Raw genomic sequence first — 55,602 nt, 5'->3', positions numbered from 1 at the left:
GCGGGGCGGCGACCGCATCCTGTTCGCCGGCATCGACGACCCGACCGGCACCGCGTCCGGGCTGCCCGGCCACGGCCCCGACCTGCCCGCGGCGCTGGACGGCCGGCCCGACGGCGTCCCGGTGGTGCTGCTGGCCCACCAGCCGAAGCAGGTCCGCCAAGCGCGTGAGGCCGGTGTCGACCTGCAGATCTCCGGGCACACGCACGGCGGGCAGATCTGGCCGTTCCACCTGCTGGTGCGGTTCGACCAGCCGACACTGTCCGGCCTGACCCGGCACGGCGAGACGCAGCTGTACAACAGCCGCGGCACGGGGTTCTGGGGGCCGCCCTTCCGCATCTTCGCGCCCAGCGAGATCACGCTCCTGACCTTGCGCTCCGCCTGACGGCCGCCCGAGGCCCGGGCGCGATCGCTACCGACAAATTTTTTTGTCTTGACAGATCGAAGCGTCGGGTTCAGGCTGGTCCGCATGACGACGACAACTTCTGCCGACGGCACCCGGATCGCCTACACCCGCGCCGGCACCGGCCCCGCGCTCGTCCTCGTGGACGGCGCGATGTGCTACCGCGGCTCGTCCCCCAACGACGCGCTGGCGAAGGAGCTGGCCGCGCACTTCGCCGTGTACACCTACGACCGCCGCGGCCGCGGCGAGAGCGGCGACACCGGGCCGTACGCGGTCGAGCGCGAGGTCGAGGACCTCGCGGCGGTGGTCAAGGAGGCGGGTGGCGAGGCGTTCCTGTTCGCCATCTCGTCGGGCGTGGGCTTGGCGCTCGAAGCGGCCCCGCGGCTGGCGGTCCCGAAGCTGGCGCTGTACGAGCCCCCGTTCATCGTCGACGGCAGCCGCAGCCGCGTCCCGGAGGACTACGTGGCCCGCCTCGACCAGGCGCTGAAGGACGGCAAGCGCGGCAAGGCGGTGAAGATGTTCATGACCGAAGGCGTCGGCCTGGGCGGGCTGATGGTGGCGACGATGCGGATCATGCCGTTCTGGGCCAAGCTCAAGAAGGTGGCCCACACCATCCCGTACGACACGGCGCTGGTGGTCGAGCACCAGGCGGGCGAGCCCCTGCCGGCGGCCTGGCCGGAGGTGAAGATCCCGACGCTGGCCATCGACGGCGGCCACAGCCCGGACTGGATGCACCACGGCGTCGCGTCCCTGGCGAAGGTGCTGCCGTCGGCGGAGTACCGGACGCTGCCGGGCCAGACGCACATCGTGAAGGCGGCGGCGCTGGCGCCGGTGCTGAAGGAGTTCTTCCTCCGCTAGGCGCGTTGTACCCGTTTTGTACGGCCACGCCCGATCGTGGCCGTCATGAGACGCCTGCTGCCCACCGCCCTCGCCGCCACACTGGCCACCGGATTGCTCGCCGCGCCCGTCCCCGCGTGGGCGGCCGACCTGCGGATGGCCAACGGCGGGTTCGACCAGGGGCTGACCGGCTGGAGCGGATCGCACAGCCCGGGCGGCGTCACCGCCGTGACGTGGGACGGCCGCACCACGGCACGCGTGGACGACACTTCCCCGGACAACGCCTACGGCCGGGAGAGCCAGCCGGGGCTGCCCGCCACCGCCGGCGTCCGGTACACCGCGTACGCCCAGGTGTGGACCGAGAGCGGCGCGGCCGACCTGTACCTGCGGTTCCGCGACTCCTCCGGGCAACTGCTCGGCAGCGTGACCGGCGGTTCGGTCTCCGGCAAGAAGTGGAACACCGCCGACGCCTCGGGAACCGCGCCCGCCGGCACCGCCAGCGTCTCCGCACTCATCTACTCGGGCGTCGGCAACGTCGGCACGGCGTACTGGGACGAGGTCGTGATCAGCAAGGACGACACGGACCTCGGCGTCCAGCTGGAAAGCAGCGTCCCGAACGCCACCACCTTCGCCGGCGGCAAGGCCTACGCGGTCTACACCGGAACCGCCGACAGCAACCCCCAGCTGGCGGTCATCGACGTCGCCACCGAGAAGGTCACCTCGAAGCTGACCTTCCCGGACACCGCCGACACCCCCACCGTCGGCGGCTGGGCCGCCACCACGGCCACCGACGGCAGCGTCTACCTGGGCACCTACCCGAACTCGAAGCTGTACCGCCACGTGCCGGGCACCAGCACGCTGACCGACCTCGGCCGCGCCGAAAGCGGGTACTCCTTCATCTGGGACCTCGAAGCCGGCGCGAACGGCAAGGTCTACGGCGGCACCTACAACAACGGCCGCTACTTCAAGTACGACAACGGGACGTTCACCACCATCGGCGCCACCCCGGTCGTTGCCGGTGCCGAGTACGTGCGCAGCGTCGCCCACGACCCGGCCGCCAACGCGACCTACCTCGGCACCGGGACGAACGCTGCGCTGGTGCGCTACGACAACGTCACCGGGCGGACCGACAGCCTGCTGCCCGCCCAGTACGCGCACAATTCCATGGTGGGCGGGCTGACCTGGACCGGCGGCCGGCTGTTCGCCTGGCTCGACCGGACGCTGCTCGTGCTGCAGGTCGTCAAGAACGCCGACGGCTCGTACCGCTCGGTGGTGGACGCGACGATCACCGACACCGATCTGCACCACTCCCCGGCCGCGGACGGCAAGGTCTGGTTCGTCAAGGACGGGCTGCTGCAGTCCTACGACATCGCCACGAAGGCCGTGCAGGCGACGGCCGTCCGGCCCGACCTCGACGTCACCGGGTACAGCTGGGAGAACGGCACGCTCGCGGGCCTCGGCGCGGGCCCCGACGGCACCCGGATCTTCAAGTACAGCCCGGCGACCGGCGCGTCGAGCACCCGGCTCGTCACCGGCACCCCGGTGCTGCCCGCCGCGATCAACGCGCTCGGCACCGGCCCGGACGGCAAGATCTACACCGGCGGCTACCTCACCGGCGGCACCGGCGTGTACGACCCGCTGCACGGCGACGCCGACGACAACCACCCGGACACGAAGACCCGCACCGGCCTCAACCAGACGGACAGCCTGCTGGCCCACGACGGGAAGCTCTACATCGGCGTCTACCCCTCGGCCCGGCTGTACAGCTACGAACCCGGCGGGGCGTGGCCGCCGAAGCTGCAGTACACCGGAGGCGCCGCGGGCGACAAGGCCGCCGACTGCCGCGCGGGTGAGGGCCCGCCGCCGCAGGACCGCCCGTACGCGCTGGCCGGCGCGCCCGACGGGACCATCTACATGGGAACGGTCCCGAAGTACGGCAAGCGCAGCGGCGCGCTGAACATCTGGAAGGACGGCACACCGGGCCGGGCCATCTGCGTCGTCCCGGACCAGGCGGTGGTCTCACTGGCCTACGCGGGCGGCAAGGTCTTCGGCGGCACGTCGACGCGGGGCGCGCTGGGCGTCAACCCGGTGTTCGCGCCGGACGCCTCGGCCGAGGTGTTCGCCTACGACCCGGCGAACGGCGCCGTGACGCGGTTCCCGCTGCCGTCGACCCGGGCGGTCACCGCGCTGACGGAGGTGGACGGCCAGGTGTGGGGCCTGGCCGGCGGAACGCTGCTCACGTTCGACCCGGCATCGCCGTCGGCGATGAGGACGCAGCGCCTGTTCCCGGACCCGGACTACGACGCGAAGCCGACGATGGCCTGGCGGGACGGCGTGCTGCTGACGGTGCCCAAGGACCCGGACCACGTGTACGGCACCCAGGGCGACCGGATCTTCAAGATCGACAAGGCCACCAAGGCGGTCACGGTCCTGCTGACCAAGATCGGCCTGGAGGACCTGACGGCGGACGCGTTCGGCGACCTGTACTACAAGATCGGTGAGCGCCTTTACCGGCTGACGGTGCACCCGTAGCCGGGGAGCGGCGGGCCGGGCACTTCGTTGGTGCCCGGCCCGGCGATGGAATCCAGCAGCGCCGGCCCATGGTGTCCGGCAGGATGCAGTCCATGCGCATCCGGATCCTCGACGCCGACATCACCACCCTCGAGGTCGACGTCGTCGTCAACGCCGCCAACTCCTCGCTGCTCGGCGGCGGCGGGGTCGACGGGGCCATCCACCGCAAGGGCGGCCCGGAGATCCTCGCCGAGTGCCGCAAGCTGCGGGCCGGGCACTACGGCAAGGGCCTGAAGACCGGGCAGGCCGTCGCCACCACCGCCGGGAACCTGCCCGCGCAGTGGGTCGTGCACACCGTCGGCCCGGTGTGGTCGGCCTCCGAAGACCGCTCCGAACTCCTCGCCGACTGCCACCGCAACGCGCTGCGGGTGGCGCGGGACCTCGGCGCCCGGACCGTCGCGTTCCCGGCGATCTCCACCGGCATCTACCGCTGGCCGCTGGAGTCGGCCGCGGGGATCGCGCTCACCACCGTCGCCGAAGCCGAGCCCGGCCCCATCGAGGAGGTCGTCTTCGCCCTGCGCGGCGAAGCGGCCGTCCAGGCCTTTCGGGCACGTCACAACTCCCTTGCCTGAACGATCACCCACCGGGCAGGGTGCAGACGTGCCCACCCGCGCCCTGGTCTTCGACTTCGACGGCACGCTCGCCGACACCGAATCCGCCGTCCTGCAGTCGTGGCAGGCCGTCTTCCGGGAGCACGGGATCGAGCTCCCGCTGGAGGCCTGGTACGCCGTCATCGGGACCCAGCGCACCACGCCCGCCATGTTCGCGCTGCTCGCCGAGCACGTCCCCGGCATCGATCCGGACGCGCTGCGACCCAGGACCCGGGCCCACGTCCTGAAGCTCCTCGAAGACCTGGGCCCGCGCGAAGGGGTCCGGGACTACCTCGAGACCGCGCGGCAGCACGGCCTCAAGCTGGCCGTCGCCTCCAGCTCGTCCGGGGCGTGGGTGAACCCGCACCTCGAACGGCTCGGCCTCGACCACTACTTCGACGCCGTCCTCACCGGGGACCTCCACAAGGCCAAGCCCGACCCCGACCTCTACCTCGCCGCCCTCGACGCGCTCGGCGCGGACGCCGCCGACGCCATCGCCTTCGAGGACACTCCCCACGGCGTCACCTCCGCCAAGGCCGCCGGGTTGACCTGCGTGGCCGTGCCGAACGCCATCACGCGGAACCTCGACTTCGGGCAGGCGGACGTCCTGCTGCCGTCCTTCACCGCCAAGCCCCTCGAGGCACTGCTCAGCCGCTGACCAGCGCCAGTAGCCGGTCCAGGAACGGCAGCTGGCCCTTCAGCAGCTTCTCGCGGGCGTCCGGGAGCGAGAACCACTCGACCCGGTCCACCTCGGGGAACTCCTGCTGACGGCCCGAGCGCGGCGGCCACTCCATGGTGAACGTCCCGGGCACCACTGTCGCCGGGTCGAGGTCGGCCTCGACCGCCCACGCCGTGACGACCTTGCCGCCCGACTGCTTCACCTCGCCCAGCGGGACGTACTCACCGGACGGGGCGGGCAGCCCGAGCTCCTCCTCGAACTCGCGCCGGGCCGCCTTCTCCGGGGGCTCGTCCGGATCGAGCTCGCCCTTGGGCAGCGACCACGCGGCCGCGTCCTTCTTCGCCCAGAACGGCCCGCCCATGTGCCCGAGCAGCACCTCGACGTCCTCGCCGTGACCTCGGTAAAGCAGAAGCCCGGCACTCTGTTTGCCCGCCATGGAGAAAGTCTCCCAAGATTTTTCCGCGAGGGTGTCGAAACCCGCCGGGCCCGATCGACGCGTTGGCAGAAGGCACCGAAAACCCAGGGAGGAACCACCATGACCGCCACCATCGCCCGCGACAGCCAGACCGCCACCCCGGCCAAGACCAAGGTCACCGGGCTCGTGATCGGCGCGAGCCGGATCGTGATCTCGTTCCTGTTCGGCTTCCACGGCCTGCAGGGATTCGGCTTCTTCGGCGGGATCGACGGCCAGGGCGGCGGCGTCCCGTTCGGCTCGTTCCCCGGCTGGTGGGGCAGCGTGTTCGAGCTCGTGGGCGCGCTGCTGCTGCTCGTCGGGCTCGCCAGCCGGCCGTCCGCCATCCTGCTCTCCGGCGTGATGGCCTACGCCTACTTCACCGTGCACGCCCCGATGGGCCTGCTGCCGCTGCAGAACATGGGCGAGCCCGCCGCGGTCTACTCGTGGGTCTTCCTGCTGTTCGCCGCGATCGGCCCGGGCCGGTTCGCGCTCGACAACCTGCGCAAGCGCTGACCGGCCGAGCGCGGTCCGGCTAGTAGCCGCCCTGGGCGGCCGCGAGGTCGGACCGCGCCATCACGTGCTCCATCAGGCTGGTCAGCACCTGCTTCGTCGACTCCCGCTCGCGGGCGTCGCACAGCAGCAGCGGGACGTCCATGCCGACGTCGAGCGCCTGCCGGACCTCCTCCGTGCCGTAGCGGTACGCGCCGTCGAAGCAGTTCACGCCGACGACGAACGGCAGGTTGCGGCGCTCGAAGAAGTCCACCGCCGCGAAGCAGCTGTCGAGCCGGCGCGTGTCGGCCAGCACGACGGCGCCGAGCGCGCCTTCGGCCAGCTCGTCCCACATGAACCAGAACCGGTCCTGCCCCGGCGTACCGAACAGGTACAGGATCAGGTCCGGGTTGATCGTGATGCGGCCGAAGTCGAGCGCGACCGTCGTGGTGGTCTTCTGCTCGACGCCGGACAGGTCGTCGACACCCTCGGACGCGGTGGTGATGACCTCTTCGGTCCGCAGTGGCGGCACTTCGCTCACCGAACCGACCATCGTGGTCTTGCCGACCCCGAACCCGCCGGCGATGAGTACCTTGACCGCGGTCGCGGTCAGGTTCCGCCGGGGGTCAGAGTTTCCGGATGCCATCAAGAACCGCCTGCAATACGTGTCGGTTGGGAGTTTCCTGGACCGGTGCCGCGGTACGGAACAGCACCAGGTTCTGCTCGATGAGGTCGCTGAGCATCACCTTCACCACGGGCAGCGGCAGATCGACCCGGGCGGCCACCTCGGCCACCGAGACCGGCCGCTGGCACAGGGCGATGATGCGGGCGTACTCCGGTTCGAGCATGCCCGCCTCGTGCGCGGTGCGCAGCGCGACCACCAGCGTGATCAGGTCGAGCCCGAGGGTGTCCGACCGCGTGCGGCCACCCGTGACGGCGTAGGACCGGACCAGGGGGCCGGCCTCGTCGTCGAACCAGGCTTCGTGCCGTGGGCTCATGGCGCAGTGGGCTGCGCGCCGGCGGTCCGCGGGGCCGAGGTGAGGACCTGGCCGACCCGCTTCACCATCAGGTTCATCTCGTACGCGACCAGCCCCATGTCCGCGTCTTCACGGGCCAGCAGGGCGAGGCAGGCGCCTCGCCCGGCCGCCGTCACGAACAGGAACGCGTGGTCCATCTCGACCATCGTCTGGCGGACGTTGCCGCCGCCGAAGTGCCGCCCGGTGCCGCGGGCCAGGCTCTGGAACGCCGAAGCCACCGCGGACAGGTGTTCGGCGTCCTCCTCGGAAAGGTTGCCCGACCTCCCGATGAGCAGGCCGTCCGAGGACAGCACCACCGCCCGGTCCGCCCCGGCGACCCGCTTGACGAGGTCGTCCAGCAGCCAGTCGAGCTCGTGGGCGCCTGAGTTGACCATTACTCGCGCTCTCCGTACCTGTCGTCGTTCTCGGGAAACTCTTCGTCACGGGCCCGCCGGGTGCCCTGCTGGAAGGCGGACAGCCTGCTGCGGGCGGCCTCCGGCGAGTCCAGCCGGACCTCTTCGCGTTCCTGTGCGGGCTTATCTTCCCGCAGCTGGGGCACGAGGTTCTGCTGGCGTCGCCGTTGCGGCAGCGGCGGCCGGCCGGGTGCCTCCGGACGGCGCGGCTGCTGCGGCCGGCTCTCCGGCGTCGCCGCGGCCCGCGGCTCCTGCGGCGGCCAGACCGGCTGCTGCGCGGCCGGGCGAGCCGGGCGCGAAGTCCGGTTCGGCGGGGCGGGCGGCCGGACGGCGGCCACGGGCTGGGCCTGGGTCGGCTGGCTGACCGGCTCCGACACGGACCCGACCGGGACCGGAGTCGGCACGGACGGCGGCCGCTCCGAGGACGGCTGCGCCGGCATCCGCTCCGGGGTCGGCGGCGGGACGGTGACCGGCGGGACGACCACGGGCGCCGGCGGCGGGGTCACCGCGGCCGGGGCCGTCACGGGCGGGGCCGGCGGCTCGGTGCGGTGCCGCGCCGGGCGGCGCTGCGGCCGCTTGAGCGGCGCGACCTCGTCGTTGGCCGTGGGCTCCGGCTCGACCGGGTTCGAGACGAGCTCCGGCTTCGGCGGGGTGATCGGCTGCTCCGGCTCGGACTCGGCGAGCGGGGCGAGCAGGTCGGTGCGCACCAGCACGATGGCCCGGGTGCCGCCGTAGGCCGACTCCCGCAGGTGCACCTGGATGCCGTGGCGGGCGGCCAGCCGCGCGACCACGAACAGGCCCAGGCGCGGCTCGTCCGACAGCGCCATGATCCCGAAGTCCGGCGGGTCGGCCAGCATCGCGTTGATCTCTTCGGTCTGGTCCGGCTCGAGCCCGAGCCCCTGGTCCTCGACCTCGATCACGACACCCTTGCCGACCACGTTGCCGCGGATCTCGACCCGCGACTGCGGCGGCGAGAACGACGTCGCGTTGTCGATCAGCTCGGCGAGCAGGTGCACGAGGTCGCCGACGACCGGACCGCGGATGGCGATCTGCGGCAGCACCGCCGTCTTCACCCGCGCGAAGTCCTCGGTCTCGGCGGACGCGCCGCGGACCAGCTCGGCCAGGCCGACCGGGTTGCGCCACTGACGGCCCGGCTGCCCGCCGCCGAGGATGATCAGGTTTTCGGCGTTGCGGCGGGCGCGGGTGGAGAGGTGGTCGAGCTGGAACAGCGTGTCCAGCTGGTCCGGGTCCTCCTGCTTGCGCTCGGCCTGGTCGAGCACCTTGAGCTGGCGGTGCACGATGACCTGGCTGCGGTGGGCGATGTTGAGGAACACCGTCTTGGTGCCCTCCTTGGTCTTCGCCTCGTCGATGGCGGCCGCGATGGCGGTCTGCTGCGCCTTGTTGAACGCGTCGGCGACCTGGCCGATCTCGTCGGTGCCGTGGTCGAGGAAGTGCCCGCCCTCTTCGAGGTCGACGGGCTCGCCGGCCTGGACGCGGGCGACCAGTTCGGGCAGCCGGACCTCGGCCGCGTCGAGGGTGTCCTCGCGCAGCCGGTGCAGGCGGCCGATGAGCCGGTTCGACAGCCGGACGGCGACGAAGACCACGAAGACCGCGAACAGGACCGCGATCACACCGGCGATCAGCGATTCGGTGAACGTCGAGTCCGCGTCGTTGATCGCCGCCTGGCTCGCGTTCGAGCTCTGCAGGATGAAGATGCCCATCAGCGCGTCGCCGACCTGGCGGGCCGCGGCCCGCCACTGGTCCTGCGGCACCGGCAGCTTGGACAGGTCGCCGCGCAGGAACGCGGTCTCGACCTGGGTCACGGCCTGCCACGGCTGGCTGGCCAGCAGCTGGTCGTACTTCGCCTTGACGTCGGGGATCATCTTCGGCGCCGACGCGTCGAGCTGGGCGTGGTAGGCACCGACCTGGCCGACGTAGGCGCGGAAGTCGTCGTTCGACAGGCCGCCCGCGGCCAGCCCGGCGGCGGCGAGCGCGTCACTGCGCTGCATCGCGTCGGCGGCGGTGAACAGCGGGATGGCGGTCAGCCGGTCGTAAGCGTTTTGGGCACCGCGCGCGTTCTGCGCGAGCCCGGCCACGCCGTCGGTAAACTGGTCGAACAGCTTGTTGTAGTAGGCGAACGCCTGGCCGATCTGCATCTGGCCGCTGTCGACCGCCTGCCGGGTCTGCGGCAGCTGCTGGAACAGCCCGAAGAACGTGGCGATGTTCTTCTGCACGCTCGGCGGGGTGTTGTCGTAGTCGGCGAAGTTCTCGCGGAGGTTGTCGATTTCCTTCGCGGCGGTCGCGTCGGTCTTCGGGCGGACGGCCGCGAGCACGGCACGCTGGTTGCTCTGCCCGGCCAGCAGGCTCAGGGTCGCCTGGCGCTCCTGCTGCAGCGCGGCGAAGAAGGGGATCGCCGGGGCTTCCGAGTTCCGGATGCGGCTGGTGTAATCACGAGCGGTGACCGCGTCGTAGATGAGGTAGCCCGCGAGGGCCACGCCGACCAGCAACAGCGCCACACTGGGGATCAGCGCGATCGTGAGCACGCGCTTCCGAATCGAGGATCCCCGGTTGCGTCGAAGAGAAATCTGCTTCACCTGGGTCCGTTTTCCTTCCGGCAGTACATGGTTTTCGGGTCGCCCGAGGCGGTCAACACCCGGATTCCGACCAGCCGGATCAACATCACCGTGGTCTGCTTCGCCCGCGACGACGTTAGGCAGCCCTCCAGGGCGCGTCAAGTCCGTGGCGAGAACGTGATCTTGGAACGGTGACCCCTCCACACTCGCTGCCTGCGCTTGGAAAGTCCACCACCGTAAGTCGTGAGCTTCGTCGCAGGGGAACTTTCGTTCCATGCACGTATGTGAGCAACGGAAGCGCTCCCGGACCCTCCGCGCGTCCGGAACGGGGCCTCCTACGTACGACAGCGGCGAATCGTTCGGTGACAAACATCACGGACCCGCGCGGGCCCACCCGGACGCCCCGTTCGTCCGGTGTGGACGGCCCCGGGAAAGCGGAATGGGCAGCATTCGCGAGCGCAGCCGCGGATTCCCCGGGCGGACGGGCGGAATTCCCGGCATTCCGCAATCGCGGCCGATCGATCACGCCGCGCGGGCCCCGGTACCGGTTCCGCGGGCGCCGCCGGCCCGGTCAGCCCGGGAACTCGTCGGCCAGCGTGTTCCAGAAGAGCAGCTCGTAGCTCTGGAACAGCCGGGCGCAGCGGTGCGCTTCGCGTTCGTCGAGGCGGCGCGCGTCGAGACCGGCCTGGATCGCGGCGAGCGCTTGTTCTTCTATTTCCGGAACGTCCGCAGCAAAGAAGTCGAAGAACGCGCACTGCTCGTCGGTGAAGCCGTAGTGCTCGCGCATGCCGGCGGCGACGTCCCGGCAGTACCGGCCGAAGGCGGCGAAATTGGCGAAGATCCCCGCCGCGGTCGCCGACGACTCGCCGTTCAGCGCGAGCCAGGCGACGTAGGCCGGGTAGACCTGGCAGCCTGCGCGGGGCCGCTCCTTCCCGTGGTCCGGACCAGTCGCGGCGAGGAGCGCGTCCAGCATCCCGTTCGCCTGCTGCTCCCCCGGCGCGAGGCCACCGAAGAAGGCGCGCGCGTGCGGCTCGTCGGCCCGGGCGGCCAGTTCGTGGAAGCTCCGCCAGTCGCTGAGGGTGATCAGCTTCTCCTCGGCGGCGAGCGCGGCGAACACCGCGCGCGGCGCCCGGCCCGCGGTGATCAGCGGCACGAGCCGGTTGTCGCCGTCGCGCGGCGCGAGTTCGGCCTGGATCTTCCCGAGCAGTTCACGAGCCGACCGCGTCATCGCTTCCCCCTGGAGTCCGTGGTTCCCCCATTGAAGCGCGGTTCGCGCGGGAACGCCCGTGTACACAGTGGACGGTGGTGGAGACCTGACCGCTATGTCCGGTTCGACGGCGACGCTTGACGTGGCCGCGATTCTCTATCCACATGCGCCGGGAGCCCCTACAGTGTGGCCATCCGGAGCTCCGAGGAGGCCAGCGTTGACCACCCCGTCCGTCGCCGAGCAGACCGAAGGCCAGACGATCCCGCGGCTGCTGCACCGCAACGCGGTCGAATACCCGGACCTGCCGGCGATCACCTCGCTCGACCTCGAAGGGCAGCCCACGCTGACCTGGCTGGAATTCCGCACCGCGATCGCCGAGGTCTCCCGCGGCCTGGCCGGGCTCGGGCTCGCCAAGGGCGACCGCATGCTGATCATGGCGCCCGGCTGCCCGGACCACATCATCGCCGACCTCGCCGCGACGCACCTGTCCGCGATCCCCTGCACCGCCTACGCCACCCTCAGCCCGGACCAGATCCGGTTCGTCGCGCGGCACAGCGCGGCGCCGGTCGTGGTGCTCGGCGGGGAGAACGAGCTGGTGCGCTGGCGGCCGGTGCTCGACGACCTCCCGGCGCTGCGGCACATCGTCGTGCTGGACGCGGCCGCGATCCCCGAGGGTGACGACCGCTTCCTCTCCTTCGCCGACCTCCGGGCCCGGGGCCGGGAAGCGCTTGCCGCCGACCCGGACGCCTTCGAGCGATCGTGGCAGGAGATCAAGCCGGACGACCCGCTGTCGATGATCTACACGTCCGGCACCACCGGCGACCCCAAGGGGGTCGTGCTCTCGCACCGCAACGCGATCCACCAGGGGTACGCGGTCACCGAGCTGCACCACCCGCCGATGCACGCGACGAACATCGCGTACCTGCCGCTAGCCCACATCGCCGAGCGGGAGCTGTCGATCTACCTCCCGATCATCTGGGCGGGGCACGTGCACACCCTCGCCGACCCGAGCGGGGTCGTCGGCGCGCTCGGCAAGGTGCACCCGCAGAGCTTCTTCGGCGTCCCGCGCGTGTGGGAGAAGATGGTCGCCGGGCTCAAGAACATGCTCGGCGGCGTGCCGGAAGACCGGCGCACCGCGTTGCTGCAGGCGAACGAGCTGCTGCAGCAGGGCTACAAGCTGCGCAGCGCCGGCCGGCCGGTGCCCGCGGAGCTGGCCGAGAAGATCCGGCAGACCGACGAGGCCGCGCTGGCGCCGGTGCGCGCGTTGCTCGGGCTGGACAAGGTGCTCGTCGCCTCCAGCGGCGCGGCCGCCCTGCCGGTGGAGATCATCTACTTCCTGGCCGGTCTCGGCATCGAGATCTGCGAGGTCTGGGGCCTGTCCGAGACGACCGGCGCGGCGACGTCCAATTCCGGCTCGGACTTCCGCGCGGGCACGGTGGGCAAGCCCCTCGACGGCGTCGAGGTGAAGGTCGCCGAGGACGGCGAGCTGCTGGTCCGCGGCCCGATCGTGTTCCTCGGCTACCTGCAGGAGGACGGCACGATCGTCGACGCCACCGACGCCGACGGCTGGCTGGCGACCGGCGACATCGGCACGATCGACGAAGACGGCTTCGTGACGATCACCGACCGCAAGAAGGAACTGATCATCACCTCGAGCGGCAAGAACATCGCGCCGACCCGGATCGAAGGCCTGCTCAAGGAGCACCCGCTGATCGGCCAGGCGGTCGCGATCGGCGACGACCGCCCATACGTGACGGCCCTGATCGTCCTCGACGACGAGATCGCACCGGGCTGGGCCGCGGCGAACGGCGTCGAGGCCTCGCCGGACGAGCTGGCGTCGCACCCCGCAGTGCGGGCCGAGCTGGAGCGCGCGGTCGAGTCGGCCAACAGCAGGCTCGCCCGGATCGAGCAGATCAAGCGCTACCACGTGCTGCCGAAGACGTGGACGCCCGAATCCGGCGAGCTGACCCCCACGCTCAAGCTCAAGCGCCGTGTCATCAACGACCGCTATTCGGCCGACATCGAGGCCCTCTACGCCGCGGTCCGCGACCCCGAGCCGGCCGCGGGCTCCTGACCCGAACCGTCCCGCTCATGCCCGGCCCGCCGGCTCCGGGATGAGCTCCCCGCGCGTGGGCCCCGCAGCGTCGCGAATGACTCATTGGGGACCTCAGGCGTCCCGAATGAGTCATTCGCGGCATCGGCGCGTCAGGCCGTCCGGGGCGAGGTCGACTCCGTCCACTTGCGCAGCCGGGGCGGGACGCGCTTCTCCAGGCCGTAGTTCTCCAGGTGGGCGGAGAAGACCTCGTCGAACGCCTTCTGCACGGTCTCGGTGTCCCACACCGGGCGCTCGAGGATCGGCTGCTTGAGGAACGGCTGGCCCATGATGTGCAGCTGCGGCCCGTTGCACCGGATCATCTGGCCGGTGATCCCCTGCGAGCCCTCGCCGAGCAGGAACAGCACGACCGGCGCGATCCGCGACGGCGTGCGGTCCGGCGGGCAGGCGCGCAGGGAGCGTTCCGACTTCCACACCATCCGCGTGTGCGCGAGCGGGCAGACGGCGTTGACGCGGATCCCGACGTCCTCGAGGTCGAGCGCCCACGAGTAGGTCAGGGACGCGACCGCGCCCTTGCTCGCCGCGTACACGCCGAGCTTGCGCTGCCCGAGCGAAGCGCCCGAGGAGATGTTGACGATCGAGCCGCCGGTGCCCGCGTCGACCATCGCCTTGATCGCCGCCAGCCCGGTGTTCACCACGCCGAGGACGTTGACCTGCACGAGCTCGCGGGCCGCCTCGGCGTCATCCTCCCAGGGCAGGGCCTCGTAGTTCAGCCCCGCGTTGTTGACCAGCCCGTCGATCCCGCCGAACTCCTTGACGCAGAGGTCGACGATCTCCTGCGCCTCGCCCGCCTCGGCCACGCTGTGCCCGCTCGCGACGGCGCGGCCGCCGTGCGCGCGGATGGTCTCCGCCGTCCGCTCGGCCAGCTCGGCGTCGACGTCGTTGACCACCACCGCCCCGCCTTCGCGCGCGACGTGGATCGCGAACGCCTCGCCCAGGCCCCGGCCCGCACCGGTGACCACGACCGCCTTGCCCTGCATCAACCCGTCCATTGCTCTCCCCGATCTGCAGCGCCGGCGGCGCGCGGTCCGTCCACCCCGGCCGGCTCATGTCCAGTCTTGGCCCATTCGGTCCAACGCGGCATCGGCGCGACGACGAGCGGCCGCCGCCCTGCGCCGAGCGAGTCCGGTTCGATCAGTCCGGACGTACCCGCGGGCCGGTCACGAGGGGGTGACTGACCGGCGTTCGGGGGACGCCGGGGCGTAACCGGCGGCATACTGTGGGTGCTTTCCGGTGGTAGTCCGGTGACTCCCCCGGATGGAGTCATCACCGGAGAGGCACAATGCGGACGGTCCATGTTCACTCGATCGGGGGACGGTGGTTACGAGGTGACGACACGCGCGACACCCCGGTTCCGGGCCGTCCTGGCCAACCGGGAGTTCCGCGCGCTGTGGTTCGCCGAGACGCAGTCGATGCTGGGCGACCAGCTGACCATCGTCGCGCTGGCCATCCTCACGTTCGACCGGACCGGGTCGCCGCTCCTGTCGGCCGTCGTCTACTCCCTGACGTTCCTGCCCGCACTCGCCGGCGGGCTCGGGCTGTCCCAGCTCGCCGACCGGTTCCCCCGGCGCGCGGTGCTGGTCGCCGGCTCGTTCGCGCAGGCCGTGCTGATCGGGCTGATGGCGCTGCCCGGGATGCCGCTGGGCTGGGTGTTCGCGCTGTTCGTCCTCGCGCGGCTGGCGAACGCGCCGGGCAACGCGGCGCAGAACGCGCTCGGCCGCGAGGTCTTCGCCGACGACGACGTCTACCTGCAGAGCCAGGACCTGCGGGGGATCACGAACAACACCGCGATGCTGGCCGGCCTGGCCGCCGGCGGGCTGCTGGTGACGACGATCGGGACGTCGTGGGCACTGGCCATCGACGCGCTGACGTTCCTGGTGGCCGCGGTCGCCGTGCGGCTGCTGGTGCTGCGCCGGCCCGCGGCGGGCAACGGCGGCGCCCCGTGGTTCGGCGCCGTCCGGCAGGTTTTCGGCGACGAACGGCTGCGGGTGCTGCTCTACCTGTCCTGGCTCGTCGGCCTGGCGGTGATCCCGGAGGGTCTCGCGGCGCCGCTCGCCGCACAACTGGGCGCGGGCGATCAGGCGGTGGGCTGGCTGCTGGCCGCCGACCCGCTCGGTTTCGCCGCCGGCACGTTCCTGCTGTCGCGGTTCGTCACGACCGAACACCGCCGCAAGCTGCTGGGCGTGCTGGCCGCGCTGCCGCTGGCCGCGCTGGCGGCGTTCGCGCTGCGGCCGAACCTGGCCTTCGCGCTCATCCTGCTCGCGCTGGCCGGCGCGACGGGCGCGTACGTCATCACGGTGTCGGCCACGTTCATCACCTGGGTGCCGAACGACATCCGGGGCAGTGCGGGCGGCCTGTACCGGACCGGGCTGCGGGTCGCGCAGGGCGTGGGCGTCGGCCTGGGCGGGCTGGCCGCGCAGGCGCTGGGTTCCGCGCACGCGACCATCGCGCTGGCGGGCGCGGTGGGTCTGCTGCTGGCCGTGCCGGTGGCGTTCGCCTGGCGCCGGGTGGGCGGGGCGGAGCCGCGGCACTGGCCGTCGTGATCGCCAGGTGCCACCTCCGGGGTACGGACAAGATCATGAATGGCATTCGCGGACGTCACGGGTGACAATTCGAGGGTGGTTCAGAAGTCGCGGTTGCTCATGGGGGCCACCTCCATGCGGGGAGAGTCTCGCAGAACCTTTTGCGCCGCGTTCCCGGCAGTTACTCCGGGGCCTTGGCCGGTCCGTTGCTGTGGGATGGTACCCGGCCACGGAATGCGTGAACACTCTGCCAGGTACCGATGAGATTACTCAAGGCCGGGACTAGGCTGGAAAGGAGGTGACCAATTGCATCCAGGACCGGACGGTGGCCCGGGCGCGCCGGGCGAACCGGGCGGCTCGGCCGCGGAGCGGGCGGAAAGCGCCGCGGAACCGGGCGTGACCACAGGTACGCCCGTGACCACGACCAGTGGCGTCCGGGTCCGGCACGCGTACTGGCCGGGCAACTGGGCGCTCTGGCGCCGCCGCCCGGTGCAGGTCGCGTTCATGCTGACGGCCGAAGCCGTCGCGGTCGCGATTCTCGCCGTCTCGTTCGCGCGCTCGCCGATTCCGTCCGGAAACGACTGGATCAATTTCGCGATTCTGGCCGCCGGCGCCACCGTCCACATTCAACTGACGCAGCGCCAAGAGGAGCGGCGGCGCGACCGGACCAAAACGGTGCTGATCGACCTCACCGCCGTGTGGACGTTTTCCGCCGCGATGATACTGCCGGTACCGCTGACCCTTTTCGTCATCGCCGTCATCCGGTTGCAGCACTGGTTCATCGCCCGGCGGCCGGCGCACAACTTCATTTTTTCGTCCATCACGCACGGCCTCGCCGGCGCGCTCGCGCACCTCACCTACACGGCGCTCGGGCCGCACTCGCTCGGCCGTCCGGGGTGGGGTGACTTCCTCCGCGAGTTCGGCACCATCGTCGTCACCGGGGCCATCTACGAAGCGATCCAGATCGCGTACGTGGGCGGGGTCCTGCTGCTCGGATCCCCCGCCGGGCGCACGGTTCGTAACGTACTGGGCAGCCCGGCCGACAACATGCTCGAAGCGATCACCATCGGCCTCGGCGCGGTGACCGCGATCCTGCTCGCGGCCGTCCCGCCGATGGTGGCGGTGATGGCCGTGGTCACCGTGGTCTTCAATCGCCTCGCGGAACTCGACCAGCTCCAGAACGACGTCCGGACCGACCCGAAAACGGGCATTCTCAACATGCGTGGCTGGTCGGAGGCGGCGGAACGCGCTCTCGAACGGACCGCTCGATCGGGTGATCAACTGGCGCTGCTGATGGTCGATCTGGACCACTTCAAGTGGATTAACGACACCTATGGACATCCGGCGGGCGACGACGTGCTGCGCACCGTTGCGCAAACGCTCGACGAAGTGACCAGACCGAGCGACTTGGTCGGCCGTTTCGGCGGCGAGGAATTCCTCATTCTGCTGCCGGACATCGACGAAGAGGCGACCTGGGACGCCGCCGAGCGCATCCGGATCGCGATCGCCAAGCTGCACATGGTGACGACGGACAAGCGCGGCGACCCGGCGACCATCGCCGACCGCACGACGTCGATCGGCGTCGCCCGCCACCCCCGCCACGGCGACACCCTGGAGCGCCTCCTCCAATCGGCCGACGCGGCGGTCTACCTGGCGAAGGAGAACGGCCGCGACCAGGTGTGCTTCGCCCCGGACACGGTCACACCCCCAGCCGCACGGTGAGTTCGAGCTTGACGAGCACCTCGGCACAACTCCCGGCGGCGGCGGGTTCCAGCCGGAGCCGCTCGCCCCGGTAGCCGGCGGACTCGAGCCGCAGGACGGTGGCCCCGGGCGCGAGGCGGGGGTGGCACCAGTGCCGGACGATCCCGGTGCCGGCGTGGTCCTTGGCCAGCAGGAGGTACTCGTACCCGAGATCGTCGACGACCCGGCCGAGGCCATTCCACCAGAGGGCCCGCAGGGTGAGACCGTCGCCGTCGCGCAGAAGTTCGGCCGGCGGATCGGCGTGGACGTCGACCTGGAAGCCCTGCTCGGTGACGCGAACCGAGCGGACGTGGAGGAAGGCACTGTCGGCGGGCGGAGCGGAGCCCGCACCCGCGGCGGCGGGCGGCAGGCCGGACCGACCACCGCCCGAAGCACGGTCGCCCGGCCCGGAGGGCGGCGCGGAGCTTGCACCCGCCCCGGCGGGCGGCAAGCCACCGCCACCGGTGGCCGAGCCACCCTCCGGCGGCCCGCCCTCACCTCGACCGAGCGGCAAACCCGACCGGCCACCACCAGCCGCCGAGCCACCCCCACCCGAGCCAAGCGACGAACCCGACCGACCACCAGCCGCCGAGCCGCCTGGGCCGAGCGGCGAACCAGACCGGCCCCCGCCAGCCGGCGAGCCATCCCCACCCGGGCCAAGCGGCGAACCCGACCGATCACCACCGACCACCCGCGACCCACCCTCACCTCGACCGAGCGGCGAACCCGACCGGCCACCACCGGCGGCCGGCGAGCCGCCCGGGTCGAGCGGCGGGCCGGCGGATTCACCGCCTGCACCGGCATCGGGCCCCGGCGGCGCACCGCCCACCCCGCCCGCACCGGCATCCGGCCCCGGCGGCGCACCGGCCACCCCGCGCGGCCCAGCTCCCTCCTCGGCCGGCCCGGGCAGCAGCACCTCGCGCCCGCTCGTCCGCAGCTCGGCCTGCGGCAACAACTCCGCCACCGCCAGCTCCGCCGCCAGCCGGCCGTCCTCTTCCCCCGGCAGCTCGCGGACCCCGCGCAGCTCGCCCGCCAACATCCGGTGCCCGACCGCCTCCGCCCAGGCCAGCGCCGCCGTCCGGAGGCCCGGCTCGGTGGCCAGCCGCTCGCGCAGCCGCCGCCCCGGCCGGACCCGGCCGAACCGCGCGGCCCGGACCAGCCGGGCGGACTCCGGGACGCCCGTGGCGAAGAACCCCGTCATCGCCCGATCCAGCGCCCGCAGCTGGGCGGCCAGCACCACCCGTCCCACCGGCCTGGGATGGACCCGGGACAGCTCCGCCGGCGCGCACGAACGCAGCGCCTCGGCGATCACCCGCAGTTCCGGCGTGCACGGCGTGCGCAACCGGGCGCCGGGGGCGAGGCGGCGCAGTGCGCGCACGGTGTTCTCCGCGGGCACGGCGAGCTCGGTCGAGCGCACTGCTGCCTCCTGGTCGCCGCGCCCCCTCTCGCCAGTCTCACCAGGACGTCCCCGTCGCGGAAGGGGTGAACGGGCAGCCGTCCGGGCAACCCCACCGCACCCCTGCGGTTATCCCCATGTCGGCCGCCGAGCGCGGCTGGCACCCTTGAACCCATGCCGGCCCTGACCGATCCGCCACGCACCCGCCGACCCTGGTCGACGTCGGGCTGGCTGCTGCTGGTCCTGCTGGTCGTCTTCGCCTTCGGGCTGATCGCCTCACGCCCGCCGTCGCCGCCGGACCAGGGGCCGCCGACCGGTGACGTGCTGGCCGCGCAGAACGCCATCGAGGCGCTGGTCCACCCCGGCCCGCACGCCGACGCGCTCGCCCGGCTGCCGAAGGACTTCACCGCGCTCAGCGGCGTCACCCCGGGCGCGATGCCGGCGCGCGACGGCACCGTCCGGGCCGTGCACGTCGACGGCGGCTGCTCGACCCCGTGGGGCGACGACAACACGAAGTGGGACTACGCCGTGCCGTGCAAGGCCCACGACCTCGGCTACGACCTGCTCCGGTACGCCGACCGCAAGGGCCACCCGCTCGGCCCGGAGGTCCGGGAGGCCCTGGACGACCGGCTGTCCTACGACATGCACCACGCCTGCGACCTCAACCCGATGAACTCGGCGCTCACCTGCCGGGCCGTGGCCTCCTTCTATTCGGCCGGGCTGGTCGTCAACTCGTGGCACCAGCGCTGGGGCCCGCCGGTCGGCGACCCGATCGGCCCGATGGTCGCCGGCGTGCTGGTGATCGGCTGCCTGCTGATCTTCCGGCTGCGCGGCTGGTTGCGCGCCCGGCGCGAGCCGCGGGCGCCCGTTCCGCTCGCCGACCCCGCGGAGGTCAGCCGGTGGGCGCTGCTCGGCGCCGGCGGGGTCGTCCTGCTCCTGCTCGGCGAATCGGTGACGGCGCTCGCGCACTGGGCCGGCGCCCCCGAACCGGCGCTCTGGCCGCTGACCTGGCTCGCCCAGCTCGCCCCGCTGATCTACTTCGCCGGCGGCCACGCCAACGCGGCCGGCTGGCGCGCCGAGCAGCAGGCGGGCGGCGGCTACCGGCACTACCTGGCCGAACGCGCGAGCCCGCTGCTGCGGCCGGCGTTGATCTTCGCCGTCGTCGCGCTGCTGACGCCGCTCGCGCTCGAACTGCTCGGCAGCCCGGCGGGCACGACGGCGACGGTGATGCGGATCGCGCTGCACCCGCTCTGGCTGCTCGGCGTCTACCTGCTGACGATCGTCTGCGCGCCTCCGCTGCTCGCCCTGCACCGCCGGGCGCCGGTGAGCGCGGCCGTGGGTCTGCTCGCCCTGGTCGGCGCCGGTGAACTGGCCGCGAGCTGGTCCGGTTCGCCGCTGCCGCGCTACGCGGCGACGTTCGCCATCGCCCTGCTCGCCCAGCAGCTCGCCTTCGCCCACGCCGACGGCGTCCGCCCGTCCCGGCGGCTCCTCGCGGCGGCCGCCACCACCGGGGTCGCGGGCCTCGCCGGGATGAGCGTCCTGCGGGGCGGGCCACCCGTCCTGCTCGGCAGCCCGGGCGCGCCCGCCGCGTTCTCCGCCCCGCCGTGGGGCGTGCTCCTCCTCGGCCTGGTCCAGCTGGGTGCGCTCGGGCTGCTGGCCCGTCCGCTCGGCAGGCTCGGTGACCGGCCGGGCGTCGCCCGCGCCTGCCGGTTCGTCCTGCGCGCGCCGATGAGCCTCTACCTGGCGTTCCTCGCCGCGATGCTGCTGCTGGTCGCCGTCGTGTACTTGCCCGGCCGGATCGCCGACGGGCTCAGCTGGCTGATCCGCCCGCGCACGCTGGTCGCGGTCGGGCTGCTGGCCGTGCCCGCGACCCTGGTCTTCTGGTGGTTCGAACGGCACGGCCACGGCGTCCGGCAGCCGCGCGCGGCCGACCACCCGGGCCGCCGGACGGCGGTGCTCACCCGGGCCGCGGCCGGGCTCGGGATCGGGTACGCGACGCTGGGCGTGTTCGGCTTCGCGCTGACCCGCTTCGGCGGGGTCGCCGCCGACGCCGACCTGCTCGGTCTGCGGCTCGACCCGATCCAGAGCCTGGTGCACCTGCTGCTCGGGGTGTTCCTGCTGCACACGATCCGGATCGGCGCCGGCGCGGCGACCGGCACGTGGCTGGTCACGGCGCTCGCCTGCGCCCCGTCGCTGCTGTTCGCCGCCGACGGCAGCACCCCGGGCTTCCTCGGCGTCACGCTCCACGCCGTCACGGCCGGGTTTGCGCTGCTGGCCGCCGCGGGAACCATGCTCCCGGCTCGACCACCGGCGAATGCGACGTCCTGACCAGGCGAAACCGTCGAACATGCGGGAAACTGGGTGGTGCGTGACACATTCGCGGGGGGATGTGTAACGCTACGGCAACCCGGGGCAGGCACCATGCGTCCCATTCCCTAGCACCACCCGATCGATGGAGTGAGGAGTCGCCCGCGTGGATCACCCGCCTCGGAACGGGCAAGGCGGCCGCCGCCCCGCCCGGCCCTGGCAGGACGAGCCAGGCCGGGCCGACGCACGGCGCAGCACTCCGCCGCGCCGCCCCGCACCCCGTCGCGAGCCGGCGGACTCCCGCCGCGAGCCCGCGGACTCCCGCCGGGCGGCCGCGCCACCGTCCCGGCGGCCCGAGCCCCGCCCGGCCCCGCGCGCCCGCCGCAACTCCTTCCGCGGCGCGAAGATCGCGCTGGCCGTCGTCTCGCTGCTGGTGATGGGCCTGACCGGGTACGCCTGGGCGGCCATGCAGGGCCTGGTCAACGGGCTGAACTACACGAACGTGCTCAGCGACGGCGGCGGTGGCGACAAGCCCGCCGACGGCGCCCGCGACATCCTGCTGGTCGGCCTGGACAGCCGCACCGACGCCCAGGGCAACCCGCTGCCGCGCGAGGTGCTCGACGAGCTGCGCGCCGGGGACGCCGACGGCGAGCTCAACACCGACTCGCTGATCTTCGTGCACATCCCGAACGACGGCAGCAAGGCCGTCGCGATCTCGCTGCCGCGCGACACCTACGTCGACATCCCCGGCGGCTATGGCAAGCACAAGATCAACTCGGCGTACGCGCGGGCGATGCTGTCGGCCCGCAAGGACCTGCAGAAGCAGGGCGTCACCGACCCGAAGGAGCTCGACGTCAAGGCCAACCAGGCCGGGGCGAAGGAGCTGATCGAGACCGTCGAGAAGCTCACCGGGTCGACCATCGACAACTACGCCGCGGTGAACCTCCTCGGCTTCAGCGAGATCACCAAGGCCATCGGCGGCGTCGACGTCTGCCTGAACAACACCGTCAAGGACCAGTACTCCGGCGCGAACTTCACCAAGGGCCAGCACACGATCTCCGGCGTCGAGGCCCTCGAGTTCGTCCGGCAGCGCCACGGCCTGCCGAACGGCGACCTCGACCGGGTCGTCCGCCAGCAGGTGTTCATGGCCGGCATGGCCCGCAAGGTGCTCTCGGCCGGCACGCTGACCAACCCGGCGAAGCTGTCGGACCTGATCGACGCCATCAAGAAGTCGGTCGTGCTCAACCAGAACTGGGACATCTTCGGGTTCGCCCAGCAGATGAAGGGCCTGACCGGCGGTCAGCTCGAGTTCCGCACGATCCCGGTGAAGAACATCGACTACAAGACCCCCGAAGACGGCTCGGCCATCCAGGTCGACCCCGCCGAGGTGAAGCAGTTCGTGCAGGGCCTGGCCGGGCCGCCGCCGGGCCAGGCGCCGCCCGCCCAGCAGGCCGACCCGGCCAACAAGGCGACCACGGTCGACGTCCGCAACGCCTCCGGCCGCACCGGGCTCGCCGCGAACGTGGCCAAGACGCTCGAAGGCAAGGGCTTCACCCCCGGCGAGACGGCCAACGCGACCGCGCGCAAGACCACCGTGATCTGGGTGCCGAAGGGCGGCAAGGACAAGGGCCAGGCCGTCGCGGACGCGCTGGGCGGCTCGCCGACTGTCCAGGAGGACAAGAGCGTGCCGGCCGGCCACGTGACGGTCTTCCTCGGCGCCGACTACCAGGGCTCGACCTCCGACACGAGTTCGGGCGCCGGCTCCGGTGCCGCGGGCGCAACGTCGCAGGCTGCGGCGCCGCCGCCGGCCGCGAGCGACGAGAAGCCGATCACCGCCGAGGGCGTTCCCTGCGTCAACTGACCCGCTCAGCGAGCCGGCGTTAACCCGTTCGGCCTAACTCGCGCAATCGGTATCAAAGACATGCCCGAAATCGCGTAAGGGGCGGGCCCCAGCGCACTTACATACACGTGAGGGTGCACCTGCACGGGAATTATCACGCCCGTGCGGTGCCGTGGGAGCGCACGGCAGGGGACATTGATGTGCTGATCGACGCTGAGGAGTACCAGCGGATCCTCGGAGACGAGCTCCGCAAGCTCCGGCGCAGCCGAGGGTGGACGCGCAAGGAGCTGAACCAGCACTTGCAGAGCGAGATCTCGCTGCAGACGCTGGCCACCTACGAGCTGGGCACCAGACAGTGCTCCGTCGTGCGCCTGGTCGAGCTGTGCGTCGCGATGGACGAACTCCCCCAGGACCTGCTGGCCAAGGTGCACCGCCGGGTGTTCCTCGACGAGCCCGGCCGGGTCCGCGTCGACCTGCGCAAGGTCGTCGCCGACGCCCCGGCCGACCTGCTGCCGCTGCGGCGCTGGGCCGAGGACCGGCTGCGGCAGGCCGGCGAGCAGGGCGGCGGCGAGGTCGCCCTCGACCTGCCCGCGCTCGAGCGCATGGCCGAGCTGTGCGGCCTGCCGACCGTCGACCTGGTCGCCCGCCTGCGCCGCTACACCTCCCGCTGATCCCCCGGCCGGGGCCCTCACCACCTCCCTCGGTGAGGGCCCCGGCCGGGTCAGCCGACCTGGAAGTCTTCGCGCCGCACCTTCCGCGTGTCCAGCCAGTACCGCCAGGTGAAGCCGGGCCAGATCGTCCGGTTCACGCCCTTCGCGTCGAGGTACCAGCTCTTGCAGCCGCCGCGGGTCCAGATGCCCTTGGCGAGCTTGCGCTGGATCTGCCGGTTGAACCGCTCCTGCACTTCCGGCTTCGGCTCGATGGGCTTCCCGCGGGCCAGCCGCAGCGCTTCGGCGACGTAGGAGATCTGGGCCTCGATCATGAACACGACGGAGTTGTGCCCGAGCCCGGTGTTGGGGCCGAGCAGGAAGAACAGGTTCGGGAACCCGGCGACGGTGATACCCAGGTGCGTCCGCATCCCCTCGGTCGCCCACTCCTTGCCGAGGTTGCGCCCGTCGCGGCCGACGATCTCCAGGTCGTCGAAGGCGTCGGTGACGTGGAAGCCGGTGCCGTAGATGATGACGTCGGCCGCGTGCTCGACCCCCGCGGCGTCGACGACGCTGCGCTCGCGGACCTCCCGCACGCCCTCGGTCACGACGTCGATGTTGTCGCGCGCCAGCGCCGGGTAGTAGTCGTTGGAGATGAGCACGCGCTTGCAGCCCATGGTGTAGTCGGGGGTGACCTTGCGCCGCAGCTGCGGGTCCTCGATCGCGCGGTGGATGTTGCGCTTGGCGATCCGCTGCCCGAGCTTCATCACCCACGACTGGCCGTTGAAGCCGACCGCCCGCGCTTCGAGCAGCCAGTAGAGCAGCGTGCGGTAGGCCCGCTGGGCCGGCGGGAAGGCCTTGAACAGCGCGCGCGTCCGGCCGGACATCTCGTGGTCGGCCTTCGGCATGATCCACGGCGGCGTCCGCTGGAACAGCGTCAGCTCCGCCACCTCGGGCGCGATCTTCGGGACGAACTGGACCGCGCTGGCGCCGGTGCCGATGACCGCGACCTTCTTGCCCTTCAGGTCGACGTCGTGCCGCCACCGCGCCGAGTGGTAGGCCGGGCCTTCGAACCGCTCGATCCCGGGCAGCTCCGGGATCATCGGCAGGTGGAGGGCGCCGACCCCGGCGACCAGCGCGGTCCCGGCGAACTCGTCGCCGCCCCTCGTGGCGACGTGCCACCGGCCTTCCTCGGCGTCCCAGCGGGCACCGGTCATCTCCTGACCGAACCGGATGAACCGGCGCAGGTCGTGCTTGTCGGCCACCTCGCGCATGTACCGCCAGATCTCCGGCTGCGGCGAATAGGCCCGTGACCAGCCCGGGTTCTGCTCGAAGGAGAACGAGTACATGTGCGACGGGATGTCGCAGGCGCAGCCCGGGTAGCTGTTGTCCCGCCAGGTGCCGCCGACGTCGTGGGCCTTTTCGAGGATGACGAAGTCCTCGCGGCCCTCCTTGCGCAGCTGGATCGCCATGCCGAGACCGGAGAAGCCGGTCCCGACGATGACGACCCCGGTCTCCGTGCGGTTGCCCATGACGCCTCCGGGTTCCTGTTACTCGTCGTCCATCTTACTGGGAGTAGGTTACCAGCGGTAGAGTGTTACCCGTGACCACCGCCAAGCGCAAGCGCATGCCACGGGCCGACCGGATGCGGCAGATGATCGAGGTCGCCGAGCAGGTCTTTTCGGAGCGCGGCTACGCGGCGGCGTCGATGGACGAGATCGCCGAGCTGGTGGGCGTCTCGAAGCCGATGCTCTACGAGTACTTCAACTCGAAGGAAGGCCTCCTGCTGGCCTGCATCCGGGAGTCGCGCGCGGTGCTGCGCGAGGTCACCGAGCAGGCGACCGTCGGGGCGGCCGACGCCGAGGACGCGCTCCGCCGCGGCCTGCTGGCCTTCTTCGTCTTCATCCGCGAACGGCGGCAGGCGTGGTCGCTGCTGCGGCACGAGATGGCGCTGATCGGCACGCCGGCCGCCGACGAGGTCGAGGAGACCCGCCGCCAGCAGACCGACCTCATCGCCGCGCTGATGAGCGGCCACTTCGACAACGGGGACGACCTGAAGGCCGAAGCGGCCGCGGAATTCGTGGTCGGCGCGTGCGAACGGCTCGCGATCTGGTGCGAGCGACACGAGGAAGTGACCCCCGAGCTGGCCACCGAGTACGCCATGGACGTGCTGTGGAGCGGCCTGCGAGACCGTGCACGTTAGCTTGCGCGTGCACTAGGCCATCCGGTGATTACTCACAGCAATCGTGTCTTGTGACACAGAGTTGCTCTACTGTTCTGGTGACACGGTAGAAAGTGTGCTGGACCTTCACGGCCGGAGGAGGGGCACGGGAGCCGCGTCACGAAAGCGCGGTGAGCGCGTCACGGTTGTGTAAGGATGCTGGTGAGGGAGAGGGGTGTGAGGCAGATGGTGGAAACGATCACGGCGACGTACGTCCAGGAAGACGCCGACTGGGCCATCACGGTCAGCGGCCGCGGCAAGGAGCTGACCGCCCGTGAGCCCGGCATCATCGCCGCGCGCGACCGGGCCGACCAGCTGGTCGAGGAGCTCGCCGGCGACGCCAAGACGACGGTGGTCCACCTGCTCAACGGCAGTGCGCTGGACTTCACCAGCGCGTACATGACGGCGCGCCTGACGCTCCCGAAGCTCCCGCCGCTCGAGGTGCCGCCGCCCGGCAGCGTGCCGAAGCAGCAGACGCCGGCGTCGGCGGACAAGAAGCCCCAGCTGCCGCCGAGCAAGCAGCTCCCGAAGGCGGTCGAGGACCGCAAGGCCCCGGCCGAGCCGGCGCCCGCCGCGGAGAGCAAGGCGCCGGCGAAGCAGGCCTAGCGCTACTTGAGGAGCTTGCGCACCAGCAGGACAAGCACGAGGACGCCCGCACCGATCAGCGGGAACTTGACCTTGGGGTTGTCCAGCTTGGCGCGCACGCCGTCCTTGGCCGCGTCGGCGAGCTTCTTCGGGTCGGCCTTGACGGTGAGCTGGTCGAGCGTCGCCGCCAGGGCGGTCCTAGCCTGCTCGATCTCACGCTCGATCGTCTCGGGATCGCGGGCCACGTGTCCTCCTCGCCGCATGGGACTTCCAGGCCCCAACTTAGTCGACCGCCCCGCCGCGTCCGCACGGGCCACGCCGCACGCTAGGCTGCGGAGTACCGGGGGCCCGTAGCCCAATTGGCAGAGGCACACGGTTTAGGTCCGTGCCAGTGAGAGTTCGAGTCTCTCCGGGCCCACTCGGGGTTGGGCGAGGTCTGCTCGCGGAAAGCGCTCGCCCCCACCCCCTCGTCGTGTTTTCCGGGGGTGCAACCCCCGGGCCCCGCCCGGCGGGCTCCGCCCCCGGACCCCCGCCGTGGTCCGGCTTGCCGGCAGCCCTCACCTTCGTCTCAGCTCCGGAACGTCCGCCGGTAGGTGTCCGGCGGCACCCCGACCGTCCGGTTGAAGTGCCGCCGCAACGTCGTCGCCGTGCCCATGCCGACGGCCTCCGCGACCGCGTCGATGCTCGCGTCCGTCTTCTCCAGCAGCTCCTGGGCCCGGCGGATGCGCTGGTTCAGCAGCCACTGCAACGGCGTCGTGCCCGTGGCCGACCGGAAGTGGCGGCCCAGGTGGCGGCTGCTCATGTTCGCTTCGCGGGCCAGGTCCTCGACCGTCAGCGGCCGGTCGAGGCGGGCGGTGATCCACGGGAGCAGTTCGGCCAGCGGGTGGTCGTCGCGGCTCGGAACCGGCGTCGTCACGAACTGGGCCTGGCCGCCCGCCCGGTGCGGTGGCACCACCAGACGGCGGGCGATCGCGTTGGCCGCCGCCGGGCCGTGGTCGGCGCGGACCAGGTGGAGGCACAGGTCCATCGCCGCCGCCTTGCCCGCCGACGTGAGGACCTGGTCGTTGTCCACGTAAAGCACGTCCGGGTCCACCGTCACCTCTGGGTAGCGGGCGGCCAGGACGTCCGTGTGGGCCCAGTGCGTGGTCGCGCGCAAGCCGTCCAGCAGGCCGGCGGCCGCCAGCACGAAGGCGCCCGTGCACAGCGACGCCACCCGGGCGCCGCGGGCGTGGGCCGCGCGCACGGCGCCGACCAGGTCCGCCGGCGGGGCCGCGTCGACGTCGGCCCAGCCCGGCACGAGCACCGTGTCCGCGCGCGCCAGCCGGTCGAGGCCGCGGTCCGGCTCCAGCACGAAGCGGCCCACCCGCACCGGGGCCGAGCCGCAGACCGCGAAGCCGTACCGGGGGTCTTCGCCGAACACCTCGGTGGCGATCGTCAGTTCGAACGACAGCATCCCGTCGGTGGCGGCGAGGGCGACCACGTGCATGTCCGAAAGTGTACGCATCATGTCGTTCCGGACACTGGTGACGATGTCCGGGCCTCGCGAGGATCACCTCATGACTTCGGTACTGGTTTACGGCGCTTATGGGCACACCGGCCGCTTCGTGGTGGCGGAGCTGGAAAAGCGCGGTTTCGACGCCGTCCGTTCCGGACGGAACGCGGCGAAGCTGCCGGGCGGGCGGCCGGCGCCGGCCGACGACCCGGCCGCCCTCGACCGCGCGCTCGACGGCGTCGACGCGGTGATCAACTGCGCGGGCCCGTTCGCCGGCACGGCCGTCCCGCTCGCCGAGGCGGCCATCCGCGCCGGCGTCCCGTACGTCGACGTCGCCGCCGAGATCGAGGCGAACCTCGACACCCTCGCGCTGACCGCCGACACCGCGGTCGTCCCCGCGATGGCGTTCTTCGGCGGCCTGGCCGACCTGCTGGCCACGGCGGCGATGGGCGACTGGACGGCGGCCGACGAGGTCCACGTCGCCTACGGGCTCAGCGGCTGGCGCCCGACGGCCGGCACCCTCGAAGCGGGCCGGGTGTCCCGGGAACGCCGTGGCGGCAAGCGCATCCGGTACGCGGGCGGCCGGCTGGACTATCGCGAAGACGCCCTGCCGACGCGCGAGTGGGCGTTCCCCGAGCCGCTCGGCCCCCGGCCGGTCTTCGGCGAGTTCTCGATGGCCGACATCGTGACGATCCCGCGGCACCTGGAGGTCCGCGACGTCATCAGCTACATGACGGTCGACGCGGCCCGGGGCCTGGCGGCGGCCGGCGAGCGCGACGCGGCCGAGACGTTCGTGGTGGACGTCGTGGTGCGCGCCGGCGACGAGGAACGCCGGATCGTGGCGCGCGGCGAGGACATCTACGCGGTGAGCGCGCCGCTGGCGGTGGAAGCGGTCGACCGGATCCTGACCGGGCGGACGAAGGCCAAGGGCGTCGCCACGGCCGGCGAGATGTTCGTCGCGGCCGACTTCCTGCGGGCGCTGGCGCCGCACATCACGGTGGGTCAGTAGCGGACCCCGCTCTGCAGCAACGGCGGGTACACAGTGGACGGTTCACCGTCGACCGTCGTGCCCGCGTACTGCAGCATCGCCCGCTGGGCGCCGTGCATCGGGGCCGGATAGTCCAGCTCCGGTGCGGAAACCTCGTCCAAAGCAGCCAGCTGCGCCGGGGTCAGCGTGACGTCCAGCCCGGCCAGGTTGCCGGTCAGGTGCTCCAGCCGCCGCGCGCCGATGATCGGGACCACCGTTCCCCGCCGCGCCCGCAGCCACGCGAGCGACACCGCCGCGGACGTCGACCCGAGCTCCTCGGCGATCGCCGCGACCGCGTCGATGACCGCGAACTCCGCTTCGGACGGACCGCCGACGAAGGCCGCGCGGGCGGAATCCGGCGTCGCGGCGCCGCGGCGGTACTTGCCGGACAGGAAACCGTTCTTCAGCGGGCTCCACGGCACCAGCGCCAGGCCCTGGTCCAGCGCGAACGGCGCCAGTTCGCCCTCGACCGTCCGCGCCAGCAGCGAATACTCGACCTGCAGCGCGATCAACGGCGTCCAGCCGCGCAGCAACGCCGTCGTCTGCGCCTGCGCGGTGACCCACGCCGGGGTGTTCGAGAAGCCGACGTACCGGATCTTGCCCGCGCGCACCAGGTCGTCGAGGGTCCGCATGGTCTCCTCGATCGGCGTGGCGCGGTCCCAGTTGTGCAGCCAGTACAGGTCCAGGTAGTCGGTCTGCAGCCGCCGGAGCGTCTCGTCGAGCTGGGCGATGATCGACGCGCGGCCGGCGCCGCCGCCGTTGGGGTCGCCGGGGAACATGTTGCCGAAGAACTTCGACGCGAGCACCACCCGCGCCCGGCGGCCCGGCTGGGCGGCGAAGAAGTCGCCGAGGATCTTCTCGGAATGGCCGTTGGTGTAGAAGTTCGCCGTGTCGACGAAGTTGCCGCCGAGGTCCAGGTAGGTCGCGAGGATCTTCTCGGACTCCCCGACGTCGCAGCCGGCGCCGCCGGGGTCTTCCCCGAAGGTCATCGCGCCGAGGGCGAACGGGCTGACGCGGAGGCCGGAGCGGCCGAGGGTGACGTAGTGATCGAGTGACACGAAACTCTCCTTCAGTCATCGGATCGACCACTCAAGGAAACCGCGTATGTCCTGCTCAACGGTAGACCGATCGCAGCGACCTCTTGCACAATCCTCTCAACGCAGGTTTCCTGGACGGGTGCTCGAAGAACTCCGCGACCTCGTCGCCCGGCACGCCCACGCCGACCTGCGCACGCCGGTGCCGGGCCTCCTGCTGTCCAAAGTGGAAACGAGCGAGCCGCACCACTCGCTCGCCGAGCCGCTGCTGGTCGTCATGGCCCAGGGCGGCAAGCGCCTGCTGCTCGGCGAGCAGGTGCACGAGTACCGCGCCGGGCAGTACCTGCTGGTCGGCACCGACCTGCCGGTGACCGGCCACTTCGTCGGCGCCACCCCGCGGACGCCCGCGCTGGGCCTGGGCCTCGCCCTGCGGCCCGCGGCGATCGCCCCGCTGCTGCCCGAGGCGCCGCCCCGCACCCCGCCGGCGTCCCCGATCGCCATCGACGACGCCGGCCCGGAACTGCTCGACGCGGCGCTGCGCCTGCTCCGGCTGCTCGACCACCCGTCGGACGTGCCCGTGCTCGCGCCCCTGATCGAGCGGGAGATCCTGTGGCGGCTGCTGACCGGCCCGCACGGCGGCCTGGTCCGCCGGATCGGCCTGGCCGGCAGCGGCGCCGCGCACGTCGGGCGGGCGATCCGCTGGATCAGGGAGAACTACGCCGAGCCGATGCGGATCGAGGAGCTCGCGCGGCTGAGCGGCTTGAGCGCGTCGGCGTTCCACCGCCAGTTCCGCGCCACCACGGCGCTGAGCCCGCTGCAGTTCCAGAAGCGCATCCGCCTGCAGGAAGCCCGGTCGCTGCTGCTGGCCGACGCGGGCGACGTCGCCGGGGTCGGGCACCTCGTCGGCTACGACAGCCCGTCGCAGTTCAACCGCGAGTACCGCCGCCTGTTCGGCGCCCCGCCCGGGCAGGACGCGGCGCGGCTGCGCTCGGCCCCGGCCGGACCGCAGCTGCCGTGACGTCCGATCCGTTCAAGACGGCCGGCCGCGCCGGGTGCGACGCTGGCGGCATGTCCGTGAACCTTCCCGCGGCGGCGTCCTTCATGGCGACGCACGCCCGCCTCCTCGACCGCCGCCGTTTCGAACTGCTCGACGGCGCCACCGACGCCGACGCGGTGCTGGCCGCCGTCGACGGCTACCGCAACCCGGACGGCGGTTACGGCTGGGGCCTCGAACCGGACCTGCGAGCGCCGGAAAGCCAGCCCGGCGGCGCCCTCCACGCCTTCGAGGTCTTCGAGGAAGTCGCCCCGCGGACCACACCGCACGCGGAGCGGCTCTGCGACTGGCTGGCGACGGCGTCCCGTCCGGACGGTGGCCTGCCGTTCGCGCTGCCCGTGGCGGACCCGGCCGGCTGCGCGCCCTTCTGGGCCCAGGCCGATCCGGCCGTGACCACCCTGCAGAGCACCGCGTTCACCGCCGGCGTGGCCCTGCGCGTCGCCCGGCACGACCGGGCCGTGCGGGAACACCCGTGGCTGGCCGCGGCGACGCAGTACTGCTTCCGCGCCATCCGCGAACTTTCCGGGCCACCGCACGCGATCGCGTTGTCCTTCGCGGTGCAATTCGTCGACGCCGCGCACGAACTCCACGAGGAGGCCCCGGCGCTCCTGGAGCACCTCGCCACGTTCGTCCCGGCCGACGGACTGGCCCCGGTGGACGGTGGTTCGGAGGGCGAAACCCTCCGCGCCCTGGATTTCGCGCCGCTGCCGGACCGCCCGGCGCGCGCGTTGTTCGCCGCCGACGTGGTCGACGCGGAACTGCGGCGGCTCGCGGAGGCGCAACAGGAGGACGGCGGCTGGCGGGTGGATTTCGCGAGCTTCTCGCCCGCCGCGTCGCTCGAATGGCGGGGGTACGCGACCGTCCGTGCCGTGACGATCCTGCGCCGTCACGGCCTGACTTGAGCTTCTACACGAGTGGTGCCGACGTTCACCCGGCCGTGGGGTGTCGGGAGTGGACGGCCGCCCGCGCCTTCCGGTGTGCGTGACCGAACGCGTACTGTGACGGGGTCAACCGGTCCCCGGAGGTGAAGCATGGCGTCGCGCAACCCGTTGCGCTGGGTCGCCCGCTGGGCGGACTGGTTCGAGGAGCGCGGCGTGTACGTGCCCGGCGAGGAGAGCCGCGCCGTTGATCCGGTCCGGGATTTCGGCTGGCTGATGACGGCGTGGGTGGCCGGCGTCGCGATCTTCATCCTGCTGTTCGCGCTCGCGGTTTAAGTGGCATGTGGCCAGAGATTGTCACCAGCCGTGCCGTTCCGGTCACGGATTGGCCACGGGGTGGCACCAGGTGCGCGACAACCCCCGGTCGCGCCTCGTAACCACGCGCGATCACGGCCAGAGTGGAGCGGGTTCCCCCGGCAATCCCCCGTTGCCGACGGCACCCGACCCGCCGACTGGAGTACCCGCAATGGCGCTCGCGCGCACCCGCAAGATCATGTTCACCGCAGGACTGCTCGGCCTGGCGGTGGCGTGCGGGGTCCCTTCGGCGCACGAGGGCACCGCGGCGCTCGGCGCGGCTGGCTCCCCCGCGGGCGCCGGCGCCTCGGCCGCGCCGGCCGGCAACGATCTCAAGTTCGGCGCCGACCACCGGTTCGCCAGCGGCCTCAGGATCTCGGTCGGCTCTCCCCAGTCGTTCCGCCCCAGCCCGTCGGCGTACCCGCAGAGCCCGCGCGGCGCCGCTTTCGACGTCCAGTTGACCAACGACGGCTCGACGACGTACAAGCTGTCGGGGCTCAACGTGACGGCCACCGCGGGCGGCACCGCGGTCAAGCAGGTCGTGGACACCACCCAGGGGTTCACCGGGATCACCGACGCGGGCAAGGACGTGCTGCCGGGCCGTTCGGTGCACATCACGCTGGCGTTCGCGGTCTCGCGCGAGCCGACGCAGCTGCGCCTGCAGATCCGCCCGAGCGCGACCGAAGCCGCCGCGGTCACCTACTGCGGGCCGGCTTGACGTTAGGCTCGGGGCATGACCGAGCGCCTTTCCCCCGGTGACGAAGCCCCGGACTTCACCCTGCCCGACAGCGAGGGCAAGGAAGTGTCCCTGAGCGACTTCCGCGGCCGGTCCGTGGTGGTGTACTTCTACCCGGCGGCGAGCACCCCGGGCTGCACCAAGCAGGCTTGCGACTTCCGCGACAACCTCGCCGACCTGAACGACGCGGGTTACCAGGTGGTCGGCATCTCGCCGGACACGCAGGCGAAGCTCGCCAAGTTCGTCTCGAACGAGGGCCTGACGTTCCCGCTGCTGGGCGACCCCGAGAAGACGGTCATCGAAGCCTGGGGCGCGTACGGCGAGAAGAAGAACTACGGGAAGACCTATCTGGGCGTGATCCGGTCGACGTTCGTCGTGGACGCCGACGGCAAGATCGCCCACGCCTTCTACAACGTCCGCGCGACCGGGCACGTGGCGAAGCTGATCCGGGACCTCGGCCTGGCTTCCTGACGCCGTGACGAGCCTGGAGGGGCCCGCGCTGAAACTGGGCGGCCAGATCGCCTCGGCCGCGGCGAAGTCGTGGCTGCAGCGGCGGAAGGCCGGCGTCGCGCGGTCGGCCGATCTGGTCGACCTGGCGGCGGGCGAGCTGAAGGGGCCGCTGGAGCGGGCGAAGCTGGAGAACCTCGTCCAGCACATCGGAATGCAGGTGGCCGAGCAGCTGGAGCCGGTCCTCGCGGATCGTTTTTCGACGCTGCCACCGCACGAGATCGAAGCGGCTTTCGTCGCCGTGGCGGATGCGCTGGGCAAGGCCGATCTGTCCGACGAGGCGTTGCTGGCGGCGGACGCGGATCCGGAGCAGCTGGCCAGGAAGATCCGCGGCGACCTCCCGCGCGAGCGGCTCCTGGCGCCCCAAGCGGCCGCGCTGTATGAACTGGCGCTGGACCAGGCGTGCAGGCACCTTGTGCAGGTCGTCCGCCACCTGCCGTCGTTCCAGCCACGAGCGCTCGCCGACGTCCTCGGCCGGCTGAGCCGCCAGAGCGACCAGCTGGAAGAGCTGCTGGCCCGGGTGCCGAAGACCAGCCTTGCGACACCCGACGGCACCGACCGCGACGCCGAGTTCGAAGCGGCGTACCGCCGGCAGCTCGCCCGCGACCTCGACCGGCTCGAACTGCTCGGCCTGACGATGGACGACCAGCCGGCGTTGCCGTTGACCGTCGCTTACCTGAGCCTGAGCGTCTCCCCCGAGGGCGAACCCCGCCGGGCCGAGCGGCGCATGGACGAGCTGTGGTTCGAGAAGCGGCAGAACCGCACGGGCAGCGCGAACGTGCGCGTCGAGACGGCGCTGAGCGGTGTCACACACGTGCTGGTCCGCGGCGAAGCCGGATCGGGCAAGACGACGCTGCTGGACTGGCTGGCGGTGACGGCGGCGCGCGCCGGCTTCACCGGGAAGCTCGAGGGCTGGAACGGCCGAGTCCCGTTCCCGATCCGGCTGCGGAGTTTCGCCGCCGAGCCGTTGCCGCGGCCTGAGGAATTCCTCGCGCACATCGCGCCGATGCTGGCCCCGCCGGACGGCTGGGCCCGTCGCGTGCTGGACAGCGGCCGCGCGATGGTCCTGGTCGACGGCGTCGACGAGGTGGGCACCGGCCATCGCCGCGAGGTGAAATCGTGGCTGCGCAAGCTGTCTTCGGCGTTCCCGGACACGGTGATCGTGGTGACGTCCCGCACGGCGGCGGCCGACCACCGCTGGCTGGCTCACGAGGGTTTCGGCTGCGTCCTGCTGGAGCCGATGGGCGCGGAGGACATCGAGGCACTGGTGGCCCGCTGGCACAACGCGGCCGCGGCGGGCGGGACGGTCCGCCCGGACACGGACCTGGCCGCGGTCCAGCGACGGCTGCTCAACCAGCTCGATTCCCGGCCGCACCTGCGTACTCTGGCCGCGAGCCCCCTGTTGTGCGCGATGTTGTGCGCGTTGAACCTGGCGCACCGGTCGGAGCTGCCGCGGGACCGGATGGACCTGTACCGCAAGGCGTTGTCGATGCTGTTGCACTTGCGCGACGCCGAGCGCCGCATCGACGTGATCCTGACGGAAGCACAGAAGCAGATCCTGCTGGGAGACCTGGCATGGCGGCTGTCGCTGGCGTCGAAGGTGGAGCTGCCGAAGGAACGGGTGCTCTCGCACGTCTCGCGCCGGCTGCCCTCGTTGCCGCACGTCGATCACACACCGGCCGAGGTTCTGGAACACCTTCTGGAGCGCAGTGGGGTGTTGCGCGAGCCGGTGCGAGACCGCGTGGATTTCGTGCACCGGACGTTCCAGGAGTGCCTGGCGGCCAACGAGGCCACGGAACAGGACCACCTGGAGACGTTGATCGACCGGGCCCACCTGGACACGTGGTGGGAGACGTTCGTGATGGCGTGCGGCCACGCGAAGCACCACCAGGCCGGGACTTTGCTGAGCGGGATCCTGGACCGGGCGGACGCGGAACCCCGCCACGCCAGGCACCTGCGCCTGCTCGCGGCAGCGTGCCTGGAGACGGTGAGCAACGCTTCCCCGGAAGTCCTGGCCCGGATCGAAGCGGTGATCCAGGACAAGCTGGTGCCACCGCGAAGTCTGCGGGAGACGCGGTCGCTGGCGTCGATCGGGCATCGCGTCCTGCGCTACCTGCCGGAGAGTCTGGATGGTCTTTCGGACGCGGTAGCGGCTGCGTCGGTTCGAGCGGCAGCGCTGACCGCGGGAGAGGATGCGCTGAAGGTCCTGCGCAACTACGCCCAGGACCCACGCAAGGCAGTGCAGGAACAACTGGCCGAGACCTGGCAGTACTTCGATCCCGAACGCTATGCCGCGGAGGTGCTGGCCGACTCACCTTTGGCCGACGGCGCGATCACGGTCCGGGCCGCACGCTTGCTGCCGCTGGTGCGGCATCTGACGGCCTTGACCGAACTGACCGTGTTCCTGCCACGGACGGAGCCGCTCGCCGATCTGAACGCACTCGACGGCCTGCCTCGGCTCAGCCGGCTCGAATGCGATCTCCAGGGCGATGCGACCGTCGATCTGGCTCCCCTGAGCAGCCACCCGGAACTCGCGACCTTTTCTCTGTATTCGGCCTTCCAGTACACCGGTGAACACCACCTGAAGAGCCTCAAGAAACTGGTGAGTTTGGCGCTTTTCCGGAGCGTGCCGGTCGGCACCCTCGAAGTGTTCGGCGAACTGTCCGGCCTGAAGAGGATCACCCTCAACAACCTGCGGCAGGTCGAGACCCTCGATCCCCTGGCAGCACTGGACGATCTGCGGTTCGTCAGTCTGGGGCAGCTTCCGCAGGAGGCACTCGCCGCCTCGGCACCGGTTCCCGGCCCCGAGCAGGTCTACCTCTTCCACGACCAGGATGTCGAGCTCACCGGCGAAACCATCATCCGGTGCTTTCCCCACGTGCGGGATCTGCACCTCTACGGTCTGGAGGTCACCGGCCTGCGCGAGCTCGCTCTTCCCCAGCTTCGTAACCTCTCGTTCGCTTCGCTGAACAGGCCGGTCGATGTCAGTCCGCTGGCGGAGCTGGCCTTGACCATCAAGGTCGACGACACCGAACTCATCGGCGCCGAAGAGCTCGGCCCCGGCGTCGAACTCCTCTAAGCCAGCTCCCGCAGCGCCGGCACCAGCGCCCGCAACGCCAGCCCCCGGTGCGAAACCGCGTCCTTCTCGGCCGGCTCCATCTCCGCCGACGTCCGCGACTCCCCATCAGGCCGGAAGATCGGGTCGTACCCGAACCCGTTCACCCCACGCCGCGAGCGCACGAGCGTCCCCCGCCACTCGCCGCGGACCACCGTCTCCTCGCCCGACGGCAGCACCAAAGCCGCCACGCACACGAACTGCGCCCCGCGCCGCTCGTCGGGCACGTCGGAAAGCTGCCCCAGCACCAGGTCCAGGTTCGCCTCGTCGTCCCCGTGCTTGCCGGACCACCGGGCCGACAGCACCCCGGGCATCCCGTTCAGCGCGTCGACCGCGATCCCCGAGTCGTCCGCAATGGCAGGCAGCCCCGTGGCCGCAACAGCGTCACGCGCCTTCGCCACGGCGTTGCCCTCGAAGTCCGGTGCCGTCTCCGGCGCCTCCGGGAACGAAGGCACGTCGGCGAGACCGATCACTTCGAGGCCCGAAAGCCCTTCCGCGGCAACGATCCGCCGCAGCTCACCCAGCTTCTTCGCGTTGCGCGTGGCCAGCAGCAGCTTCGTCACTTCGAGCCCTTCTTCTTGTCCGGGCGCGGCTCCGGCAGCTCGCCCGGGTACGGCAGGGCCAGCGCCTCGTTCTGCAAGCGGGTCAGCTCCGCGCACCCCGCCAGCGCCATGTCCAGCATCGTGTCCAAAGTGGACCTCGCGAACGTCGCGCCCTCGCCGGTGCCCTGGACCTCGATCAGCGTGCCCGCGTCGGTGGCCACCACGTTCATGTCGACCTCGGCGCGCGAGTCCTCTTCGTACGGCAGGTCCAGCCGGACGCGGCCGTCGACCACGCCCACGCTGACCGCCGCCACCGAGGACGACAGCGGCTGCGGGTCGTTGAGCCGGTTCGCCGCGCCCAGCCAGGTGATCGCGTCCGCCAGGGCCACGTAACCGCCGGTCACCGCCGCCGTGCGGGTGCCGCCGTCGGCCTGGATGACGTCGCAGTCGATGACGATCGTGTTCTCGCCCAGGGCCGCCAGGTCGATGCACGCCCGCAGCGACCGGCCGATCAACCGGGAGATCTCGTGCGTGCGGCCGCCGATCCGGCCCTTCACCGACTCGCGGTCACCCCGGGTGTTGGTCGCGGACGGTAGCATCGCGTATTCCGCCGTCACCCAGCCGAGGCCGGAGCCGGCCCGCCAGCGCGGCACCCCTTCGGTGACGCTCGCCGCGCACAGCACCCGCGTGTTGCCGAATTCGATCAGCACCGACCCCGCCGGCCACTGCTGGAACCCCCGGGTGATCTTGATGTCACGGAGCTGGTCGTCGTTCCTGCCATCTTTACGAGCCACAGGTGCACTCTATGACCGCCCCGTCAGACGTCGTAGACGGCACCCTGCTTGACGACCTCCGCGCCGGGGAACCCGGCCGACGCCTCGGCCAGCACCGCCCCGGCGTCGGTCCACGGCGCGATGTGCGTCAGCAGCAGCCGCCCGACACCGGCGTCGCGCGCCAGCTCGCCCGCCTGCTTGCCCGACAGGTGCACCCCGGCCGGCCGCTCCGCCGAGTCCGTCCAGGACGCCTCGGCGAGCAGCAGGTCGACGCCGTCGGCGAGCTCGTTCAGCGCCGCGCACGGCCCGGTGTCGCCGGTGAACGCCAGGATCCGGCCGCCGTAGGAGATGCGCAGGCCGTACGCCGGGGTCGGGTGGTCGACCTCGACCGCGACCACCTCGAACGGCCCGATCCGGAACGGCTCGGGCCGCAGCGGCCGGAAGTCGTAGACGTCGGAGAGGTCCGTGACGGCCCGCTCGGTCTCGTTGGGCGCGTACGCGTTGGCCAGCCGGACCGGCGCGTCCGGCGGGGCGTACAGCGGCAACAGCCGCGGCCGCGCCGGGTACGGCGGCGCCGGGTGGTAGCGCCGCAGGACGGTGAGCGCGCTGACGTCGGCGCAGTGGTCGGGGTGCAGGTGCGTGAGCACGAGCGCGTCCAGGTCGAACGGGTCGGCCACGGCCTGCAGCTGCGCGAGCGTGCCGTTGCCGAGTTCGAGGCCGAGCAGGAAGCCCTCGGCCTCGACCAGGTAACCGGACGCGGCGGCGTTCGGCCCGGGGATGCTGCCGGAGCACCCGAGGATGGTCAGTCGCACTTCGACACCCTAAGCGTCCACCGCCGCGATCACGCGGTGGTGGGAGCGAGGACACCCGGAGCGAATCCCATGAACCGCTGGGCGAGCCGGGTGAACGGCTCAGCGGAGCCGGTGGCGAGGAACTCGTGCCGCGGCGGGGTGTCCCGCGTGGTCAGCAGCTCCCCCTCGGTGAGCACGCGGACCAGGTCCTTCGCCGTCTCGTCGGCACTCGAGACCAGGGTCACTTCCTGGCCCATCACGATCTGCAGCACGCCCTGCAGCAGCGGGTAGTGCGTGCAGCCGAGCACGAGCGTGTCGACCTGCGCGTCGAGCAGCGGCTGCAGGTAGCCCTGCGCCAGGCCGAGCACCTGGCGCCCGGTCGTGATGCCGCGCTCGACGAAGTCGACGAACCGCGGGCAGGCGACGCTGGTCAGCGTGATGTCCGGCGCCGCGGCGAAGGCGTCCTCGTAGGCCCGCGACCGCACGGTGCCCTCGGTGCCGATCACGCCCACGCGGCCGGTGTGGGTCGCCACGACGGCGCGGCGCGCGGCGGGCAGGACGACCTCGATCACCGGGACGTCGTAGCGCTCCCGGGCGTCGCGCAGGCAGGCCGCGGACGCCGTGTTGCAGGCGATCACCAGTGCCTTGACGCCGCTTTCGACCAGCTCGTCGAGGGCCGCGAGGGCGTAGCTGCGGGCGGTGGCGATCGGGAGCGGGCCGTACGGGTTGTGCGCCGTGTCGCCGACGTAGCGGAGCTGCTCGGCGGGCAGCTGCTCGAGGATCGCCCTCGCGACCGTCAGCCCGCCGACGCCGGAATCGAACACGCCGATCGGGGCATCAGCGGGCGGAGACGTCACCCTTCGAGGTTACCCGGGGCGGCCTTGCGGGACCGCCGGGTGGTCAGCCACGCCGCGAGGACGCCGGCCAGCGCGCCGAACACGTGGCCCTGCCAGGAGACGCCGGGGTTGCCCGGCAGCAGCCCGGCCAGCATGCCGCTCCACACGCCGAGCAGGACGACGGCGACCAGGATCTGCCCGGCCGCGCGGTTGAACAGGCCGCGGACCAGCAGGTAGGCGAGCCAGCCGAAGGCCAGGCCGGACGCGCCGACGGTGACGCCGTCCGCGGGCCCGATCAGCCACACGCCGAGCCCGGAGACCACCCAGATGATGGCCGTGACCAGCGCGAACCGGCCGATGCCCGCCGCCATCGCGAGGAAGGAGAACAGCAGCACCGGCACGGTGTTCGCGAACAGGTGCGACCAGCCGGCGTGCAGGACCGGCGCGAACAGCACGCCGTCCAGCCCGGACAGCGATCGCGAGTGGATGCCGCCCTGGTCGAGGTCACCGGGGAGGATGACGTCGACCAGCTCGACCAGGTACAGGAGCAGGGTGAACGACAGCGCGACGATCGCGGCCGCCACCGGTTTCGGCGGCAGCACGCGCTTGGCGGCGTCGGTTTCCGGGGCGGGTTGCAGAGTGCTCACGCCTTCGAGGCTACGTCCGGCCACGGCCCCTTTACCTCGGGTGAAATCCCTGATCCCGCGGTTTTGTCGGTGGTCGCCGCTAGCTTGTCGGGCATGGACGTCATCGGTTACCTCGCGCGGCTCGGCCTCGATCCCGAGCCGCCGAGCTTCGGTGCGCTGCGGCGGCTGCACGCGGCGCACGTCGAACGCGTGCCGTACGAGGCGCTGGAGGTGCAGCTCGGGCGGCCCACCCCGCTCGAGCCGTCGGCGTCGCTGGCGCGGATCCTGCGGGGCCGCGGCGGGTACTGCTATCACCTGAACGGGGCATTCTCGGCCCTGCTGGCGGCGCTCGGCTACCAGGTCACCCGGCACCTGGGCGGGGTGCAGGGCAGCCCGGCGGACGAGCCGAACGTCGGCCGCAACCACCTGGCGCTGACCGTCACCGGGCTGCCGGACGCCCCGGGAACGGCGTGGCTGGTCGACGCGGGGCTCGGGGACGGCCCGCACGAGCCGCTCCCCCTCCGGGAAGGCACCTACGTGCAGGGCCCGCACACCTACCGGCTGCGGCCGTCGGAAGTGGCGCCGGGCGGCTGGCGGTTCGACCACGACCCGTCGGGCAGCTTCACCGGCATGGATTTCGCGCCCGGCGTCGCGGAGATGGCGGACTTCGCGGAGAAGCACGCCTGGCTGTCGACGGCACCCGGGTCCGGGTTCGTGCGGGTGTGCGTGGTGCAGCGGCGGGACGAGGCGGGCGTCGACACCCTGCGTGCGCTCACCCTGAACCGCCACGGCGCCAAGGAGGTGGTCGAGTCACCCGGCGACTGGTGGGCGGCCGCGGGTGACGTGTTCGGCATCCCGGCGGCGCTGTTCACGGCGGGGGAGCGCGAGCGGCTGTGGCGGCAGTGCGTCGCCCAGCACGAGGCTCACGCCGGCGGCCGGGGCAGTGAGGTGGTGCCGAGCGCGTAGTCCACCGCTGCTTCGGCGTGCAGGCGGGTCGTGGGGAACGTCGGCACCGGGCTGTCCTCCGGGCCGACGAGCAGCTCGATCTCGGTGCAGCCGTAGATGACACCCTCGGCGCCCGCGTCGGCCAGCCGGGCGATCACCCCGCGGTAGGCCTCTCGCGAGCTGTCTTCGACGACGCCGAGCACCAGTTCGTCGTAGATGATCCGGTGCACGAGGTCGCGGTCTTCGGCGGCCGGCACAAGCACGTCGAGGCCGTGCGCGGCGAGGCGCTCGCGGTAGAAGGGCTGCCCCATGGTGAAACCGGTCCCGAGCAGCCCGACGCGGCGGACGCCGGCGGTTTTGACCGCCGCGGCGGTGGCGTCGGCGAGGTGCAGCAGCGGGATGCCGAGGCCGTCCTCGAGCCGGTCGGCGACCTTGTGCATGGTGTTGGTGCAGAGCACCACGAAGTCGGCCCCGGCCGCTTCGAGGGCCTTGGCGGCCCGGTTGAGCTCGGCACCGGCGTCGTCCCAGCGGCCGTCGGCCTGCATCCGCTCGATCGCGGCGAAGTCGACGGAGTAGAGCACGGTGTGCGCCGAGTGGAACCCGCCGAGGAGGGCCTTCACCCGTTCGTTGACGAGCCGGTAGTACTCGCTCGACGATTCCCAGCTCATCCCGCCGAGCAGTCCGATGACCTTCATGATGTCCAGCATGCCCCCACTGCGCACGGCGTTCGCCGGAGTGGCGAACGTCCTGGTCACCGACGGCACCTCGGCCGTCCTGGTCGACGGCTTCTTCTCGCGGCCGTCCCTGCTGAGGATGGCGACGCGCGTGGCGCCGGACCGCGCCCGGATCGAGGCGGCCCTGCGGCGCCTCGGCGTCACGGCGCTGGATGCGGTCCTGGTCGCGCATTCCCACGTCGACCACGTGCTGGACGCCCCGGTCGTCGCCGAGCTGACCGGCGCCATGCTCGCCGGCTCGCCGTCGACCCGGAAGGTCCAGGAGGGGTACGGCCTGGCCGCGGAGCCGTTCGCGGAACTGGTGCCGGGCAGGCCCGTCGAGTTCGGTGCCTTCACCGTGACGCCGGTCGACGCCGTCCACAGCCCCGGCGACCGGGTGCCGGGCGAGATCACCGAGCCGGTCCGGCTGCCGGCCAGGGCGAAGGCGTTCAAGACCGGGCGGTGCTACTCGTTCCACATCGCGCACGCCGCGGGGAACGTGCTGGTCCACGCGTCGGCGAACTTCGTGCCCGGCGCGCTGGCCGGCTACCGGGCGGACACCGTCTACCTGGGCGCCGGAGCGGCCGGCAAGCAGACCGAAGAGTGGCGCGAGCGGTACTGGCGGGAGACCGTCGGCGCGCTCGGCGCCCGCGTCGTCCGCCCGATCCACTGGGACGCCTTCTGGCGCCCGTTGTCCAAGCCGCTCAAGCTGCTGCCCAAGCTCTTCGACGACTTCGGCGCGACGATGGCGACCTTCGAGCGGCTGGCCGAGGCCGACGGCGTCGACCTCGCCCTCCCCGAACTCTGGCGGCGGGAGTGACTCAGGCCCAGAGCTGCCCGTCGAGCCGTTCGGCGGCCTCGTCGAGCGACCCGGCGTAAGCCCCGGTGGACAGGTACTTCCACCCGGCGTCCGCGACGACGAACGCGACGTCCGCCTGCTCACCCCGGGCCGCGGCCTTCTCGGCCACGGCCAGCGCCGCGTGCAGCACCGCGCCCGTCGAGATGCCCGCGAAGATGCCTTCGTGCTCCAGCAGCTCCCGGGTGCGCCGCAACGCGTCGTACGCCCCCACGGAGTAGCGCCCGTTGAGCACCGAAGCGTCGTACAGCTCCGGCACGAACCCCTCGTCGAGGTTGCGCAGGCCGTACACCAGCTCGCCGTAGCGCGGCTCGGCCGCGATGATCTGGACGTCCGGCTTGGCCTCGTGCAGGTAGCGCCCGACGCCCACCAGCGTCCCGGTCGTGCCGAGGCCGCCGACGAAGTGCGTCAGCGTCGGCAGGTCCTTGAGCAGCTCCGGGCCGGTGCCGCGGTAGTGCGCGTCGGCGTTGGCCGGGTTGCCGTACTGGTAGAGCATCACCCAGTCCGGGTTCGCCTCGGCCAGTTCCTTCGCCCGCCGGACGGCCTCGTTCGAGCCGCCCGCGGCCGGCGAGAAGACGATCCGCGCGCCGTAGGCCTGCAGCAGCTGTTTGCGCTCGGTGGAGGTGTTCTCCGGCATCACGCAGACCAGCCCGTAGCCCTTGAGCTTGGCGGCCATGGCCAGCGAGATGCCGGTGTTGCCCGACGTCGGCTCCAGGATCGTGGAGCCGCGCCGGAGCTTGCCTTCACGCTCGGCGGCTTCGATCATGGCCAGCGCGGGCCGGTCCTTGATCGAGCCGGTCGGGTTGCGGTCCTCCAGCTTCGCCCACAGGCGCACGTCGTGCGTCGGGGAGAGCCGGGGCAGCCCGACCAGCGGGGTGCCGCCGAGCGCGTCGAGCAGGGACTCGAAGCGAGCCATCGATCAGCCACCGGCCACGGCGGGGAGGATGGTCAGGGTGTCGCCGTCCTTGACCTCGGCCTCGAGCCCGCCGGCGAAGCGCACGTCCTCGTCGTTGACGTAGACGTTGATGAAGCGGTGCAGCTTCTCCTCCTTGACCAGGCGCGCCTTGATGCCGGCGTGCCGGGCCTCGACGTCGTCGATGACCTCGAGGACGGTCGCGCCCTTCGCCTCGACGGACTTCTCGCCGCCGGTGTGGGTGCGCAGGATCGTCGGGATGGAGACGGTCACGGCCATGGGTTCTTACCTCCGGTGGGTTCTTACACGCAGACGCCGGTGGCGCGGCGGTTTATTCCGAGGGCTCAGTCGACGATCTCGACCGGCTCCTCGGTGATCTCGGCGTCCACGATCCGGTACGACCGGAACTCGTGCACTTCGGGGTCGCGGGTGGAGACGAGCACGTAGTGCGCGTCCGGCTCGGCGGCGATGTTCGCGTCGGTCCGCGACGGGTAGGCCTCGGTCGCGGTGTGCGAGTGGTAGATGACCACCGGCACCTCGTCGTTCGCGGCCATCTCGCGGTAGAGCTTCAGCAGGTCGCCGGAGTCGAACTCGTAGAACGTCGGTGACCGGGCCGCGTTCAGCATGGGGATGAACCGCTCGGGGGAATCCGAGCCTTCGGGCCCGGCGATCACCCCGCACGCCTCGTCGGGGTGGTCACGACGGGCGTGGGCGACGATCTCGTCGACGAGTTCACGGCGGATCCGGAGCACACCGCCATCTTAGGGGGTGGACAAGTCACGTCCAGATGATGAGATACAGCCCTCACCAGCGCGTTTCAGGCGAAGGCCTCCGGCCAGACGTCCCGGTAGGCCGGCACGCCACCGGCCGTGGTCGCCGCCAGGAGCCCGTGCACCATCGCCCGCGCGAACACCCGCGCCGCCGCCGAGCACAGGGCGTCCAGCGCCGCCGGCCGGGCCGCCGCGCCGAACGGGCCGCTCGCGCCCGGCAGCTCGTGCGCCCCCGTGGCCAGCGCGAACACCGTGTCGCCGTCGAACATCGTGTGCGCCGGCCGCACCGCGCGCGCCAGCCCGTCCTGCGCCGCGACCGCGAGCCGCCGCGCTTCGGCCTTCGACAGCGCCGCGTCGACCGCGACCACGCCGATCGTCGTGTTGAGGTCCGTCCGCCGGGACGGCAGGTCGGCAGGACGCGAAGGCCACGTCACGCCGAAGTCGCCGTGGTCGGCCGCGTACGCCCGGCCGGTCGACAGGTCCACCGCCTCGCCGGCCGCGTTCACCGCCGCCAGCGCCCCGACCGTGAACTCGCCCACGACTTCGCTCGCCGACCCGATCCCGCCCTTCAGCGACCCGACGGCCGCCCCCGCGCCCGCCCCGACCGTTCCCTGCGGCACCGGACCGGCAGACGCCGTCGAGCAGGCCGCGTAGCCGAAGGACGCATCAGGCCGGTTGCCCCACTCGCTCCGCGGCAGGTCGAACAGCACGGCCGCGGGCACGATCGGCACCACCTCGTGCGGCTGCGCGCCCACCGGAAAGCCCAGGTTGCGCTCCGAAAGCCACCGCATCACGCCGTCGGCCGCGGCGAGGCCGTACGCCGAGCCGCCCGACAGGCACACCGCGTTGACCCGCTGGACCAGGTTCTCCGGTTCCAGGAGGTTCGTCTCCCGCGTGCCGGGTGCGCCGCCGCGCTGGTCGACCGCGCCGACCGCGCCCTCGGGCACCAGCACCACCGTCGTCCCGGTGGCCCAGCCGTCGCCGACCCGTTCGTGGTGCCCGACCAGGACACCCGGCACGTCGGTGATCATCCCGTGAGCGCCTGGATCAGCGTCTCCTGCACCCAGGTCAGCCAGTGGTAGACGCCGAGGTGCGGCGCCCGCGGGTCGTCCTCGGGCAGCTCGTCCGGCATGTCCTCGGTGACGTCGAGCGCGGTGCCGAGCGCCAGCCGGACGTCGTTGAGCGCGCCCAGCCAGGCGTCGGCCTGCTCCTCGGTCAGCCGGACGTGGCCGCCGTCGCGGGGCAGCGTGTCGAGCACGATCTTGGCCACGCCGACCTTGATGTCGAGCAGCTCCGGCTCGTGCAGCGAGCGCATCGCCGCGACCGAGTCGATGTCCTCGCGGGACGGGTTGTCCGGGTCGAGCTTGTGGAAGTCCGGGAGCAGCCGTGAGAGCACCGGGTCGTCCGGGGACTCCGTCGGCCCGGTCCGGATGCCGGTGAGCTCGGCGAGCTCGTCCTGGGGCGCCTCTTCGGCCCGCGCGGTGAGCATGTCCTCGAGCTGGCTGACCAGCCCGCGCAGCACGGCCGCCTCCTGCTGCTCGAATCCCGCGTGGATCACCGCGCCCTTGCGCCGCCAACCGTTCACGAGGGCTGCTCCATGGTGGCCCAGAGGCCCGCCGCGTGGAGTTTCGCCACGTCCGTCTCCACCTTCTCCTTGCTGCCGGACGAGACGATCGCCTTGCCCTTGTGGTGCACGTCCAGCATCAGCTTGGTGGCGTGGTCCCGGCTGTAGCCGAACAGCTTCTGGAAGACGTACGTCACGTACGACATCAGGTTGACCGGGTCGTTCCACACCACGGTCCGCCACGGTGTGTCCGACTCGGCGACCTCGGCACCGGCCGGTTCGACCTGCGTCTGTTCGGATGCGACAGGCGTGGACATGCACCCCATGGTGTCACGGAGGTCACCGGGTACGCCGCGCCAGGTCCGGCCATGTGGGTGAATAGGCTTACCCCATGGGTTCACCGGAGCCGGTCACGGCCAGCACTGCGCTGCTCACCGACCACTACGAGCTGACCATGCTGGGCAGCGCGCTCGCCGACGGGACCGCACAGCGGCCCTGCGTGTTCGAGGTCTTCGCCAGGAGGCTGCCGGACGGGCGGCGCTACGGCGTCGTCGCGGGCACCGCCCGGGTGCTCGACGCGATCGCGGACTTCCGGTTCACCGACGCCGAACTGGCGCAGCTGGAGGCCACCGCGGTCGTCGACGACGCGACGCTCGCCTGGCTGGCCGACTACGAGTTCTCCGGCGACATCGACGGCTATCCCGAGGGCGAGCTGTACTTCCCGGGCTCGCCGATCCTCACCGTCACCGGTTCGTTCGGCGAATGCGTGCTGCTGGAGACGCTGGTGCTGTCGATCCTCAACCACGACAGCGCCATCGCGTCGGCGGCGGCCCGGATGTCCGGCGCCGCGCACGGCCGTCCGATCATCGAGATGGGCGGCCGCCGCACGCACGAGTACGCCGCCGTCGCGGCCGCGCGCGCCGCCTACCTGGCCGGGTTCGCGACGACGTCCAACCTGGAAGCCGGGCGCCGCTACGGCATCCCGACCCGCGGCACCGTCGCGCACGCCTTCATGCTGCTGCACGACAGCGAGGAAGCCGCCTTCCGCGCCCAGGTGGACAAGATGGGCGCGGACACCACGCTGCTGGTCGACACCTACGACATCACCGCGGGCATCGAGACGGCGGTCCGCGTCGCCGGCCCCGAGCTCGGCGCGATCCGGATCGACTCCGGCGACGTCGGCCCGCTCGCCCGCCGCGCCCGCGAGCAACTGGATTCCCTGGGCGCCAAGGACACCCGGATCGTGGTGTCCGGCGACCTGGACGAGCACGCCATCGCGGCGCTGCGCGCGGAGCCGGTGGACGCGTACGGCGTCGGCACCTCGGTCGTGACCGGTTCCGGCGCACCGACCGCCGGCATGGTCTACAAGCTGGTCGAAGTGGACGGCAAGCCGGTCGCCAAGCGCAGCGCGCACAAGGAGTCCCGCGGCGGCCGCAAGTCCGCGCTGCGGCGCCACCGCACCACCGGCACGGCGGTCGAAGAAGTCGTCTGGGCGTCCGGTACGAGCGCGCCCGAGCCCGAGGCGAACGACCGGCCGCTGCAGATCCCCCTGATCCGCGGTGGCCGCCCGGAGCCGGACCTGCCTACGCTCGACGACGCGAGGCAGCGGCTGCGCCGCGGCCTGGTCAGCCTGCCGTGGGAGGGCCTCAAGCTCTCGCACGGCGAGCCCGCTATCCCGACGCTGTTCCTCTGAGAGGGAGTTCGACCGATGGGTACCGCGCTGATCGTGGTGGACGTGCAGAACGACTTCTGCGAAGGGGGCTCACTCGGCCTGCCGGGCGGGGCCGCCGCGGCCGCCGCCATCTCCAAGCAGGCCGCCGAAGGCGGGTACAGCCACGTCGTGGCCACCCGCGACAACCACATCGACCCCGGCGACCACTTCAGCGAGACGCCGGACTTCAAGGACAGCTGGCCGGTGCACTGCGTCGCCGGCACCGCGGGCGCGTCGTTCCACGCCGCCCTCGACGTCGTCCCGATCGGCGAGGTGTTCTCCAAGGGCGAGTACAGCGCCGCGTACTCCGGCTTCGAAGGCGCGGCCCGCGACGGGAAGTCCCTCGAAGCCTGGCTGCGCGAGCACGACGTCACCGACGTCGACGTCGTCGGCATCGCGACGGACTTCTGCGTCCGGGCGACGGCCCTCGACGCGAAGAAGGCCGGCTTCGGCGTGCGGGTGCTGCTCGACCTCACCGTCGGCGGCTCGCAGCCCACGGTCGAGGCGACGCTGAAGGACTTCGACGAGGCGGGCGTCACCTACACCGGCACCGCCGCCGTCGGCCCGGCCGCGTGAAGGACCTGCAGGCCGCGCTGGCGGAACACCGGCTCGTCGCGATCCTGCGTGCTTCGGACGCTTCCCGGTTCGCCGACGCGGCGATGGTGCTGCACGCGGCGGGCGTCCGCCTGCTCGAAGCGACGCTGACGACGCCGGGCGCGCCCGCGGCCATCACCGCGCTGCGGCTGGCGCTCGGCGAAGACGCGCTGATCGGTGCGGGCAGCGTCCGCGAGCCGTCCGATGTGGACGTCGCGGTCGACGCCGGTGCCGCGTACCTGATCACGCCGACGGTCAACCCCGCGGTCCTCGAGCGCGCCGCGGCGCTGGACACCCCGGTGATCTGCGGCGCGCTGACGCCGACGGAGATCGACCAGGCCTGGCGGCTCGGCGCGGCCGCGGTGAAGGTGTTCCCGGTCGCGGCCGTCGGCGGGGTCGCGTACCTGCGCGCGGTGCGGGCGCCGCTGCCGGACGTCCCCCTGGTGCCGACCGGCGGCGTCCACCTGGCCGACGTCGAGGGCTACCTGCGGGCGGGCGCGATCGCGGTCGCCGCGGCGACGCCGTTGCTGGGTGACGCGCTGTCCTCCGGCGGCAGCCTGCCGGACCTGGCCACGCGCGCGGGCGAGTTTGTCGCGGCGGCTTCTCGCCTGGCCTACTTCCCGAAGGGGTCGCAGGCGGCCGTGCCCAGGTAGAGGTCGCCGCCGGCCGGCCCGCCCTGCGGGAACAGCTTGATGTGCACCGCGTGCGTCACCAGGCTGCCGTCCGGTGGCTGGGGCGTCACGGTCTCGTTGAGCACGACCGTCGCCAGCGCGGTGCCGGCGGCCCCGCCGGGGATGACGATCCGGTAGTTGGGCGGGATCTCCTCCGGCACGGTGACGCCCTCGACGGCGCCGACCGCCACCTCGCCGAGGCTGCCGGTGGCGGTCGTCGCGCACTTCGCCGAGAACGTCCGGACGGTGAGTTCCGGGCCGCCGTAGCGCTTCAGCACGGTCGCCTTGAAGCGGCGCCCGGCCGCCTGGGCGATCGCCACCTCGCCGGACCGCCCGCACCCGGTGTCCCCGGCCCCGAACACGGCGATGTCGCCCGTGGCACCTCCCTGCGTCCAGCCCTTGTACGGGCCGTCGACGGTGCATTTCGCCAGTTCACCGGTGACGACGTGCTCGTTGTCGATCGTCACGTCCACCGAGCCGGACGACGCCCATCCGGTGGACGTCACGGGGGCCGCCGCGCCGAGGAGCGGAACGGCCAGCGTCGTCACCGCCAGCAACCGATATGTCCTCTTCCTGGCGTTCCGCATGCTCCGGCCTCCTCGGTCCCGTGACAGATCGCAGCTGTGCCCTTCGTCATCGGCCGGTCCGGCGGCCGCCCTGATCGGGTCCACCCGGACGAGTGGCCGGTGAGGAACGCAACTCGGCGGGTCCACGGGACGGTAACGAGCGTTAACCTCGGGCGTCGCCTGTTCACCTCGGGAGGTTTCGTGTCTTCGCTGTCCTTCGCCGGCAAGCGGCCCGTGCTGGCCGACCTCGTGCCCGGCTCGCTCGTGCGGGACATCGCGCTGGTCGCCGGCGGTGCCGTGCTCACCGGCGCCGCCGCGCAGCTGACGATCCCGGTACCGGGCAGCCCGGTGCCGATGACCGGCCAGACGTTCGCCGCGCTGCTCGTCGGCGCGTCGCTGGGCATGTCGCGCGGCGCCGCTTCGATGCTGGTGTACCTGCTGGTCGGCGCCGTGGGCGTGCCCTGGTTCCAGCACGGCACCGCGGGCCTGTCCGGCGCGAGCGCCGGCTACATCGTCGGGTTCGTCTTCGCCGGTGCCCTGGTCGGCGCGCTCGCCGGCCGCGGCGGCGACCGGACGCCGGTGCGCACCGCGGGCACCATGGTGCTCGGCAACCTGGTCATCTACGCGTTCGGTGTGCCGTGGCTGATGGCCTCGACCGGCTTCGACCTGTCGACGGCGTTCGCCAAGGGCGTCACGCCGTTCCTGGCCGGGGACGCGATCAAGATCGTCGTGGCCGCCGGCCTGCTGCCGCTGACCTGGAAGCTGGTCTCCGGCCGCGAGCAGGAGTGACCACTCATCGCGGGACCTCCCACCCGGGAGGTCCCGCGACGCGAGTGGCCCGTTCGCGACGGAGCACCGATCTCTGTCGGTGGTGGCGGCTAATGTGTCGCTGTGCCCGCCCGAACCGATTTCCCCGGCGTCCTCGAACTCCTCACCCACGCGGTGGAGTCCGTCGGCGGTGCCGAACGCCCAGGGCAGGTCCAGATGGCCGATGCCGTCGGCCGCGCCATCCGCACCGGTGAGCACCTGGCCGTGCAGGCCGGCACCGGCACCGGCAAGTCACTGGCCTACCTCGTGCCCGCCATCCGCCACGCCGTCGAGAAGGAAGCGACGGTCGTGGTCTCGACGGCGACGATCGCGCTGCAGCGCCAGCTCGTCGACCGTGACCTGCCGCGCCTGGCGAAGGCGTTGAAGAAGCCGCTCGGCCGCGAGCCGACCTTCGCCATCCTCAAGGGCCGCCGCAACTACATGTGCCTGCACCGGCTGGATTCCGGCGCGCCGGACGAGCCGGAGGACGCCCAGCTCTTCGACCCGTTCGCGGTGTCCCGGCTGGGCAAGGAGGTCACCCGGCTGCGGGAGTGGGCCTCGGACACCGAAACCGGCGATCGCGACGAGCTCGTCCCCGGTGTCTCCGACCAGGCGTGGCGCCAGGTTTCGGTGACGGCGAAGGAATGTCTCGGCGCTTCGCGCTGTCCGATCGGCACGGACTGCTTCGCCGAGCGCGCCCGCGCCGAGGCCGGCCGCGCCGACGTCATCGTCACCAACCACGCGCTGCTGGCGATCGACGCGCTGCAGGGCTACCAGGTCCTGCCGGACCACGACGTGGTGATCATCGACGAGGCCCACGACCTGGTCGACCGGGTCACCTCGGTCGCCACCGGCGAGCTGACCAGCGCGATGTGCGCGTCGGCCGCGCGCCGCTGCGGCAAGCTCATCGACGCCGACGTCGCGGATCGCCTGCTGGAGGCGGGTGACGGGCTGGCGCTGATCGTCGACGACCTGCCCGCGGGCCGGATGGACGAGCTGCCGCGGCCGTTGCAGGGCGCGATCCCGGCGGTCCGCGACGCCGCGCACGCGTGCATCACGGCGCTGGGCAGCGATCGCAAGGAGGACGTCGAGGGGGCCACCGCACGGAAGTTGGCGCGGTCGCTGCTCGACGAGGTGCACGACACCGCGGTCCGGCTGCTGGAGGCGTTCGACGAGGACCAGGCGCACCAGCGCGACGTCGTCTGGCTCTCCGGCGACAAGTATTCGTCGAACCCGCGGCCGCCGGCGCTGAAGGTGGCGCCGCTGGGTGTCGCCGGCCTGCTGCGCGAGCGGGTGTTCAACCAGCACACGACGATCCTGACGTCGGCGACGCTGACCCTGGGCGGCACGTTCGACACGATGGCGCGGCAATGGGGTCTCCCGCCGGGCGCGGCCCGCGTGGAGCAGGCACCGGGCGCGGCGACGGAGAAGGAAGCGCCGTCGGACGAGTCGGGCCCGAAGTGGACCGGCCTGGACGTCGGCTCGCCGTTCGACCACCGGCGCAACGGCATCCTGTACCTGGCCAAGCACCTGCCGCCGCCGGGCCGCGACGGCCTGACTTCGTCCACAATGGACGAACTGGCCGAGCTGATCGAGGCGGCGGGCGGGCGCACGCTCGGGTTGTTCTCGTCGATGCGCGCGGCCAAGCAGGCCACCGAGGAGATGCGCGAGCGGCTGGACTTCCCGATCCTGTGCCAGGGCGACGACGCGACCTCGCTGCTGGTCCAGAAGTTCTCCGAGGACGTCCGCACGTGCCTGTTCGGCACGCTCTCGCTGTGGCAGGGCGTGGACGTGCCCGGGCCGTCACTGCAGCTGGTGGTGGTCGACCGGATCCCGTTCCCGCGCCCGGACGACCCGGTGTCCTCGGCCCGCCAGCGCGCGGTCGAAGCCCGCGGCGGCAACGGGTTCCTGGCGGTGGCGGCCACGCACGCCGCTTTGCTGCTGGCGCAGGGCACCGGGCGGCTGCACCGGGCGGTGAGCGACCGCGGGGTGGTGGCGGTGCTGGATTCGCGGCTGGCGAACGCCCGGTACGGCGGCTTCCTGCGGGCGTCGCTGCCGCCGTTCTGGCCCACGATGGACCCGAAGGTGGTGCGGGAGGCGCTGCGCCGGCTGGACGCAGCCGCGCCCGCGTGACGCGGTCCACAGCCGCGCCCGGTACGGTGAAGCCACCGAAGCAACAAGGGAGCACCGGTTGACCCAGGATTCGTCCAGCGCCCAGTCCCGGACCGTCAGCGTCGACGACACCGGCGTGCGGCGGCGGCTCGCGGACGGCAGCGAAGAAGCTGTCACGTGGGCCGGCCTGTCGTCGGTGATGGTGCGGGTCATCCCCGACGGCCCGTGGAACGAGGACGTCTTCTTCATGCTGGTGGGCACCGACGGCAAGGGAACGGCAGTCCCCAGCGGCGACCCGGCGGCCGACGCGCTCATCGAACGCCTGCAGGCGTTGCCGGGCTTCGACAACGAGAAGTTCATCGAGGCCATGACGACCGACGCCGACCAGGCCTACGTCGTCTGGGAATCCGGCCGGAACTAGGCCTGCGGGAAGGTCTCCGTCACCGGGATCCCCTTCTTGAGCGTCCGGCTCACCGTGCACAGCCGGTCGATCGCACGGTCCACGGCACCGGCCAGGGCGTCCCGCTGATCCGCCGACAAAGTCGACACGTCGACATCGAACGCGACGTGCACGGCGTCCAGTTCCGAAGCGCCTTCACGCCGATCGGCTGAGACACCGACGCGGAATTTCGCGTCCTCGCCGATCCGCCGGGTGATCAGCTCTTCGGCCGTCACCGCGCTGCAGCCCGCCGCCGCGATCTGCAGCAGTTCGGCGGGCGAGAACGCCCCTTCAGCGCCCTTGCGGCCGATCCGGACCTCGGCACCCCGCTCGTTCCGCCCGACGAACGCGTGCTCGCCGGTGCGCTCCACTTCCAGTGTCATGCCCGCTCCAACCGGCTCAGCCGGCCGCTTGTTCCGGCGCCCACTGGGCGAGAACCGTGATCGTGCCGGGGTCGACCTCGGTGAACCCGGCGTCCCGCACGGCGATCACCCGGTCGCGCCGCCACGCGCCCTCCGGGTCGTCGCCCGGGTGCAGTTCCTTCCACTGCGCCGGGCTCGCCGTGCGCACGGCGACCCGGAACCCCTGGGCGGCCCAGGCGGCTCGGTCCGCGTCGTCCAGCAGCGCGGCGAGGATCATCGTCGCGTGGCCGACCTGGGCGGCGCCCTTGCCGACGGTCATCGGCACGTGCGGGTTGAGCAGCAGCAGCGGGACGCCCTCCGGGAGCGGGCCCGGCTCGTCCGCCGGCAGTTCGCTGCCGGAGATCTGCAGCCGCGCGACTTCCTTGGGGGTCTCGGTGACCAGCCCCGGCACGAGCGCCCGCGCCTCGGCGCCGTCGACCTCGACGGTGATGCCCGGCAGGTCCTGGACGGCCGCCCAGTGCGCGCCCCGCGCCCGCCGTGCGACCTTCCGGATCCGGTTGTCGAGCCACGCGTGCATCGGCTCGGCCCACTCGCCGCCGGGCTGCGCGCGCTCGTCGAGGCACACGGCCAGCGCCGCCGCGGCCGCCGCCTCCAGCAGCGGCGTGCGGCCCGGCGGCTCGGCCCGTTCGATGCGCAGGATGACCGGCATCGCGCGGACCTCCTCCGGGAGCTCGTCGGAGGTGTCGGAAGTGTCTTCGGCCGGAAGCCCCAGCCAGAAGGCGTAGCGGCCGCCCAGGGGGTCGAGAACGCTGCTCACGGACGCATCAGCTCGAGCCCGTCGGCGGCGTCGGCCGCTTCGACCTCGGCGCGGGTGAGGCCGAGCATGAACAACACGGCGTCGAGGTACGGGTGCGACAGCGCGGCGTCGGCCACCTCGCGCAACGCGGGCTTCGCGTTGAACGCGACCCCCATGCCCGCGGCCGACAGCATGTCGATGTCGTTGGCGCCGTCCCCGACGGCGACGCACTGCTCGAGCGGGATGTCGTACTCCGCGGCGAAGCGGCGAAGCACCTTCGCCTTGCCGGCACGGTCGACGACGTCGCCGACGACCTTCCCGGTGAGCTTGCCGTCCACGATCTCGAGCTCGTTCGCCACCGCGAAGTCGAGCCCGAGCTCGTCGACCAGACCCTCGATGACCTGCATGAAGCCGCCCGAGACGACGCCGGCGCGGAAGCCCATCCGTTTGAGCGTCCGGATCGTGGTGCGAGCACCCGGCGTGAGTTCGATCGACGCGGCGACCTGGTCGATCGCCGTCGCCGGCAGGCCGGCCAGCAGCGCGACCCGCCGTTCCAGCGACTCGGTGAAGTTCAGTTCGCCGCGCATGGCCGCTTCGGTGATCTCGCGGATCTCCGGCTCGACCCCGGCGTGCGCGCCCAGCATCTCGATGACCTCGCCCTGGATCAGGGTCGAGTCCACGTCGAACACGACGAGCCGCTTCGCCCGGCGCATGATGCCCGCCCGCTCCACGGCGATGTCGACCCCCGCTTGGACAGCGGCGTCGGCGAGCTCGGAACGTAGCGCGGCGTCGGCTCCGGCGGTGTCTTCGTCGACCGAGACGTACAGCTCGAGCCCGGTCACCGGGTAGTCGGCGACGCTGCGGATCGCGTCGATGTTGGCCCCCAGCGAGGCCAGCCGGCGGGCGACCTCGGAGAAGCCCCGCGCGGTCACCGGGCGGCCCAACACCACCAGGACGTGGGTCGAGTCGCGGCGGCCGAGCGCGAACGGGTCCTCGCCGATCGCCGTGCCGATCTTGACGTCGACCTGCATGCCGACGGACGCCATCGCCTGCTCGACCGTCTCCTGCAGCCCCTCAGGGTCGCGGTAGACCCCGGCGAGCACCCCGAGCACGAGCTGCCCGCGGATGACCACCTGCTCGACGTCGAGCACATCGACGTCGTGCCGGGTCAGCACGGCGAACAGCACGGACGAGACACCCGGCTTGTCGGGGCCGGTCGTCGTGATCAGGACGGGGGTCTGGGTCACTGGTCATCCCTCGTTCGGCAACGCTGCCCGGCCAGTCTGCCGGTCCGGAGCCGGACATAAGTAGAGCGCGTGCCCGGCTTCACAGAGCGAGAACCCCCAGCCGGTGGCGCGCCTGAGGCCCTGCATGCGGACGAACCGGGCGTTCTGCGGCGCGAGGTCGACGGTCTGGGT

The 55,602-nt window shown here is 72.0% G+C and carries 57 protein-coding genes and 1 tRNA gene (1 of these 58 only partly in view); 30 read left to right on the top strand and 28 right to left on the bottom strand.

The window, feature by feature from the left end; translation table 11 throughout:
• The 5 genes from ACWDN5_RS02165 to ACWDN5_RS02145 form a co-directional block, all read left to right on the top strand.
• Positions 1–382: the final stretch of a metallophosphoesterase gene (locus ACWDN5_RS02165; protein ID WP_449673907.1), read on the top strand. It extends 740 nt beyond the left edge of the window; the window shows 382 of its 1,122 coding nt (coding positions 741–1,122); its start codon lies off the left edge, out of view; it ends in the stop codon at positions 380–382.
• A gap of 84 nt (positions 383–466) precedes the next feature.
• Positions 467–1,258, top strand: a complete 792-nt coding sequence (locus tag ACWDN5_RS02160; protein WP_449673906.1) for an alpha/beta fold hydrolase — start codon at positions 467–469, stop codon at positions 1,256–1,258.
• A 45-nt stretch (positions 1,259–1,303) separates the two neighbouring features.
• Complete coding sequence (locus ACWDN5_RS02155; protein WP_449673905.1) at positions 1,304–3,769, top strand: hypothetical protein; 2,466 nt, start codon at positions 1,304–1,306, stop codon at positions 3,767–3,769.
• 92 nt (positions 3,770–3,861) lie between these two features.
• Entirely contained in the window at positions 3,862–4,380 is a 519-nt protein-coding gene (locus tag ACWDN5_RS02150; RefSeq protein ID WP_310967136.1) for an O-acetyl-ADP-ribose deacetylase, read from the top strand.
• 28 nt (positions 4,381–4,408) lie between these two features.
• Positions 4,409–5,056, top strand: coding sequence for an HAD family hydrolase (locus tag ACWDN5_RS02145; protein WP_449673904.1), 648 nt, complete (start codon positions 4,409–4,411; stop codon positions 5,054–5,056).
• On the opposite strand, the gene ACWDN5_RS02140 is transcribed toward ACWDN5_RS02145, so the two are convergent.
• Positions 5,046–5,513 carry an NUDIX domain-containing protein gene (locus ACWDN5_RS02140; RefSeq protein ID WP_310967132.1) on the bottom strand — a complete coding sequence of 156 codons (468 nt, stop codon included), beginning with the start codon at positions 5,511–5,513 and terminating at the stop codon, positions 5,046–5,048. The genes ACWDN5_RS02145 and ACWDN5_RS02140 overlap by 11 nt on opposite strands.
• Positions 5,514–5,612: 99 nt before the next feature.
• Here ACWDN5_RS02140 and ACWDN5_RS02135 point away from each other — a divergent pair, with 99 nt between their 5' ends.
• A complete protein-coding gene (locus tag ACWDN5_RS02135) occupies positions 5,613–6,044 on the top strand; it encodes a DoxX family protein (RefSeq protein ID WP_449673903.1) in 432 nt (143 codons plus the stop codon).
• Between the two features lie 19 nt (positions 6,045–6,063).
• On the opposite strand, the gene ACWDN5_RS02130 is transcribed toward ACWDN5_RS02135, so the two are convergent.
• The 5 genes from ACWDN5_RS02130 to ACWDN5_RS02110 all read right to left on the bottom strand — a co-directional run bounded on the left by ACWDN5_RS02130 (position 6,064) and on the right by ACWDN5_RS02110 (position 11,250).
• A complete protein-coding gene (locus ACWDN5_RS02130; protein ID WP_004561734.1) occupies positions 6,064–6,666 on the bottom strand; it encodes a GTP-binding protein in 603 nt (200 codons plus the stop codon).
• Positions 6,647–7,018, bottom strand: coding sequence for a DUF742 domain-containing protein (locus ACWDN5_RS02125; RefSeq protein ID WP_310967127.1), 372 nt, complete (start codon positions 7,016–7,018; stop codon positions 6,647–6,649). Before ACWDN5_RS02125 ends, ACWDN5_RS02130 begins: the two co-directional genes overlap by 20 nt.
• Positions 7,015–7,431: a roadblock/LC7 domain-containing protein gene (locus ACWDN5_RS02120; protein ID WP_043776694.1), complete on the bottom strand. Its 417-nt coding sequence runs from the start codon at positions 7,429–7,431 to the stop codon at positions 7,015–7,017. Before ACWDN5_RS02120 ends, ACWDN5_RS02125 begins: the two co-directional genes overlap by 4 nt.
• Positions 7,431–9,992, bottom strand: coding sequence for a nitrate- and nitrite sensing domain-containing protein (locus ACWDN5_RS02115; RefSeq protein ID WP_449673902.1), 2,562 nt, complete (start codon positions 9,990–9,992; stop codon positions 7,431–7,433). The genes ACWDN5_RS02120 and ACWDN5_RS02115 overlap by 1 nt, the downstream gene beginning before the upstream one ends.
• Positions 9,993–10,593: 601 nt before the next feature.
• Positions 10,594–11,250 carry a transcriptional regulator gene (locus ACWDN5_RS02110; protein WP_449673901.1) on the bottom strand — a complete coding sequence of 219 codons (657 nt, stop codon included), beginning with the start codon at positions 11,248–11,250 and terminating at the stop codon, positions 10,594–10,596.
• 196 nt (positions 11,251–11,446) lie between these two features.
• Between ACWDN5_RS02110 and ACWDN5_RS02105 the strand changes: the two genes are divergently transcribed.
• A complete protein-coding gene (locus tag ACWDN5_RS02105; protein ID WP_449673900.1) occupies positions 11,447–13,303 on the top strand; it encodes an AMP-dependent synthetase/ligase in 1,857 nt (618 codons plus the stop codon).
• 131 nt (positions 13,304–13,434) lie between these two features.
• Here the strand turns inward: ACWDN5_RS02105 and ACWDN5_RS02100 are convergent, their stop codons facing one another.
• Positions 13,435–14,334 carry an SDR family NAD(P)-dependent oxidoreductase gene (locus ACWDN5_RS02100; protein ID WP_449673899.1) on the bottom strand — a complete coding sequence of 300 codons (900 nt, stop codon included), beginning with the start codon at positions 14,332–14,334 and terminating at the stop codon, positions 13,435–13,437.
• Between the two features lie 303 nt (positions 14,335–14,637).
• Between ACWDN5_RS02100 and ACWDN5_RS02095 the strand changes: the two genes are divergently transcribed.
• Together ACWDN5_RS02095 and ACWDN5_RS02090 are read left to right on the top strand one after the other, a co-directional pair.
• On the top strand, positions 14,638–15,885 hold the full coding sequence (locus ACWDN5_RS02095; RefSeq protein WP_449673898.1) for an MFS transporter: 1,248 nt from the start codon (positions 14,638–14,640) through the stop codon (positions 15,883–15,885).
• A gap of 285 nt (positions 15,886–16,170) precedes the next feature.
• Positions 16,171–17,586: a diguanylate cyclase gene (locus ACWDN5_RS02090; protein WP_449673897.1), complete on the top strand. Its 1,416-nt coding sequence runs from the start codon at positions 16,171–16,173 to the stop codon at positions 17,584–17,586.
• On the opposite strand, the gene ACWDN5_RS02085 is transcribed toward ACWDN5_RS02090, so the two are convergent.
• On the bottom strand, positions 17,564–19,021 hold the full coding sequence (locus ACWDN5_RS02085) for a hypothetical protein (protein ID WP_449673896.1): 1,458 nt from the start codon (positions 19,019–19,021) through the stop codon (positions 17,564–17,566). The two genes, ACWDN5_RS02090 and ACWDN5_RS02085, sit on opposite strands and share 23 nt — an antisense overlap.
• 153 nt (positions 19,022–19,174) lie before the next feature.
• On the opposite strand from ACWDN5_RS02085, the gene ACWDN5_RS02080 reads away from it, so the two are divergent.
• From ACWDN5_RS02080 to ACWDN5_RS02070, 3 genes are all read left to right on the top strand, one after another.
• Positions 19,175–21,328 carry a phospholipase A2 gene (locus ACWDN5_RS02080; protein WP_449673895.1) on the top strand — a complete coding sequence of 718 codons (2,154 nt, stop codon included), beginning with the start codon at positions 19,175–19,177 and terminating at the stop codon, positions 21,326–21,328.
• A 145-nt stretch (positions 21,329–21,473) separates the two neighbouring features.
• Positions 21,474–23,168 carry an LCP family protein gene (locus ACWDN5_RS02075; RefSeq protein WP_310967112.1) on the top strand — a complete coding sequence of 565 codons (1,695 nt, stop codon included), beginning with the start codon at positions 21,474–21,476 and terminating at the stop codon, positions 23,166–23,168.
• A 179-nt stretch (positions 23,169–23,347) separates the two neighbouring features.
• A complete protein-coding gene (locus tag ACWDN5_RS02070) occupies positions 23,348–23,818 on the top strand; it encodes a helix-turn-helix domain-containing protein (protein WP_310967111.1) in 471 nt (156 codons plus the stop codon).
• Positions 23,819–23,868: 50 nt separating this feature from the next.
• On the opposite strand, the gene ACWDN5_RS02065 is transcribed toward ACWDN5_RS02070, so the two are convergent.
• Entirely contained in the window at positions 23,869–25,326 is a 1,458-nt protein-coding gene (locus tag ACWDN5_RS02065; RefSeq protein WP_449673894.1) for a flavin-containing monooxygenase, read from the bottom strand.
• Positions 25,327–25,439: 113 nt separating this feature from the next.
• On the opposite strand from ACWDN5_RS02065, the gene ACWDN5_RS02060 reads away from it, so the two are divergent.
• Positions 25,440–25,997 carry a TetR/AcrR family transcriptional regulator gene (locus ACWDN5_RS02060; protein ID WP_310968457.1) on the top strand — a complete coding sequence of 186 codons (558 nt, stop codon included), beginning with the start codon at positions 25,440–25,442 and terminating at the stop codon, positions 25,995–25,997.
• Between the two features lie 204 nt (positions 25,998–26,201).
• Entirely contained in the window at positions 26,202–26,621 is a 420-nt protein-coding gene (locus ACWDN5_RS02055) for a hypothetical protein (protein WP_191316409.1), read from the top strand.
• Between the two features lie 2 nt (positions 26,622–26,623).
• Here the strand turns inward: ACWDN5_RS02055 and ACWDN5_RS02050 are convergent, their stop codons facing one another.
• Positions 26,624–26,845, bottom strand: a complete 222-nt coding sequence (locus ACWDN5_RS02050; protein ID WP_004559246.1) for a DUF3618 domain-containing protein — start codon at positions 26,843–26,845, stop codon at positions 26,624–26,626.
• A 99-nt stretch (positions 26,846–26,944) separates the two neighbouring features.
• Here ACWDN5_RS02050 and ACWDN5_RS02045 point away from each other — a divergent pair.
• Positions 26,945–27,018 (top strand) — tRNA-Leu (locus ACWDN5_RS02045).
• A 150-nt stretch (positions 27,019–27,168) separates the two neighbouring features.
• On the opposite strand, the gene ACWDN5_RS02040 is transcribed toward ACWDN5_RS02045, so the two are convergent.
• On the bottom strand, positions 27,169–28,086 hold the full coding sequence (locus tag ACWDN5_RS02040) for a helix-turn-helix domain-containing protein (RefSeq protein WP_449673893.1): 918 nt from the start codon (positions 28,084–28,086) through the stop codon (positions 27,169–27,171).
• Positions 28,087–28,156: 70 nt separating this feature from the next.
• Here ACWDN5_RS02040 and ACWDN5_RS02035 point away from each other — a divergent pair, with 70 nt between their 5' ends.
• Complete coding sequence (locus tag ACWDN5_RS02035) at positions 28,157–29,101, top strand: saccharopine dehydrogenase NADP-binding domain-containing protein (RefSeq protein ID WP_449673892.1); 945 nt, start codon at positions 28,157–28,159, stop codon at positions 29,099–29,101.
• Here the strand turns inward: ACWDN5_RS02035 and ACWDN5_RS02030 are convergent.
• Positions 29,095–30,177: an aldo/keto reductase gene (locus ACWDN5_RS02030; RefSeq protein WP_449673891.1), complete on the bottom strand. Its 1,083-nt coding sequence runs from the start codon at positions 30,175–30,177 to the stop codon at positions 29,095–29,097. The genes ACWDN5_RS02035 and ACWDN5_RS02030 overlap by 7 nt on opposite strands.
• 118 nt (positions 30,178–30,295) lie before the next feature.
• Here ACWDN5_RS02030 and ACWDN5_RS02025 point away from each other — a divergent pair, with 118 nt between their 5' ends.
• The 6 genes from ACWDN5_RS02025 (at position 30,296) to ACWDN5_RS02000 (ending at position 36,761) form a co-directional block, all read left to right on the top strand.
• Complete coding sequence (locus ACWDN5_RS02025) at positions 30,296–31,171, top strand: AraC family transcriptional regulator (protein WP_449673890.1); 876 nt, start codon at positions 30,296–30,298, stop codon at positions 31,169–31,171.
• A gap of 50 nt (positions 31,172–31,221) precedes the next feature.
• Positions 31,222–32,109, top strand: a complete 888-nt coding sequence (locus ACWDN5_RS02020) for a hypothetical protein (RefSeq protein WP_449673889.1) — start codon at positions 31,222–31,224, stop codon at positions 32,107–32,109.
• A gap of 129 nt (positions 32,110–32,238) precedes the next feature.
• A complete protein-coding gene (locus tag ACWDN5_RS02015) occupies positions 32,239–32,421 on the top strand; it encodes a hypothetical protein (protein WP_310967104.1) in 183 nt (60 codons plus the stop codon).
• Positions 32,422–32,611: 190 nt separating this feature from the next.
• Positions 32,612–33,157, top strand: a complete 546-nt coding sequence (locus tag ACWDN5_RS02010) for a hypothetical protein (RefSeq protein ID WP_310967103.1) — start codon at positions 32,612–32,614, stop codon at positions 33,155–33,157.
• 15 nt (positions 33,158–33,172) lie between these two features.
• The gene (bcp, locus tag ACWDN5_RS02005; RefSeq protein ID WP_310967102.1) at positions 33,173–33,646 is read left to right on the top strand and encodes a thioredoxin-dependent thiol peroxidase; all 474 of its coding nucleotides are present in this window, start codon (positions 33,173–33,175) and stop codon (positions 33,644–33,646) included.
• A 4-nt stretch (positions 33,647–33,650) separates the two neighbouring features.
• Positions 33,651–36,761 (top strand): NACHT domain-containing protein, encoded by a 3,111-nt coding sequence (locus ACWDN5_RS02000; RefSeq protein ID WP_449673888.1) that lies wholly within the window; start codon positions 33,651–33,653, stop codon positions 36,759–36,761.
• Here ACWDN5_RS02000 and rdgB read toward each other — a convergent pair.
• From rdgB to ACWDN5_RS01975, 5 genes are read right to left on the bottom strand one after another with little or no spacing between them, the layout of a single operon-like run.
• Positions 36,758–37,360, bottom strand: coding sequence for an RdgB/HAM1 family non-canonical purine NTP pyrophosphatase (gene rdgB, locus ACWDN5_RS01995; RefSeq protein ID WP_310967100.1), 603 nt, complete (start codon positions 37,358–37,360; stop codon positions 36,758–36,760). The genes ACWDN5_RS02000 and rdgB overlap by 4 nt on opposite strands.
• Positions 37,357–38,133, bottom strand: a complete 777-nt coding sequence (rph, locus tag ACWDN5_RS01990; RefSeq protein ID WP_093948149.1) for a ribonuclease PH — start codon at positions 38,131–38,133, stop codon at positions 37,357–37,359. The genes rdgB and rph overlap by 4 nt, the downstream gene beginning before the upstream one ends.
• A gap of 23 nt (positions 38,134–38,156) precedes the next feature.
• Complete coding sequence (locus tag ACWDN5_RS01985; RefSeq protein WP_310967099.1) at positions 38,157–38,924, bottom strand: MBL fold metallo-hydrolase; 768 nt, start codon at positions 38,922–38,924, stop codon at positions 38,157–38,159.
• 29 nt (positions 38,925–38,953) lie between these two features.
• A complete protein-coding gene (gene murI / locus ACWDN5_RS01980; RefSeq protein ID WP_310967098.1) occupies positions 38,954–39,760 on the bottom strand; it encodes a glutamate racemase in 807 nt (268 codons plus the stop codon).
• Positions 39,757–40,386, bottom strand: a complete 630-nt coding sequence (locus tag ACWDN5_RS01975; RefSeq protein WP_449673887.1) for a rhomboid family intramembrane serine protease — start codon at positions 40,384–40,386, stop codon at positions 39,757–39,759. Before ACWDN5_RS01975 ends, murI begins: the two co-directional genes overlap by 4 nt.
• Positions 40,387–40,479: 93 nt before the next feature.
• On the opposite strand from ACWDN5_RS01975, the gene ACWDN5_RS01970 reads away from it, so the two are divergent.
• Positions 40,480–41,331 (top strand): arylamine N-acetyltransferase family protein, encoded by an 852-nt coding sequence (locus ACWDN5_RS01970; protein WP_449673886.1) that lies wholly within the window; start codon positions 40,480–40,482, stop codon positions 41,329–41,331.
• Here the strand turns inward: ACWDN5_RS01970 and ACWDN5_RS01965 are convergent.
• Positions 41,289–42,005 carry an aspartate/glutamate racemase family protein gene (locus ACWDN5_RS01965; RefSeq protein WP_449673885.1) on the bottom strand — a complete coding sequence of 239 codons (717 nt, stop codon included), beginning with the start codon at positions 42,003–42,005 and terminating at the stop codon, positions 41,289–41,291. The two genes, ACWDN5_RS01970 and ACWDN5_RS01965, sit on opposite strands and share 43 nt — an antisense overlap.
• 10 nt (positions 42,006–42,015) lie before the next feature.
• On the opposite strand from ACWDN5_RS01965, the gene ACWDN5_RS01960 reads away from it, so the two are divergent.
• Positions 42,016–42,843: an MBL fold metallo-hydrolase gene (locus tag ACWDN5_RS01960; RefSeq protein ID WP_449673884.1), complete on the top strand. Its 828-nt coding sequence runs from the start codon at positions 42,016–42,018 to the stop codon at positions 42,841–42,843.
• A gap of 1 nt (position 42,844) precedes the next feature.
• On the opposite strand, the gene ACWDN5_RS01955 is transcribed toward ACWDN5_RS01960, so the two are convergent.
• The 6 genes from ACWDN5_RS01955 to clpS form a co-directional block, all read right to left on the bottom strand.
• Positions 42,845–43,795, bottom strand: a complete 951-nt coding sequence (locus tag ACWDN5_RS01955) for a PLP-dependent cysteine synthase family protein (protein ID WP_176175261.1) — start codon at positions 43,793–43,795, stop codon at positions 42,845–42,847.
• Between the two features lie 3 nt (positions 43,796–43,798).
• Positions 43,799–44,071, bottom strand: a complete 273-nt coding sequence (locus ACWDN5_RS01950) for a MoaD/ThiS family protein (protein WP_004559268.1) — start codon at positions 44,069–44,071, stop codon at positions 43,799–43,801.
• Positions 44,072–44,136: 65 nt separating this feature from the next.
• A complete protein-coding gene (locus ACWDN5_RS01945) occupies positions 44,137–44,544 on the bottom strand; it encodes a Mov34/MPN/PAD-1 family protein (RefSeq protein WP_043776741.1) in 408 nt (135 codons plus the stop codon).
• A 65-nt stretch (positions 44,545–44,609) separates the two neighbouring features.
• A complete protein-coding gene (locus ACWDN5_RS01940) occupies positions 44,610–45,593 on the bottom strand; it encodes a P1 family peptidase (RefSeq protein ID WP_449673883.1) in 984 nt (327 codons plus the stop codon).
• Positions 45,590–46,147, bottom strand: a complete 558-nt coding sequence (locus tag ACWDN5_RS01935; protein ID WP_043776746.1) for a DUF2017 domain-containing protein — start codon at positions 46,145–46,147, stop codon at positions 45,590–45,592. Before ACWDN5_RS01935 ends, ACWDN5_RS01940 begins: the two co-directional genes overlap by 4 nt.
• Complete coding sequence (clpS, locus tag ACWDN5_RS01930) at positions 46,144–46,443, bottom strand: ATP-dependent Clp protease adapter ClpS (protein WP_004560461.1); 300 nt, start codon at positions 46,441–46,443, stop codon at positions 46,144–46,146. Before clpS ends, ACWDN5_RS01935 begins: the two co-directional genes overlap by 4 nt.
• A gap of 74 nt (positions 46,444–46,517) precedes the next feature.
• Between clpS and ACWDN5_RS01925 the strand changes: the two genes are divergently transcribed.
• The 3 genes from ACWDN5_RS01925 to ACWDN5_RS01915 are packed head-to-tail and all read left to right on the top strand — an operon-like array spanning position 46,518 to position 49,084.
• Positions 46,518–47,819 carry a nicotinate phosphoribosyltransferase gene (locus ACWDN5_RS01925; RefSeq protein WP_449673882.1) on the top strand — a complete coding sequence of 434 codons (1,302 nt, stop codon included), beginning with the start codon at positions 46,518–46,520 and terminating at the stop codon, positions 47,817–47,819.
• Between the two features lie 15 nt (positions 47,820–47,834).
• Positions 47,835–48,413, top strand: a complete 579-nt coding sequence (locus ACWDN5_RS01920; protein WP_449673881.1) for an isochorismatase family protein — start codon at positions 47,835–47,837, stop codon at positions 48,411–48,413.
• Positions 48,410–49,084, top strand: coding sequence for a bifunctional 4-hydroxy-2-oxoglutarate aldolase/2-dehydro-3-deoxy-phosphogluconate aldolase (locus ACWDN5_RS01915; protein ID WP_449673880.1), 675 nt, complete (start codon positions 48,410–48,412; stop codon positions 49,082–49,084). Before ACWDN5_RS01920 ends, ACWDN5_RS01915 begins: the two co-directional genes overlap by 4 nt.
• Here the strand turns inward: ACWDN5_RS01915 and ACWDN5_RS01910 are convergent.
• On the bottom strand, positions 49,045–49,659 hold the full coding sequence (locus tag ACWDN5_RS01910) for a choice-of-anchor P family protein (RefSeq protein ID WP_449674010.1): 615 nt from the start codon (positions 49,657–49,659) through the stop codon (positions 49,045–49,047). The two genes, ACWDN5_RS01915 and ACWDN5_RS01910, sit on opposite strands and share 40 nt — an antisense overlap.
• Positions 49,660–49,869: 210 nt before the next feature.
• On the opposite strand from ACWDN5_RS01910, the gene ACWDN5_RS01905 reads away from it, so the two are divergent.
• The 3 genes from ACWDN5_RS01905 (at position 49,870) to ACWDN5_RS01895 (ending at position 53,008) form a co-directional block, all read left to right on the top strand.
• Positions 49,870–50,457 (top strand): biotin transporter BioY, encoded by a 588-nt coding sequence (locus tag ACWDN5_RS01905; protein WP_310967090.1) that lies wholly within the window; start codon positions 49,870–49,872, stop codon positions 50,455–50,457.
• A gap of 102 nt (positions 50,458–50,559) precedes the next feature.
• Entirely contained in the window at positions 50,560–52,608 is a 2,049-nt protein-coding gene (locus ACWDN5_RS01900; protein WP_449673879.1) for an ATP-dependent DNA helicase, read from the top strand.
• A gap of 58 nt (positions 52,609–52,666) precedes the next feature.
• A complete protein-coding gene (locus ACWDN5_RS01895; RefSeq protein WP_310967088.1) occupies positions 52,667–53,008 on the top strand; it encodes a hypothetical protein in 342 nt (113 codons plus the stop codon).
• Here the strand turns inward: ACWDN5_RS01895 and ACWDN5_RS01890 are convergent.
• The 3 genes from ACWDN5_RS01890 to serB are packed head-to-tail and all read right to left on the bottom strand — an operon-like array spanning position 53,005 to position 55,431.
• A complete protein-coding gene (locus ACWDN5_RS01890; protein ID WP_310967087.1) occupies positions 53,005–53,409 on the bottom strand; it encodes an OsmC family protein in 405 nt (134 codons plus the stop codon). The genes ACWDN5_RS01895 and ACWDN5_RS01890 overlap by 4 nt on opposite strands.
• A 16-nt stretch (positions 53,410–53,425) precedes the next feature.
• Positions 53,426–54,205, bottom strand: coding sequence for a peptidyl-tRNA hydrolase (locus ACWDN5_RS01885; RefSeq protein WP_449673878.1), 780 nt, complete (start codon positions 54,203–54,205; stop codon positions 53,426–53,428).
• On the bottom strand, positions 54,202–55,431 hold the full coding sequence (gene serB, locus ACWDN5_RS01880) for a phosphoserine phosphatase SerB (protein ID WP_310967085.1): 1,230 nt from the start codon (positions 55,429–55,431) through the stop codon (positions 54,202–54,204). Before serB ends, ACWDN5_RS01885 begins: the two co-directional genes overlap by 4 nt.
• Positions 55,432–55,602 lie beyond the last annotated feature (171 nt).

It is taken from the genome of Amycolatopsis sp. NPDC003731 (assembly GCF_053586895.1).
Note: the sequence above shows the minus strand (reverse complement) of the source record. Positions and strands in the feature narration are given on the sequence as shown.

Bases quoted from the DNA above. Each gene is read 5' to 3' on its own strand.
- ACWDN5_RS01950 (WP_004559268.1), bottom strand. From the start codon at position 44,071: ATGGCCGTGACCGTCTCCATCCCGACGATCCTGCGCACCCACACCGGC.
- ACWDN5_RS02035 (WP_449673892.1), top strand. From the start codon at position 28,157: ATGACTTCGGTACTGGTTTACGGCGCTTATGGGCACACCGGCCGCTTC.
- ACWDN5_RS02095 (WP_449673898.1), top strand. From the start codon at position 14,638: ATGTTCACTCGATCGGGGGACGGTGGTTACGAGGTGACGACACGCGCG.
- ACWDN5_RS02080 (WP_449673895.1), top strand. From the start codon at position 19,175: ATGCCGGCCCTGACCGATCCGCCACGCACCCGCCGACCCTGGTCGACG.
- ACWDN5_RS02060 (WP_310968457.1), top strand. From the start codon at position 25,440: ATGCGGCAGATGATCGAGGTCGCCGAGCAGGTCTTTTCGGAGCGCGGC.
- bcp (WP_310967102.1), top strand. From the start codon at position 33,173: ATGACCGAGCGCCTTTCCCCCGGTGACGAAGCCCCGGACTTCACCCTG.
- ACWDN5_RS02135 (WP_449673903.1), top strand. From the start codon at position 5,613: ATGACCGCCACCATCGCCCGCGACAGCCAGACCGCCACCCCGGCCAAG.
- ACWDN5_RS02040 (WP_449673893.1), bottom strand. From the start codon at position 28,086: ATGCACGTGGTCGCCCTCGCCGCCACCGACGGGATGCTGTCGTTCGAA.
- ACWDN5_RS02055 (WP_191316409.1), top strand. From the start codon at position 26,202: ATGGTGGAAACGATCACGGCGACGTACGTCCAGGAAGACGCCGACTGG.
- ACWDN5_RS01955 (WP_176175261.1), bottom strand. From the start codon at position 43,795: ATGGCTCGCTTCGAGTCCCTGCTCGACGCGCTCGGCGGCACCCCGCTG.
- ACWDN5_RS02015 (WP_310967104.1), top strand. From the start codon at position 32,239: ATGGCGTCGCGCAACCCGTTGCGCTGGGTCGCCCGCTGGGCGGACTGG.
- ACWDN5_RS02140 (WP_310967132.1), bottom strand. From the start codon at position 5,513: ATGGCGGGCAAACAGAGTGCCGGGCTTCTGCTTTACCGAGGTCACGGC.
- ACWDN5_RS01940 (WP_449673883.1), bottom strand. From the start codon at position 45,593: ATGATCACCGACGTGCCGGGTGTCCTGGTCGGGCACCACGAACGGGTC.
- ACWDN5_RS01890 (WP_310967087.1), bottom strand. From the start codon at position 53,409: ATGACACTGGAAGTGGAGCGCACCGGCGAGCACGCGTTCGTCGGGCGG.
- ACWDN5_RS01965 (WP_449673885.1), bottom strand. From the start codon at position 42,005: ATGAAGGTCATCGGACTGCTCGGCGGGATGAGCTGGGAATCGTCGAGC.
- ACWDN5_RS01970 (WP_449673886.1), top strand. From the start codon at position 40,480: ATGGACGTCATCGGTTACCTCGCGCGGCTCGGCCTCGATCCCGAGCCG.
- clpS (WP_004560461.1), bottom strand. From the start codon at position 46,443: ATGTCCACGCCTGTCGCATCCGAACAGACGCAGGTCGAACCGGCCGGT.
- ACWDN5_RS02150 (WP_310967136.1), top strand. From the start codon at position 3,862: ATGCGCATCCGGATCCTCGACGCCGACATCACCACCCTCGAGGTCGAC.
- ACWDN5_RS02100 (WP_449673899.1), bottom strand. From the start codon at position 14,334: ATGGACGGGTTGATGCAGGGCAAGGCGGTCGTGGTCACCGGTGCGGGC.
- ACWDN5_RS02125 (WP_310967127.1), bottom strand. From the start codon at position 7,018: ATGAGCCCACGGCACGAAGCCTGGTTCGACGACGAGGCCGGCCCCCTG.
- ACWDN5_RS02020 (WP_449673889.1), top strand. From the start codon at position 31,222: ATGTCCGTGAACCTTCCCGCGGCGGCGTCCTTCATGGCGACGCACGCC.
- ACWDN5_RS02110 (WP_449673901.1), bottom strand. From the start codon at position 11,250: ATGACGCGGTCGGCTCGTGAACTGCTCGGGAAGATCCAGGCCGAACTC.
- ACWDN5_RS02010 (WP_310967103.1), top strand. From the start codon at position 32,612: ATGGCGCTCGCGCGCACCCGCAAGATCATGTTCACCGCAGGACTGCTC.
- ACWDN5_RS02160 (WP_449673906.1), top strand. From the start codon at position 467: ATGACGACGACAACTTCTGCCGACGGCACCCGGATCGCCTACACCCGC.
- ACWDN5_RS02120 (WP_043776694.1), bottom strand. From the start codon at position 7,431: ATGGTCAACTCAGGCGCCCACGAGCTCGACTGGCTGCTGGACGACCTC.
- ACWDN5_RS02155 (WP_449673905.1), top strand. From the start codon at position 1,304: ATGAGACGCCTGCTGCCCACCGCCCTCGCCGCCACACTGGCCACCGGA.
- ACWDN5_RS02065 (WP_449673894.1), bottom strand. From the start codon at position 25,326: ATGGGCAACCGCACGGAGACCGGGGTCGTCATCGTCGGGACCGGCTTC.
- ACWDN5_RS02130 (WP_004561734.1), bottom strand. From the start codon at position 6,666: ATGGCATCCGGAAACTCTGACCCCCGGCGGAACCTGACCGCGACCGCG.
- ACWDN5_RS01960 (WP_449673884.1), top strand. From the start codon at position 42,016: ATGCCCCCACTGCGCACGGCGTTCGCCGGAGTGGCGAACGTCCTGGTC.
- ACWDN5_RS01920 (WP_449673881.1), top strand. From the start codon at position 47,835: ATGGGTACCGCGCTGATCGTGGTGGACGTGCAGAACGACTTCTGCGAA.
- ACWDN5_RS01925 (WP_449673882.1), top strand. From the start codon at position 46,518: ATGGGTTCACCGGAGCCGGTCACGGCCAGCACTGCGCTGCTCACCGAC.